General features: G+C 59.7%; 66 protein-coding genes (1 of these 66 running past the window's edge). 43 read left to right on the forward strand and 23 right to left on the reverse strand.

What is annotated here, in order from left to right:
• Window positions 1-25 precede the first annotated feature (25 nt).
• The 17 genes from ABK249_RS22825 to ABK249_RS22905 all read left to right on the forward strand — a co-directional run bounded on the left by ABK249_RS22825 (window position 26) and on the right by ABK249_RS22905 (window position 12,369).
• Window positions 26-613, forward strand: coding sequence for a putative metallopeptidase (locus tag ABK249_RS22825; protein ID WP_348864131.1), 588 nt, complete (start codon window positions 26-28; stop codon window positions 611-613).
• Between the two features lie 216 nt (window positions 614-829).
• A complete protein-coding gene (locus ABK249_RS22830) occupies window positions 830-1,291 on the forward strand; it encodes a DUF2280 domain-containing protein (RefSeq protein WP_348864132.1) in 462 nt (153 codons plus the stop codon).
• The gene (locus ABK249_RS22835) at window positions 1,288-2,694 is read left to right on the forward strand and encodes a PBSX family phage terminase large subunit (protein WP_348864134.1); all 1,407 of its coding nucleotides are present in this window, start codon (window positions 1,288-1,290) and stop codon (window positions 2,692-2,694) included. Before ABK249_RS22830 ends, ABK249_RS22835 begins: the two co-directional genes overlap by 4 nt.
• Window positions 2,694-4,520 carry an anti-CBASS protein Acb1 family protein gene (locus ABK249_RS22840; RefSeq protein ID WP_348864135.1) on the forward strand — a complete coding sequence of 609 codons (1,827 nt, stop codon included), beginning with the start codon at window positions 2,694-2,696 and terminating at the stop codon, window positions 4,518-4,520. The genes ABK249_RS22835 and ABK249_RS22840 overlap by 1 nt, the downstream gene beginning before the upstream one ends.
• Before the next feature lie 73 nt (window positions 4,521-4,593).
• Window positions 4,594-4,944, forward strand: a complete 351-nt coding sequence (locus ABK249_RS22845) for a hypothetical protein (protein ID WP_348864136.1) — start codon at window positions 4,594-4,596, stop codon at window positions 4,942-4,944.
• Window positions 4,945-5,016: 72 nt separating this feature from the next.
• Entirely contained in the window at window positions 5,017-6,141 is a 1,125-nt protein-coding gene (locus ABK249_RS22850; RefSeq protein ID WP_348864137.1) for a DUF2213 domain-containing protein, read from the forward strand.
• A gap of 13 nt (window positions 6,142-6,154) precedes the next feature.
• Window positions 6,155-6,640, forward strand: coding sequence for a structural cement protein Gp24 (locus ABK249_RS22855; protein WP_348864138.1), 486 nt, complete (start codon window positions 6,155-6,157; stop codon window positions 6,638-6,640).
• A gap of 24 nt (window positions 6,641-6,664) precedes the next feature.
• Window positions 6,665-7,639, forward strand: a complete 975-nt coding sequence (locus tag ABK249_RS22860; protein WP_348864139.1) for a DUF2184 domain-containing protein — start codon at window positions 6,665-6,667, stop codon at window positions 7,637-7,639.
• A gap of 11 nt (window positions 7,640-7,650) precedes the next feature.
• The gene (locus ABK249_RS22865) at window positions 7,651-8,130 is read left to right on the forward strand and encodes a hypothetical protein (protein ID WP_348864140.1); all 480 of its coding nucleotides are present in this window, start codon (window positions 7,651-7,653) and stop codon (window positions 8,128-8,130) included.
• A gap of 51 nt (window positions 8,131-8,181) precedes the next feature.
• Window positions 8,182-8,679, forward strand: a complete 498-nt coding sequence (locus tag ABK249_RS22870; RefSeq protein WP_348864141.1) for a DnaT-like ssDNA-binding protein — start codon at window positions 8,182-8,184, stop codon at window positions 8,677-8,679.
• Entirely contained in the window at window positions 8,679-9,041 is a 363-nt protein-coding gene (locus ABK249_RS22875) for a hypothetical protein (RefSeq protein WP_348864142.1), read from the forward strand. Before ABK249_RS22870 ends, ABK249_RS22875 begins: the two co-directional genes overlap by 1 nt.
• Entirely contained in the window at window positions 9,038-10,072 is a 1,035-nt protein-coding gene (locus tag ABK249_RS22880) for a phage minor head protein (protein WP_348864143.1), read from the forward strand. The genes ABK249_RS22875 and ABK249_RS22880 overlap by 4 nt, the downstream gene beginning before the upstream one ends.
• Entirely contained in the window at window positions 10,072-10,518 is a 447-nt protein-coding gene (locus ABK249_RS22885; RefSeq protein WP_348864144.1) for an HK97 gp10 family phage protein, read from the forward strand. The genes ABK249_RS22880 and ABK249_RS22885 overlap by 1 nt, the downstream gene beginning before the upstream one ends.
• A 182-nt stretch (window positions 10,519-10,700) precedes the next feature.
• Window positions 10,701-11,132: a phage tail terminator-like protein gene (locus ABK249_RS22890; protein WP_348864145.1), complete on the forward strand. Its 432-nt coding sequence runs from the start codon at window positions 10,701-10,703 to the stop codon at window positions 11,130-11,132.
• 3 nt (window positions 11,133-11,135) lie between these two features.
• Window positions 11,136-11,627, forward strand: a complete 492-nt coding sequence (locus ABK249_RS22895; protein ID WP_348864146.1) for a hypothetical protein — start codon at window positions 11,136-11,138, stop codon at window positions 11,625-11,627.
• 8 nt (window positions 11,628-11,635) lie between these two features.
• Window positions 11,636-12,037: a hypothetical protein gene (locus tag ABK249_RS22900; RefSeq protein WP_348864148.1), complete on the forward strand. Its 402-nt coding sequence runs from the start codon at window positions 11,636-11,638 to the stop codon at window positions 12,035-12,037.
• Between the two features lie 74 nt (window positions 12,038-12,111).
• Window positions 12,112-12,369 (forward strand): phage tail assembly chaperone, encoded by a 258-nt coding sequence (locus tag ABK249_RS22905; protein WP_348864149.1) that lies wholly within the window; start codon window positions 12,112-12,114, stop codon window positions 12,367-12,369.
• Between the two features lie 4 nt (window positions 12,370-12,373).
• Here ABK249_RS22905 and ABK249_RS22910 read toward each other — a convergent pair whose 3' ends face one another.
• Together ABK249_RS22910 and ABK249_RS22915 are read right to left on the reverse strand one after the other, a co-directional pair.
• Window positions 12,374-12,724, reverse strand: a complete 351-nt coding sequence (locus ABK249_RS22910) for a hypothetical protein (protein WP_348864150.1) — start codon at window positions 12,722-12,724, stop codon at window positions 12,374-12,376.
• Window positions 12,721-13,119, reverse strand: a complete 399-nt coding sequence (locus ABK249_RS22915; RefSeq protein WP_348864151.1) for a hypothetical protein — start codon at window positions 13,117-13,119, stop codon at window positions 12,721-12,723. Before ABK249_RS22915 ends, ABK249_RS22910 begins: the two co-directional genes overlap by 4 nt.
• 58 nt (window positions 13,120-13,177) lie before the next feature.
• On the opposite strand from ABK249_RS22915, the gene ABK249_RS22920 reads away from it, so the two are divergent.
• The 3 genes from ABK249_RS22920 to ABK249_RS22930 are packed head-to-tail and all read left to right on the forward strand — an operon-like array spanning window position 13,178 to window position 16,543.
• Window positions 13,178-15,295 (forward strand): phage tail tape-measure protein, encoded by a 2,118-nt coding sequence (locus ABK249_RS22920; protein ID WP_348864152.1) that lies wholly within the window; start codon window positions 13,178-13,180, stop codon window positions 15,293-15,295.
• Window positions 15,288-15,956 carry a hypothetical protein gene (locus tag ABK249_RS22925; RefSeq protein WP_348864153.1) on the forward strand — a complete coding sequence of 223 codons (669 nt, stop codon included), beginning with the start codon at window positions 15,288-15,290 and terminating at the stop codon, window positions 15,954-15,956. Before ABK249_RS22920 ends, ABK249_RS22925 begins: the two co-directional genes overlap by 8 nt.
• The gene (locus ABK249_RS22930) at window positions 15,953-16,543 is read left to right on the forward strand and encodes a DUF2163 domain-containing protein (protein ID WP_348864154.1); all 591 of its coding nucleotides are present in this window, start codon (window positions 15,953-15,955) and stop codon (window positions 16,541-16,543) included. The genes ABK249_RS22925 and ABK249_RS22930 overlap by 4 nt, the downstream gene beginning before the upstream one ends.
• Window positions 16,544-16,548: 5 nt before the next feature.
• Here ABK249_RS22930 and ABK249_RS22935 read toward each other — a convergent pair whose 3' ends face one another.
• Entirely contained in the window at window positions 16,549-17,109 is a 561-nt protein-coding gene (locus ABK249_RS22935; protein WP_348864155.1) for a hypothetical protein, read from the reverse strand.
• Between the two features lie 135 nt (window positions 17,110-17,244).
• Between ABK249_RS22935 and ABK249_RS22940 the strand changes: the two genes are divergently transcribed.
• From ABK249_RS22940 to ABK249_RS22980, 9 genes are all read left to right on the forward strand, one after another.
• Window positions 17,245-17,658 carry a DUF6950 family protein gene (locus ABK249_RS22940; protein ID WP_348864156.1) on the forward strand — a complete coding sequence of 138 codons (414 nt, stop codon included), beginning with the start codon at window positions 17,245-17,247 and terminating at the stop codon, window positions 17,656-17,658.
• Window positions 17,659-17,665: 7 nt separating this feature from the next.
• Entirely contained in the window at window positions 17,666-20,329 is a 2,664-nt protein-coding gene (locus ABK249_RS22945; protein WP_348864158.1) for a phage tail tip fiber protein, read from the forward strand.
• Window positions 20,326-21,831: a hypothetical protein gene (locus ABK249_RS22950; RefSeq protein WP_348864159.1), complete on the forward strand. Its 1,506-nt coding sequence runs from the start codon at window positions 20,326-20,328 to the stop codon at window positions 21,829-21,831. Before ABK249_RS22945 ends, ABK249_RS22950 begins: the two co-directional genes overlap by 4 nt.
• Window positions 21,832-21,839: 8 nt before the next feature.
• Complete coding sequence (locus tag ABK249_RS22955; protein ID WP_348864160.1) at window positions 21,840-22,049, forward strand: hypothetical protein; 210 nt, start codon at window positions 21,840-21,842, stop codon at window positions 22,047-22,049.
• Window positions 22,033-23,061 carry a pyocin knob domain-containing protein gene (locus tag ABK249_RS22960; protein WP_348864161.1) on the forward strand — a complete coding sequence of 343 codons (1,029 nt, stop codon included), beginning with the start codon at window positions 22,033-22,035 and terminating at the stop codon, window positions 23,059-23,061. Before ABK249_RS22955 ends, ABK249_RS22960 begins: the two co-directional genes overlap by 17 nt.
• Complete coding sequence (locus tag ABK249_RS22965; RefSeq protein ID WP_348864162.1) at window positions 23,061-23,411, forward strand: hypothetical protein; 351 nt, start codon at window positions 23,061-23,063, stop codon at window positions 23,409-23,411. Before ABK249_RS22960 ends, ABK249_RS22965 begins: the two co-directional genes overlap by 1 nt.
• A complete protein-coding gene (locus tag ABK249_RS22970; protein ID WP_348864163.1) occupies window positions 23,398-23,796 on the forward strand; it encodes a DUF4376 domain-containing protein in 399 nt (132 codons plus the stop codon). The genes ABK249_RS22965 and ABK249_RS22970 overlap by 14 nt, the downstream gene beginning before the upstream one ends.
• Before the next feature lie 134 nt (window positions 23,797-23,930).
• Window positions 23,931-24,923 carry a glycoside hydrolase family 19 protein gene (locus ABK249_RS22975; protein WP_348864164.1) on the forward strand — a complete coding sequence of 331 codons (993 nt, stop codon included), beginning with the start codon at window positions 23,931-23,933 and terminating at the stop codon, window positions 24,921-24,923.
• Window positions 24,923-25,174 (forward strand): hypothetical protein, encoded by a 252-nt coding sequence (locus tag ABK249_RS22980; RefSeq protein WP_348864165.1) that lies wholly within the window; start codon window positions 24,923-24,925, stop codon window positions 25,172-25,174. Before ABK249_RS22975 ends, ABK249_RS22980 begins: the two co-directional genes overlap by 1 nt.
• A 230-nt stretch (window positions 25,175-25,404) precedes the next feature.
• Here ABK249_RS22980 and ABK249_RS22985 read toward each other — a convergent pair whose 3' ends face one another.
• Window positions 25,405-25,665, reverse strand: coding sequence for a hypothetical protein (locus ABK249_RS22985; protein WP_348864166.1), 261 nt, complete (start codon window positions 25,663-25,665; stop codon window positions 25,405-25,407).
• A gap of 95 nt (window positions 25,666-25,760) precedes the next feature.
• On the opposite strand from ABK249_RS22985, the gene ABK249_RS22990 reads away from it, so the two are divergent.
• Window positions 25,761-26,282 carry a hypothetical protein gene (locus ABK249_RS22990; protein ID WP_348864167.1) on the forward strand — a complete coding sequence of 174 codons (522 nt, stop codon included), beginning with the start codon at window positions 25,761-25,763 and terminating at the stop codon, window positions 26,280-26,282.
• Between the two features lie 1,023 nt (window positions 26,283-27,305).
• Here the strand turns inward: ABK249_RS22990 and ABK249_RS22995 are convergent.
• The 7 genes from ABK249_RS22995 to ABK249_RS23025 all read right to left on the reverse strand — a co-directional run bounded on the left by ABK249_RS22995 (window position 27,306) and on the right by ABK249_RS23025 (window position 31,306).
• On the reverse strand, window positions 27,306-27,983 hold the full coding sequence (locus ABK249_RS22995; protein WP_348864168.1) for an SOS response-associated peptidase: 678 nt from the start codon (window positions 27,981-27,983) through the stop codon (window positions 27,306-27,308).
• A gap of 3 nt (window positions 27,984-27,986) precedes the next feature.
• The gene (locus tag ABK249_RS23000; protein WP_348864169.1) at window positions 27,987-28,481 is read right to left on the reverse strand and encodes a hypothetical protein; all 495 of its coding nucleotides are present in this window, start codon (window positions 28,479-28,481) and stop codon (window positions 27,987-27,989) included.
• Window positions 28,478-28,693, reverse strand: a complete 216-nt coding sequence (locus ABK249_RS23005) for a hypothetical protein (RefSeq protein ID WP_348864170.1) — start codon at window positions 28,691-28,693, stop codon at window positions 28,478-28,480. The genes ABK249_RS23000 and ABK249_RS23005 overlap by 4 nt, the downstream gene beginning before the upstream one ends.
• The gene (locus ABK249_RS23010) at window positions 28,666-29,010 is read right to left on the reverse strand and encodes a hypothetical protein (protein WP_348864171.1); all 345 of its coding nucleotides are present in this window, start codon (window positions 29,008-29,010) and stop codon (window positions 28,666-28,668) included. Before ABK249_RS23010 ends, ABK249_RS23005 begins: the two co-directional genes overlap by 28 nt.
• A 182-nt stretch (window positions 29,011-29,192) precedes the next feature.
• Window positions 29,193-29,618 (reverse strand): hypothetical protein, encoded by a 426-nt coding sequence (locus ABK249_RS23015; protein ID WP_348864172.1) that lies wholly within the window; start codon window positions 29,616-29,618, stop codon window positions 29,193-29,195.
• Window positions 29,619-29,751: 133 nt separating this feature from the next.
• Window positions 29,752-30,192 (reverse strand): hypothetical protein, encoded by a 441-nt coding sequence (locus tag ABK249_RS23020; RefSeq protein WP_348864173.1) that lies wholly within the window; start codon window positions 30,190-30,192, stop codon window positions 29,752-29,754.
• Window positions 30,179-31,306 carry an ImmA/IrrE family metallo-endopeptidase gene (locus ABK249_RS23025; RefSeq protein WP_348864174.1) on the reverse strand — a complete coding sequence of 376 codons (1,128 nt, stop codon included), beginning with the start codon at window positions 31,304-31,306 and terminating at the stop codon, window positions 30,179-30,181. The genes ABK249_RS23020 and ABK249_RS23025 overlap by 14 nt, the downstream gene beginning before the upstream one ends.
• Before the next feature lie 37 nt (window positions 31,307-31,343).
• On the opposite strand from ABK249_RS23025, the gene ABK249_RS23030 reads away from it, so the two are divergent.
• The gene (locus ABK249_RS23030; protein ID WP_348864175.1) at window positions 31,344-31,844 is read left to right on the forward strand and encodes a hypothetical protein; all 501 of its coding nucleotides are present in this window, start codon (window positions 31,344-31,346) and stop codon (window positions 31,842-31,844) included.
• A 197-nt stretch (window positions 31,845-32,041) separates the two neighbouring features.
• On the opposite strand, the gene ABK249_RS23035 is transcribed toward ABK249_RS23030, so the two are convergent.
• Window positions 32,042-32,299: a hypothetical protein gene (locus ABK249_RS23035; RefSeq protein WP_348864176.1), complete on the reverse strand. Its 258-nt coding sequence runs from the start codon at window positions 32,297-32,299 to the stop codon at window positions 32,042-32,044.
• A gap of 222 nt (window positions 32,300-32,521) precedes the next feature.
• Window positions 32,522-33,664, reverse strand: a complete 1,143-nt coding sequence (locus ABK249_RS23040; RefSeq protein WP_348864177.1) for a glycosyltransferase — start codon at window positions 33,662-33,664, stop codon at window positions 32,522-32,524.
• A gap of 510 nt (window positions 33,665-34,174) precedes the next feature.
• Between ABK249_RS23040 and ABK249_RS23045 the strand changes: the two genes are divergently transcribed.
• Window positions 34,175-34,837 carry a hypothetical protein gene (locus ABK249_RS23045; RefSeq protein ID WP_227702716.1) on the forward strand — a complete coding sequence of 221 codons (663 nt, stop codon included), beginning with the start codon at window positions 34,175-34,177 and terminating at the stop codon, window positions 34,835-34,837.
• A 57-nt stretch (window positions 34,838-34,894) separates the two neighbouring features.
• Here the strand turns inward: ABK249_RS23045 and ABK249_RS23050 are convergent, their stop codons facing one another.
• The 4 genes from ABK249_RS23050 to ABK249_RS23065 all read right to left on the reverse strand — a co-directional run bounded on the left by ABK249_RS23050 (window position 34,895) and on the right by ABK249_RS23065 (window position 39,188).
• Entirely contained in the window at window positions 34,895-35,668 is a 774-nt protein-coding gene (locus tag ABK249_RS23050) for an amino acid ABC transporter ATP-binding protein (RefSeq protein WP_037154906.1), read from the reverse strand.
• A gap of 30 nt (window positions 35,669-35,698) precedes the next feature.
• The gene (locus ABK249_RS23055) at window positions 35,699-36,820 is read right to left on the reverse strand and encodes an amino acid ABC transporter permease (RefSeq protein ID WP_415926474.1); all 1,122 of its coding nucleotides are present in this window, start codon (window positions 36,818-36,820) and stop codon (window positions 35,699-35,701) included.
• 40 nt (window positions 36,821-36,860) lie between these two features.
• Complete coding sequence (locus tag ABK249_RS23060; protein WP_037154911.1) at window positions 36,861-38,054, reverse strand: amino acid ABC transporter permease; 1,194 nt, start codon at window positions 38,052-38,054, stop codon at window positions 36,861-36,863.
• A 111-nt stretch (window positions 38,055-38,165) separates the two neighbouring features.
• Window positions 38,166-39,188, reverse strand: coding sequence for an amino acid ABC transporter substrate-binding protein (locus ABK249_RS23065; protein ID WP_037154914.1), 1,023 nt, complete (start codon window positions 39,186-39,188; stop codon window positions 38,166-38,168).
• Between the two features lie 370 nt (window positions 39,189-39,558).
• Here ABK249_RS23065 and ABK249_RS23070 point away from each other — a divergent pair, with 370 nt between their 5' ends.
• Window positions 39,559-40,749, forward strand: coding sequence for a cystathionine beta-lyase (locus tag ABK249_RS23070; protein ID WP_348864179.1), 1,191 nt, complete (start codon window positions 39,559-39,561; stop codon window positions 40,747-40,749).
• Here ABK249_RS23070 and ABK249_RS23075 read toward each other — a convergent pair whose 3' ends face one another.
• Window positions 40,750-41,913, reverse strand: a complete 1,164-nt coding sequence (locus ABK249_RS23075; RefSeq protein ID WP_348864180.1) for an FAD-dependent monooxygenase — start codon at window positions 41,911-41,913, stop codon at window positions 40,750-40,752.
• Window positions 41,914-41,936: 23 nt separating this feature from the next.
• Window positions 41,937-42,182: a zinc-finger domain-containing protein gene (locus ABK249_RS23080; protein ID WP_037155346.1), complete on the reverse strand. Its 246-nt coding sequence runs from the start codon at window positions 42,180-42,182 to the stop codon at window positions 41,937-41,939.
• Between the two features lie 165 nt (window positions 42,183-42,347).
• On the opposite strand from ABK249_RS23080, the gene ABK249_RS23085 reads away from it, so the two are divergent.
• The 8 genes from ABK249_RS23085 (at window position 42,348) to ABK249_RS23120 (ending at window position 49,327) form a co-directional block, all read left to right on the forward strand.
• Complete coding sequence (locus ABK249_RS23085) at window positions 42,348-43,145, forward strand: alpha/beta fold hydrolase (protein WP_037155349.1); 798 nt, start codon at window positions 42,348-42,350, stop codon at window positions 43,143-43,145.
• A 93-nt stretch (window positions 43,146-43,238) separates the two neighbouring features.
• The gene (cysE, locus tag ABK249_RS23090; RefSeq protein ID WP_037154922.1) at window positions 43,239-44,063 is read left to right on the forward strand and encodes a serine O-acetyltransferase; all 825 of its coding nucleotides are present in this window, start codon (window positions 43,239-43,241) and stop codon (window positions 44,061-44,063) included.
• A gap of 119 nt (window positions 44,064-44,182) precedes the next feature.
• Window positions 44,183-44,386, forward strand: a complete 204-nt coding sequence (locus ABK249_RS23095; protein WP_037154925.1) for a DUF3126 family protein — start codon at window positions 44,183-44,185, stop codon at window positions 44,384-44,386.
• Window positions 44,387-44,663: 277 nt separating this feature from the next.
• Window positions 44,664-45,014 carry a phasin family protein gene (locus ABK249_RS23100; RefSeq protein ID WP_037154928.1) on the forward strand — a complete coding sequence of 117 codons (351 nt, stop codon included), beginning with the start codon at window positions 44,664-44,666 and terminating at the stop codon, window positions 45,012-45,014.
• A 255-nt stretch (window positions 45,015-45,269) separates the two neighbouring features.
• Window positions 45,270-45,623: an ATP-dependent Clp protease adapter ClpS gene (gene clpS / locus ABK249_RS23105; protein WP_210055531.1), complete on the forward strand. Its 354-nt coding sequence runs from the start codon at window positions 45,270-45,272 to the stop codon at window positions 45,621-45,623.
• A 10-nt stretch (window positions 45,624-45,633) separates the two neighbouring features.
• Window positions 45,634-48,162, forward strand: coding sequence for an ATP-dependent Clp protease ATP-binding subunit ClpA (gene clpA / locus ABK249_RS23110; protein ID WP_037154931.1), 2,529 nt, complete (start codon window positions 45,634-45,636; stop codon window positions 48,160-48,162).
• A gap of 83 nt (window positions 48,163-48,245) precedes the next feature.
• A complete protein-coding gene (locus tag ABK249_RS23115; protein WP_348864182.1) occupies window positions 48,246-48,992 on the forward strand; it encodes an AzlC family ABC transporter permease in 747 nt (248 codons plus the stop codon).
• Window positions 48,989-49,327: an AzlD domain-containing protein gene (locus ABK249_RS23120; RefSeq protein ID WP_348864183.1), complete on the forward strand. Its 339-nt coding sequence runs from the start codon at window positions 48,989-48,991 to the stop codon at window positions 49,325-49,327. Before ABK249_RS23115 ends, ABK249_RS23120 begins: the two co-directional genes overlap by 4 nt.
• On the opposite strand, the gene ABK249_RS23125 is transcribed toward ABK249_RS23120, so the two are convergent.
• From ABK249_RS23125 to ABK249_RS23140, 4 genes are read right to left on the reverse strand one after another with little or no spacing between them, the layout of a single operon-like run.
• Entirely contained in the window at window positions 49,324-49,755 is a 432-nt protein-coding gene (locus tag ABK249_RS23125; RefSeq protein ID WP_348864184.1) for an HIT family protein, read from the reverse strand. The genes ABK249_RS23120 and ABK249_RS23125 overlap by 4 nt on opposite strands.
• A gap of 27 nt (window positions 49,756-49,782) precedes the next feature.
• Entirely contained in the window at window positions 49,783-50,976 is a 1,194-nt protein-coding gene (locus ABK249_RS23130) for a GNAT family N-acetyltransferase (protein ID WP_348864185.1), read from the reverse strand.
• A 7-nt stretch (window positions 50,977-50,983) separates the two neighbouring features.
• A complete protein-coding gene (locus ABK249_RS23135) occupies window positions 50,984-51,721 on the reverse strand; it encodes a glycerophosphodiester phosphodiesterase (RefSeq protein ID WP_227702729.1) in 738 nt (245 codons plus the stop codon).
• Window positions 51,718-52,188, reverse strand: coding sequence for a RidA family protein (locus ABK249_RS23140; protein WP_348864187.1), 471 nt, complete (start codon window positions 52,186-52,188; stop codon window positions 51,718-51,720). The genes ABK249_RS23135 and ABK249_RS23140 overlap by 4 nt, the downstream gene beginning before the upstream one ends.
• Before the next feature lie 109 nt (window positions 52,189-52,297).
• On the opposite strand from ABK249_RS23140, the gene ABK249_RS23145 reads away from it, so the two are divergent.
• Window positions 52,298-53,131 (forward strand): cell envelope integrity EipB family protein, encoded by an 834-nt coding sequence (locus ABK249_RS23145; protein WP_415926473.1) that lies wholly within the window; start codon window positions 52,298-52,300, stop codon window positions 53,129-53,131.
• Between the two features lie 145 nt (window positions 53,132-53,276).
• Window positions 53,277-53,667: the 5' portion of a pentapeptide repeat-containing protein gene (locus tag ABK249_RS23150; protein WP_227702731.1), read on the forward strand. Its footprint extends 287 nt past the window's final position; the window shows 391 of its 678 coding nt (coding positions 1-391); the start codon lies at window positions 53,277-53,279; the stop codon falls past the right edge of the window.

Here is a 53,667-nt window from a genome sequence, read left to right on the forward strand (position 1 = left end):
CGTGCGCCCACTCCCGCCGGAAGACATGATTGAGGACACCGGCATCCGCTTCGAGCCCGCTCCCGATCTGGTAGAGTGGGCCCGGTCCACCTTCATCGATGAGGCGGCCGACCTCGCAAACGAAGATCATGCTCATCTCCGCGTCGCCTCGATCGGCGCACTATGGACGAATGTCCCCAATGGGAGACATGGCCGCCGGATCGTAGGCCAATGCGAAATGGGGTTGCCGCCGGCCGGCAAATGGTCACGCGCCCGGATCGAGCTGCAGATGCAGCAATGGTTCGGCGACGTGCCGCACTTCTTGCTCACGTTCGATGCTCACTATGCCGCGACCTGTTCGGACGTAGAGTTCTGCGCCTTGGTGGAACACGAGTTATATCACTGCGGCCAGGAGCGCGATGCATTCGGCGCCCCGAAGTTCCGCAAGATGACAGGATTGCCAGCGTTCACCTTGAGGGGGCATGACGTGGAAGAGTTCGTCGGCGTCGTCCGTCGTTACGGTGCAGATGCCGCCAATGTCCGTGCCCTCGTCGACGCTGCAAACCGGCCACCGGAGATATCCCGGGCCAACATCGGCCATGTCTGCGGGACGTGCCAGCTGCGTGTCGCGTGACCTATTCGCCTTTGCGAACCCGTTCGCGATAGCGCTCACGGTCTTCCTCAGTAGGGCCACTCGAGAGGTCCTGCCCGAGGTCGACACGCTGCGCGATCGGAAGCCATGGCCGCCCGGGGTTTTCTTTGGTCCACAGTTGTTTGGCGCGTCGTTCAATCTCTGCGTCTTCCAAGGGTGCCTCCTATATGCGGGCCTTGATGGAGCCTTTACAGTTCAATGGCCAATCCGAAGTACTCCGACCAGGTAAAGACCTACGTAGTGCAAGCTCTCGCTTGTTTCGACAGTCCAGCCGTCGTAGCGAGGGCAGTCAAGGCTGAGTTTGATATCGTCATCAGCCCGCAAGCCGTAGAAGCCTACGATCCGACGAAGCGGGCAGGGCAAAAGCTTTCCCAGCGCTTCCGTTTGTTATTCGAGGAAACTCGTAAGACCTTCCTCGAAGACACTGCATCCATTGCCATAAGTCACCGGGCGGTGAGGCTTCGCGCTCTCCAGCGCATGGCCGACAAAGCAGAGACCCAGGGCAACATGGTGCTGGCCTCTTCGCTGCTGAAGCAAGCGGCTGAAGAAGTCGGCAACGCCTATACCAACAAGCGGGAAATCTCCGGCCCAGGCGGCGGAGCAATCAAGACCGAAACCCGGACATGGCGGGAGGTCCTAAGGGAAGAGGGTAAGGAGTGAATGCCCACGTCCCGCTAACCAACCCCGCGCTGTTCGAGTTCTGGGAAAAAGTCTTCCTGGGGAATGCGGACATCGCCGTCCTTCATGGTGGCCGGTCCAGCTCGAAGACGCGCGACACGGCGTGCCAACTGGTTCGCCTGATCGATCACCTGTCCGTCAAGATGCGCGTGCTGTGCATCCGACGGTTCCAGAACCGCATTCAGGAATCGGTCTACACCGAACTGAAGTGGGCTATCGAGCATCTCGGGCTCAAAGCTGCGTTCGACGTCCAGAAGACGACGATCATTCACATCGCGTCCGGGTCGGAATTCATCTTCTACGGGATCGAGCGGAACCTTGAGGAAATCAAGGGGACGTCCGATATCGACATCCTCTGGGTGGAAGAGGCGGAAAAGCTTACCGAGGAGCAGTGGTCCGTCATCGCGCCGACCATCCGCAAAGAAGACAGCCTCGCGATCCTGCTGTTCAACCCGAAGTTCGTCACGGACTATGTCTGGAAGAACTTCGTCGTCAACACGCCGCCTCACTGCGTCGTGCACCAGATCAACTATACGGAGAACCCGTTCCTTTCGGAAAAGGCAAAGCGGGACATCGCCGCGATGCAGGAGCGCGACCCGGAGATGTTCGAACACATCTATGGTGGCGTTCCTCTCGGCGACAGCGAGCTCTCAATTTTCAAGCGCCGCTGGCTCGATGCCTGTGTCGATGCCCATCTCGTCCTCAAGATCGCGCTGACAGGCCGCAACATAATCGGCTTCGACCCCGCCGATGATGGAGAGGACAAGAGCGCCACGGCTGACAAGATCGAGGGCATCTTTACGGATGCCGAGGATTGGTCATCCGGAAAGGACGAACTGGTCCAGAATGCCAAGCGGGTCTGGGCCAAGGCAAAGCACGCTGGTGCTACGGTCTCATACGACACGATCGGCGTAGGCGCTTTCGTCGGCGGCTACATCGACGAACAGAACCAGTCGAACGGCGCGAATGTGAAGCATTTCGCATTTCATGCCGGCGGCGCGGTCATGGATCCGGACAAGCCGAGCGATCCGCAGAATGGCAACAGCCCGCTCAACAAGGACGAGTACCTGAACCTGAAGGCGCAAGCGTGGGCGAACACCGCTCGCAGGGCGATGCTGACGTTCAATGCGGTAACCCGCGGCCATTCGATCAAGCCGGAAGACATTCTCTCGTTCTCGTCGGCGATGGGGAAAGAAAAGCTCGATGCGCTCTTCACCGAGCTTTGCGTGCCGTGGTGGGTTGAGACAGAGGGCAAGAAGCGCGTCGTGCCAAAGCTCAAGCTCAAGAAGGACTTGGGCGTGAAATCTCACAATCTGGCTGATGCTGTGATCGCTGCCGACAACGTGAATATCGGGTTCAACTACGGAATGCTGGATGTCGTTTGATGCTGCTGTTTGACCGTCTACAGAACCTCGTCAGCGGCCTTGGAACGGCAAAGGATAAGAAGGTCGGAACCGTCTTCGCCTTCGCGCCAGTCGATCCGCAACAGCTCAACGCAATGCATCGATCGGACTGGATGGCCCGCAAGGTTGTGGACATCATCCCCGATGACATGACCCGCGAGTGGCGCGAGTGGAAGGCTGACGAGGCGGTTGTCGAGGCGATCGAGAAGGTCGAGCGCGCGCCGCAGATCAATATTCAGGCCAAGGTCAACGAGGCGATGCAGCTTGCCCGCCTCCGCGGTGGCGCGGTCCTCGTCCTGGGCGTCAAAAGCGGCAGCCCCGATCAGGAGCTTGTTCTTGAGCGCGTCGGCAAGGATGCCTTGAAATATGCGCATGTGCTCGGCCGGGATCAGGTGAGTTACACGGACATCATCCGGGATGTGACGTCACCCTATTACGGCGAGCCCACGATGTGGCGCGTCAACGGCTCGAACGGGCAGCAGGTGGATATCCACCCCTCGCGCGTGATCCGGTTCGTTGGCGCGCCGATCCTCGACAAGACACAGGCCGAAACGGAAGTCTGGGGCGATAGCATCCTGCAGATCGTCTATGACGCCTTGCAGAACGCCGCATCTTCTCAGGAGCACACGGCATCGCTTATCCCGGAAGCGAAGACGGATGTGATCTACATCCCTCGGCTCTCGGAATACCTGCAGAATGCCACCACGACGAAGAAGCTCACCGAGCGCTTCACCTATGCGAACACCCTCAAGAGCATGTTCAATATGCTCCTGTTGGAAGGGAACGGGACAGACGGCGAGAAGTGGGAGCAGAAGACCATCAATCTCGCGCAGTTCCCGGAGCTGTTGCGAGAATACCTTCAGGTGGCGGCCGGAGCCGCTGATATCCCGCTGGTGCGGTTCCTTCAAGATGCGCCGTCCGGCCTCGGATCGAACGGCGAGGTCACGCTCAAGAACTACTACGACAAAATCAGCGCCGACCAGCGGAACAAGCTGTCCCCGGCGCTGTGGCGGTTCGATGAGATCTGCATCCGTTCGGCGACTGGCCAGCGCGATCCGGCCGTCTACTATGAATGGGCACCGCTCTATACCCAGACGGAGAAAGAGCGGGCGGAGGTCTTCAAGATCAATACCGAAGCAGCCCGGGCAATCGTGGGCACGGTTGCCGGCCAGGAACTAATCACCCGGGAGGCGGTTTCGAAGGCGCTTATCTCTCGGATCGAGGAAGACGGCAACTTGCCGGGCCTCGCCGTCGCGGTGGAAGAGTATGGGCTGATCGAAGAGCAAGAGCCAACCATAGAGGAAGAGGCGGCCGCGCTCGCTTTGGAAACCGCTCGGCGCGAACAGCGGGCCGGTGGCCGCAGACAGCAACAGGATGCCGCGCCACGGACGCTCTATGTGCGCCGTGATGTGCTGAACCGTGCCGAGATCGTCCGGTGGGCTAAAGAGCAGGGTTTCACGGACATCGTCCCTGACCTGCACGTAACAATCGCGCACAGCCGTCAGCCGATCGATTGGTTCGCAGTCGGGACAAGCTGGGCAGATCGCTTGGAGATCGGCGCCGGCGGACCGCGCCAGGTAGATGCTCTCGGCCAGAACGGCGAGTACAAGGCGCTGCTGATCACAGCGCCGGAACTGGTGTGGCGTCACCGCGAGATCATTGAGAACGGCGCGTCGTGGGATTGGCCGGAATACCAACCACACATTTCGATCCAGATCGGCGGCGATATCGATCTGTCCCAGGTCGAACCGTATCGGGGCAAAATCATCCTTGGGCCGGAAATCTTCGAGCAACTGAGAGAAGACTGAGACGACATCAATCCACCACGGAACAAAGGGTATCGGCGGTGGTTACGCTTCATTGGCGAAGGAGGATGATGCCATGAAACGGACTATTTCGATCTCGGCTGCAATCGCCCTGGCAGCATTTAGCTACACACCGAGCCTTGCAAAGTGCCACGATGTGACCGGATCCGTGAACAAAGATTCACAGACCGGGATCGCCAAGGATGGCACCCATGTTCCGCTGGAGGGAAATTCAGGCTCTCAGACCAAGACAGAGACCTCAACCGGAACGACGACAACCAGTGCGGACGCCCTTCCGAAGACGCCACAAAAAGATGGTGCGAATATGCCAATGGGCGAAAGCAGAAACCTCGCCACGTCTGGTCAGGATGTCGCCGCACAGCAGAAGGGCGACGAAACTGCTGCCGCTCAGGATAAGTGCGACTAACCTCGACACTCATCCCGCAACCTGAAGTTCACCAAAGCCGCCTCTGGGCGGCTTCTTTTTTGAGACCTGCCCATGCAGCTTTTCGACACTGTGACCCTGGACGGCCTCCGCCGGACCCAGGATGGATACCTCGTTGCCGACGCTCGCGTGGCCCGAACCGGCATCCAGCTTTACACCGGTCCGGAGGTTGACCCCGAGAACAAGCACGGCCTCCGCGATAAGGCGGTCGTCCGCGTCTACCGGCCGGAAGAAGAGGTCTTCGCCAAGGACGCGATGCACTCCTACGCCTACCGGCCGGTGACCGACGATCACCCGAAAGAGAACGTCACGGCGGAAAACTGGAAAGACCATGCCGTCGGCCAGACTGGCGGCGAGGTCGTTCGTGATGGCGAATTCGTCCGCGTGCCTCTGGTGCTGATGGACAAGAGCGCCATCGCCAAGGTTGAGGGCGGCAAGCGCGAGCTCTCCATGGGCTACTCGACCGATCTCAAGTTCCAGGACGGCGTCACGCCCTCAGGCGAGCAATACGACGCCATTCAGACATCCCTTCGCATGAACCACCTGGCGGTCGTCTCCGCTGCCCGGGGCGGTTCTCATCTCAAAATCGGAGACGACGGGAAAGGAACAAGGTCAATGACGACCCGAACCCTCATGGTTGATGGCCTCTCGGTCGAGTTGGCCGACAAGGACGCCCAGATCGTGCAGCGCGCGATGGACGGCCTGAACAAGCAGATTGCTGATCTCCAGACGGCCGCCGGTGAGCATAACAAGGAACTCGCCGCCAAGGATGCCGAACTGGCGAAGAAGGACGCTGAAATCGACGGCCTCAAGGGCAAAATTCTATCCGACGCCGATCTCGACAAGCGCGTCCAGGCTCGCGCCGACCTCATCTCCACCGCCAAGGCAATCGCCAAGGACGTGAAGACAGAAGGCCTGACCGATGCGGCAATCCGCAAGGCGGTCGTGGCCGCCAAACTCGGCGATGCAGCCATTGCCGACAAGGCAGACGCCTACATCGACGCTCGCTTCGACATCCTCGCCGAGGACGCGAAGAAGTCTGTCAACACTGACCCGTTCGCCAACGTCGTCAAGGACGGTCTCATGCCGGCTAACGACGCCGACAAGGCGGTGACCGACGCCTACGCGCAGATGGTCGCCGACATGCAGGCGGGCAAGACTTCCGCAACGGTCAACTAAGGAGGACGCTACGATGGCGACTTACCAGACCACCTACACGAACGCTCCTCCGAAGGGCCTGCACGGCCAGATCGCCTCCGAGGAGAAGTGCAACAAAATCAGCCGCACGGTCGAGGACGCCGCCGGCATTGCCTTCGGCACGCCCGTCCAGCGCGGCGCTGGCGACCACGGCGTTGTTGCCATGGCTGCCGGCGACTTCCTGGGCATCGCCGTGCTCAATCCGGCAGTCCCGCCCAGCACGACCCTGCCGGATGGCTATCCGCAGTATTTCACCGGTGCCTTCATGACGATGGGCCCGATGTACGTCACGGCCGGCGGCGCTGTGACCGATGGCGGGGAGGTTTTCTACGACACCTCCACCAAGCGATACGTCGCCGCGGCAGGCGCGAACATTATCGGCCCGCTGCCGGACACCTTCTTCGAAACCTCCGGAGGCAACGGCGAAATCGTCGAAATCTCCGTTCGTCTCCGTCCGGTGACGCCGGCACCCGCCGCCTAACCGATCGCGAAAGGATCAAGCACCATGAACCAGATCGTCCGTCAGCCTTTCGCCGACGCGCAGGCAGCGTTACCCTTCGTGATCGCGCAGGGGCGCAACATCGAGACCCGCATCTACCAGCGGCGCTATCCGACGTTCAACTACGGCATGCATGTGCCCGTGGTTACGGAAGGCAACGCATGGGCGATCGGCACGACGTTCTTCACCGTCGATACGGCAGGTGAGGCGAAGTTCCTCTCCGGCGCCGGCACCGACATGCCGTTCAACCAGGCAACGAAGGACATGGCCAGCCATGACTTCGCGATGATCGGCTCCGGCTGGGAGTGGAACATCGAAGAGGTCAATCAGGCGGCGCTCTACGGCATCGATCTGAATGGCACCAAGGCCATGTCGGCTGCGGATAAGGTCGAGCGCCTGCTCAACTCGGTTGCCATGGTCGGCACCACCGAGAAGAACTGGACAGGCCTTGTCAACGACGCTGCCGTCTCTCGCGTCGATGTTGCCGCCGATGGCACCAGCTCGTCCACCTTCTGGTCTGCGAAGACCAATGACCAGATCCTCCGGGATATCAACGACCTGATCTCCAGCGTCCGCGAGAATACCTCCGAGGTCGAGTGGGTCGATACCCTGCGCCTGCCTCCGGAAGCGTTCCGGCTCATTGCCACCCGCCGCCTTGGCGCTGGTGACGGCCTCATGACGCTGCTGGAATACATCCGCCGCAACAACGTCTACACGGCGGAAACCGGGCAGCCGCTCGATATCCAGCCGCTCCGCGAGCTCGCGACGGCATCCCAGGACGGCGGCGGTCGCATGATGGTCTACCGGAAGGACGAGGAGGTGTTGAAATTCCACCTCCCCATGCCTCGCCGGGTGCTCCAGCCGCGCCAGAAGTCCATCATGGGCTTCGAAACCGGCATCATCGCGCGTACCGGCGGGACGGAAATCCGTCTTCCGGGCGCGATGGCCTATGGTGACGAGATCACCGACGTTCCGGCTTGAGGAGAACCGTCATGAAGGTGACCAACAACAGCAAGGCCATGCAGGGCGTCCAAACCCTGCATGGCGTCCGTTACGTGAAGCCGGGCGAGACGAAGGAACTGGCGATGACTGCCGCTCAGGTGGATCGCGCCAATCGTCTTGGATTCCTCTCTCTCGAAGGTGACCCGGCGGAAGACCAACGCCCTGTCGTCTCAGGGGCGGTCCCGGATGGCGCCGATGGCGTCTACCTTCCAGCCAGCGAGTTCAACGCGATGCGAGAGGCATTCGAAGAACTCCGCGCGGAAAATACCGAACTGCGCAAGAAGCTGGCGGATGGGTCCAAGGATGAGGACGGCCCGAAAGGTCCGTTCGAGGTCAAGGAGACGTCGCCCGGCTGGTATGGGGCATTCGATGCGAAGGGTGAGCAGGTCGGCAACAAGATGCGCGCCGATGATGCAGAAGCCTTCAAGGCGATGAGCCAGGCAGAGCAGGAACAGCTTCTCGCAAAGTGAGCACCACCCCGGCGGGACACTGCCGGGTCAACCATTCCATCGGAGATAGACATGGCTGGATACGGCGATATTGCAGGCTTCACGGCTTATGCTACGGCGGCCGGCTATGTCTTCCCCGATGGCACGAGCGATGCCCAGAAGACCGCGGCGCTTCAACGTGGTTCTCTGGTGATCGATCGGTACGAGCCGAAGTTCACGGGCATGAGGACCGGCGGATACGCCCAGGAGCGCGCATGGCCGCGCACCGGCGCCACGACCTATTACGGGGAGGCTATCCCGTCGAACGTCATCCCCGATCCGATCGTGAACGCTGCATATGAAGCGGCCTTTCTCGAACTCACGAACCCGGGCAGCCTGTCGCCGGTGGTGACCGGATCCTCGACTGTCAAGCGCGAAAAGGTCGGGCAGCTGGAGGTAGAGTATCAGCAGACCGCAACGGACCTGACGCCTGCCGAATTGGCAGCGCTCGCCACGCCGGTCGTCACGGTGATCGATGGGCTGCTGTGGCCGTTTCTCGTGCCAAGCATACCTTGGGCGCTGGTGGTCTGATGGCGAACGCCCTCTACACCCGCCTGCAGGCCACCGCAGACCGTCTGCTCAAGTCATATGGGCAAACCGGCACCATCAAGCGCACGTCGCCTCCCGACCCGGTTTTTGGCGGCGATCCCATCGTGCTGACCTATCCGGCGAAGCTGGTGCCTATGACCTATGACCAGCGGTACATTGACGGGACGAACATCCTGACCAGCGATCGGCAGATTTACATCAGCAGTGTTGGCCTCGCGATCGTGCCCCAGGTCGGTGACATCGCAACGGCCGGCGGCGTGGACTTCCACATCGTGAACGCAGACCCGAACAACTACGACGGCGTGACGAACGTCGTTTTCATCGTGCAAGGCCGGATGGCATGACCTTTGACGAGCTGTTCGACCAATATGAGCCCAGGCTTGCGGCCGCGTTCCGCGAGAGCATCGAGGCCATTAAGTCGAGCATAGTTTTGGCGCGCGTGGTCGAGCGCCTGGAGCGCGGAGACATTCTCGGCGCTATCGAAGCGATGGAGCTTGATCCGGAGGCATTCTCCGCGTTGGAGATCGCCCTTCAGGAGGCGTTCAATGCGGGCGGCATCAACGTGCTCGAGGAGCTGCCGTCCAAAGGGCCGGACGGCGCTCGGGTGGTCTGGCGCTTCGGCGTCCGCAATCCGGAGGCAGAGCGCATCCTTCGGGAGCTCTCCTCGACGATGGTGACGCACATCACCGAAGACCAGCGGCAGGGCGTGCGCCAGGCTCTCGAAAATGGCCTTGCCAGAGGGCTCAATCCGCGCGCCACCGCACTCGACGTCGTCGGCCGACAGAACCGTGTCACCGGCCGGAGAGAAGGCGGTGTCATCGGCCTGACGCGACATCAGATCGAATACATCGAGCGGGCGAGGGTGAACCTCACCTCCGGCGATCCCAAGCTGATGCGGCAGTACCTCGAGCTGAAGACACGGGACCGGCGCTTTGACCGCACTGTCCTCGCTGCCATTCGGGACGAGCGGCCGGTCCCGCCTGACATGCTGCGGAAGATCATCGCAAGGCTTAACGACCGCAATCTGTTGCTCCGGGGCGAGATGCTGGCGCGAACCGAAACCATGATGGCGCTCGGTTCTGCCCGGGACAATGCCATCCGGCAGCAAATCGACGCCGGCAAGATCGAGGCCCAGGACGTGACGAAGGTCTGGCGCTCGGCAGGAGACAATCGGGTCCGCCATACCCACCGCGTGCTGAACGGCAAGAGCGTCGGAGTTGATGAGGCCTTCCAAAGCCCATCCGGAGCAATGCTAAGCTATCCCGGCGATCCGCAGGCTCCGATCAGTGAGACAAGCGGTTGCCGGTGCCGGCTTCAATACAAGGTTGACTACATCGGCTCTGTCGTCCGCAGGTATCGTGCCGAGGCTGCCTGATGGCCAAGCTATCTTTCTCTGCCCAGGTGGCGGCCTTCGCCGAGAAGGTGCCGGGCGCCGTCGAATCTGTTTTCAAGGAGAGCGTGCAGGAAGTCTCGGAGGAGATGCTGAAGCCGACGCGCGAGGGTGGCCGTATGCGCGTCGATACTGGCTTTCTGAGGGCCTCGGCGCTTGCATCAACCACGGCGATGCCGCGCATTATCGCCGGCTCTGGTCCAGTGGAAGGGCAGGCATACCCGTTCGACTTCGCCCAGATCGAGGCGGTGATCGCAGGATCCGAGATTACGGATACGATCTATGTCGGCTTCACGGCTGGCTACGCGGCACATCGAGAGTTCGGCGCCAATGGCCAACCGCCCGATGCGTTCGTCCGCTCAGCGGCCCAGCAATGGCAGCCTATTGTCAATCGGAAGGCTGCTGATCTGAAGCGTCGCCTTGGGCTGTAGCATCTATCTTCTTGAGCAGCGCGGCTTGGAGTGTCGTGAGAACATGCCGAGCGGTTCGAAGGGCTGTGTCGCCGTGTTTGGTTTCGCCCTCCGTTCCCAACAGGCTGAGAAACGCCTGATGCAGGCGATCGTAAACTTCGCTGTCGGTGAGTGGCGGCTTTTCGGACATAGGTAATCGGTACATGGCGGCGAACACGGACGCAACGATCTTTACTGCGCTCGTCACGCATCTACAGGGGCTTGTCTTCACGCCTGCGCTGCCCATTGCCGGCGCGAACGTGACCTTTCCGCCTGCAGGGCAACCGACGCCGAGCAAGTACCTTCGGCTGGCGTTCCTGCCGAACCGGCCGATCCCGTACCCGATCGGTGACGACCCAGAACCGCGGCAAGGCATCCTTCAGGTGTCGGTCATCTGGCCGAAGGGAAGTGGCATTATCGATCCGCTGAACGTCGCCGGGCAGATCATCGACCACTTCAAGAACCAGACCCTATTCGCCACTGGTGTGAAGATCACGATCAGCAGCGAGCCTTGGGCCGTCGGCCCGCTCATCGAGGACGCATCAGTCCAGATACCCGTCACCATCCCTTACATCGCCTTTCCACAGGAGGCTTGAGCCATGGCGAACAAAAGTACGAAGAAGGGCAGCAAGGTCTACGTCTGCGCCACTGCCCAGAATGAAGATCTCGATCAGGCAGGCTTTGAAGGCCTTCTCTGGGTTCAGGTCGGCAAGGTTGGCAACACCGGTGACTTCGGTGCCGATTCCACCATGAACTCGTACAACACCTTGGACGAGGCCGTGACGCAGAAGCAGAAGGGCACCGCCAATGCCGGCGATCCCCAGATTGAAGTCGCCGACATTGCGGACGATGCCGGCCAGGTGATCCTCCGCACGTTCGGCGATCCGCTGAACCAGAACAACATGGCCATCAAGTTCGAACGGAACGACAAGCCTGAAGCCGGCTGGTCGAATACGATCCTCTACAGCCGCGGCGTCGTTTCGGGCCCGCTGTATCCCGGCGGCGGTTCCGACGACTTCGAACTCGCCCGCTACACGATCGGCCTCAACCAGCTCCCGATCCGCGTCAATCCCGCAGACCTGACCCCGTAAGGTGATCCATGGATATTTCCAAGCTCGTCAACTCCGAAGACCTGTTCGAACTGAAGCTCGTCGATCCGGCGACCGAGGAACCGCTCGGCATAAGCTTCATGATCCGCTCCTCCGAGAGCAACGAGGTCAAGAAGATCGTCCGGCAGCATTCCGACAAGTTCCTCGCCAGCCGGAAGAAGAAGCTGACCACCGACAAGGTCGAGGCTGAATATCTCGATCGCGCCGCCGCTTCCGTCGCCTCCTGGGATTGGGGCGGGCACACGTGGAAGGGCGAGAAGCCCGAACTCACCTTCGAGAAGGCGCGCGAGGTCGTCGAGGAGGCCGGCTGGATCTACGATCAGGTCTCGGCGGCCAGTGAGGACCGCGCAAATTTTACGAAGAGCTCGGAGAAAGGCTCTGCGAAGCCGTAGCCATCACGGCACGGTACGACAGCATCAAGGACAAGGAAGGCGACACCCGGCGCGAGCGGAACGAAGCTTTCGAAGTGGAAAGCCCGGAGGCTGACATTCCGGACGCCGGCGTCTTCCTGTGGGATTGGTTCTGGGAGATCAGGGCAGGACAGGCGTCAGGGTTCAACGGCGCCAACCCTGTCTCCAATGCCGAGCTCCTGGCGTGGATCCAGATCACCGGCAATATCCTTCGGCGGGAGGAAGTTGCGATCATCCGCGACATGGATAGCCGGTATGTGGGCGAGATCGATAAGGAAGCAGAAGCAATAAGGGAGCGGGAATCTGCGGATTAAGAACCTATCGAAGTTCGTCTTTTAAAGAGCCGGCGAGGTCTCCGCACATTTTTTCGTTGAACAAGCTGAACGGTCCCGTTTCCTTCTCTTGCGGCTTTTCGCGAATGAGTTTGGCAATTTCCTCCGCGCGACCATTTGGATCGGCGACATTCGCCTTTGCGAGAAAGCGAGCGAACGCCTCCTTCGCGTCGGCAAATAATTCTGGCCGATCAAGACGCTTGTCGCACCCGTCCGCAAATGCCAGTCTCATGGCTGCCTTTTCAAGGCTTTCTGTCATTTCTGGAGGTACATTGATAGGGTCTGCCATAGCAGGAACCGCTGTCAGCAAGGTTACGGCGAAGAGACATTCCTTCATCGGAATTCTTCCTTCGATCCATCTTCATACAGGACCGCGGAGACGCAAACTGTTGTTGTTACGTCCTGAGGTCTAACCTTGACTAATCGCGCGGCGCTCCAGCTGCCCTTCTCTTCGATATCTCCATTGGCTGGTATCGTGACGTCTGGATCGATGGCAAGCCTGGCGATGTCATCGCCGAACGGGTCGATAAATATCGCAGCCGCCTTGACCATTCGGATTTGCTTGTCTGTCTTGTTGCCGATTTTCAATCGGACACTCACGCTCCCATAGTCACCGGGAGATGCGGACCACTCCTTGAGCGCGAGAATTTCTGAACTCGCGCTGCCGCATTTGTCATCAGCCGCAGCGCTCCCAGCCGCAAGCATAGCGGCAACAATCAGAACATATCGCATTCCCAGTCCCCCACATGATGTCGTGACGATATCGCAGGATTCGACAAAAGGTAAAGCCATGGCAGACATTGCGCAGCTTGGCATCGAGGTGACAAACCGGGGCGTCAAGGAGAATACGGACGGCCTGAATAAGCTTTCTGGCGCCGCAGCTCGGGCAGAAGCCGCAACGGAGGGATTGGCGGGAGCCAATCGTGGCGCGACCGGCGCCGCTGCATCCGCCGCTCAAGCCTATGCTCGCGAAGGGGCCGCCGCTCAGTCAGCATCCCGCCAGATCGAAATGATGAACCGGGCCGCGAACAGCAATATCGCGGGTCGCCGTGGCAACATTGTCAACCTCGCTGCACAGGTTCAGGACTCTATTATCAGCGCACAGGCAGGCATGGCCGCCCTCACCATCGGTTTCCAGCAGGGTACGCAGGCAGCAATGGTGCTCGCCGCGATGGATAAGCCGATCCAGGGACTGACGCAGGCATTTGCGATGGTCCTGTCGCCGGTCTCTCTCGTCACCATTGCGGTTATCACGCTGGGCGCGGCTCTGATCCAGATGGTCAATTGGGGCAAGCTCGCATCCTCCACTCTGCGAGGCGTGGCACAAGTGCTCGATGACATCGCGCCATATGCTGCCACCGCCGCTGCTGCAATCGCGCTGATCTATGCACCGACGATCATTGGCGGCATCATCTCGCTCATCGCCTGGCTTGGCCGTCTGGTTGTTCAACTCGGCGCCGTGGCGAGCGCATTCTTGATCGCGAATCCCGCTGCGCTCTTCATCGCGGGCGTGACCGCAGCCATCGCCGCCGTCGTCATCTTCCGAGACGAACTTACCAGAATGCTTGGTTTTGACGTGGTCGATGCCGCCAAACGGGGCGCAAACCTTGTCATAGGGTCGTTTGTCGCGGCCTTCCATGACCTGCAGTTTGTCTGGAAGCAGTTTCCGAACATTCTGGGCTCGGCAGCCATTGGCGCGGCGAATGCCGCCATTGGGGCTATCCAGAAAATGATCAACGCCGCATCCAGTATGCTTAATAGCCTGATCCAGAGTGTGAACGGAGCGTTGGGTAACCTGCCTGGCGGGTTTCAAATCAGCGAAATCGGCAAGGTCGACTTCGGTGCGATCGACAACCCATATGCGGCCGCACTCTCGTCGGCCGTAGACGACCGCAACAAGATCGTCTCACGGGATCTGAGCACTGATTGGATCGGCCAAATTGGTACCGGTATATCGTCTGCGGCTAGCAAGGGGACAGCTGCACTGAAGGATCTTGCCGGCTGGATGGACAAAGTCGACGAGAAGACGAAGAAGAGGGGCGGCAAGACCGAAGCTGAGAAGTACGACGACATCGTCGACGGCGCGAACCGCCGCATTGCATCCCTTCAGGCGGAGCGGGATGCCCTCGGCCTCACCGAGCAGGCAGCGCTTAAACTGCGGTATGAGCAGGATCTTCTAAATCAAGCGCAGGCGCGAGGAATTGGCTTGACCAGCTCGCAGCGGGTGGAGCTATCGAACCTCGCAGAGCGGATGGCTTCGCTCGAATACGGCACGGAGAAGATCCGTGAGCAGATGGAGTTCGCAAAGGACACCACGCGAGGCTTCCTCGATGACTTCCGCTCCGGGCTTGAGAACGGCGAAAGCGTCTGGAAGTCTTTCGGCAACGCCGCGCTCGGCGTGCTTGATCGGATTACCGACAAGCTGCTGAATGATGTGCTCGACGCCGTTTTCAAGGTGAGCAACGCCAGCAGCGGCGGAGGCGGGTTGTTCGGCATCGTCGGTAATCTGCTCGGCTTTGGCGGAACCAGTTCATCGGCGCCATCTTGGCTCAACAACGGTTTCGACGCATCCCCGATGGCGAAATATGCCTCAGGCACGCCGTCGGCGCGTCCCGGTGTTGCATGGGTCGGTGAGAAAGGCCCTGAACTTGTCCGCTTCAAGGGCGGTGAGGAGGTAGTCCCAAACCATCGCATTTTCCCGGCCGCAAACCGGAATGCCTCCGCGGCCATCGGCTCGCAGGCGAGCTCTCAACCCCGCGAGATCGTCCTTCGCGTGATCGGTGAGGAGGGGCCGATGTTCCGTCCCACGATCCGGTCGGAAAGCCAGGATGTGGCGGTGACTGTTGTGCAGGAGAACAACAAGGCGAGGGAGAACCTCTATCAGAACGGTGAGGCTCAGTATGGCTGATCCTATTCCGCTCCCTACGTTCGGAGGTGGTCGGCGCGACTGGACCGAGTGCAAATTCGATCCGATCCAGCCGCGCGATACCAACCAGATGGAAGGGAGGCGCACCGAGGCGCAGACCTTCGGCACGCCCTATTGGGTGGCTCGCTATGTCGCAAAGCCGCTCCTGCGCACCGAGTATGGCGTTATGGATGCCTTCATGATGCAGGCAGGCGATGACGGCGAAACGTTCCTTGCCTATGACGCCTTCCGCCCGCGCCCGATAGCCCATGACACCGGTCGACCTCTCTCCGGGACGAGAGCCACAGGAGGGGCGTTCAACGGGCAAGCCAACCTTCAGGCGATCGCCAATAGCCGCACGATCGTTGTGTCGGGGCTGCCGGCCGGATTTGTTCTTTCGCCTGGCGATTATGTTGAGGTCCGGAAATCGGCGCTGGTACGATCTCTCCACCGGATCATGGCGGCGGCAACATCGGACGCCGGTGGTGTGGTGACGCTCTCGATCAAGTACGGGCTCGACACTGGGATATTCCACGTCGCCGACACCGTCCATTTCGAAAAGCCGTCGTGCACCATGCAGATCGATCCCGGTAGCTATGACGGGACGAAATCATGGGCGAGCCGATCGCCGTCTTTCACCGCGACTGAGGTGTTCTTCTCATGAGCGTTCTTGATCCTGATGTTGAGGCGCTGGTCGACAGCGGTCGGTTACGCCGCCTCGACCTGATCCGTTTTGACCTGCCGGGAAAGACGGTCGGGTATCACCGCGGAGGAAGGCCGTACACCTACAATGGCTTGACCTATCTTCCGAACCGCTTCCTGCAGTTGGGGAGCATGTCGAGTGCGGTGGGGACGGCGATCACAACGCGCACGATCGTCTTTTCCAACATCCCAGTCGCCAATCCAGACGACGCGGTCGCTCAAATCGAGAGCTACAACTACCAGAACGCTCCCGTCATCGTCTCGCATCTCGCCGGCGATCCTGACTCGGATCAGGTCGTCGGTGTACTTGCTTCCTCGATCTACGAGATCGACCAGGTGCGCTTCAACGAAGGGGCAGTTTCCGGTTCCGAGCGTTCCCTGACGCTGTCGATCGACCTGCAGCCGCCGGGACGATCTGCTCGCGGATCGACGGGCGTCAAGCGCTCCCTGGCCGAGCAGCAGTTCGATAATCTCGCGACCGACACCGGTCTCGAATATGTCGCAACCAATGCCGCGATCCCCGAGGAATGGGGACAGGTCAGCCGATAGGAAGCTTAATTTCTCCTATCGGAAAGCTGGCCTACTGCTCGCTCAAAAGCTCCAAGTAGCTCCAAGGATTGGTCAAGAACGGTACCGAATGTTTCTTCGCCGGCGAACCACCGGTTGATGCGGTTTGCGAATGCAGCGAAATCAGGAATTACGCGGTCTCTCAACTCGTTTCCGACTTCGGGATCATATTGAGTTGCCAAGAGAGTCCATGTGCGTAAGGCGCCGAGGCTCCCGACGATACCGTCTGACAGCGTCTTATATTCCAAGAAGTCATGCAGCGCCAAATTCATCGGAGATTGGCCGTACTGGAATGGCCTCGCAAGCACATCTTGTTGTTGTGACTGCTGCCGCGCGAGAAACCTGATGAGCTGTTGGACGCTCCGGGAGCAGTCCTGGAGGCTATTTCTTAGGTGGTGCCTGATGTTCCCGACATGGTTCTCGCTTGGTCTGATGCGAAGGAAGGGTGTCGCCGCCTGAACCAGAGTTCCGATAGCCGCAACCGCCGCCACGGCCAGTGAGGTCAATTCCCATGGGTCTGGATCAATAGGTTCCAGATCTCTATTCATCTTTCCTCCAAAGGTGCCTCATGAATTTGGATGTTGTTCTGTTCATCGTCATCAGCTTCAACGCACTGATGACGTTCGTAAATCTCTATTTTTCGTTGCGAAACGCTAAGCGCAACAGACGCTAGAGTCGAGTCCATGAACCGTTTCCGTATTGTCGAAGCAACGCTCGCGCGTGAGCTTACGAACCCCTATGCCTATGGCACGCCCGACAAGTCCGACTGCTTCATGATGGGCTGTGCCCTGGTTGATGCACTCGAGGGAACGCAGATCGCCCGCAAGTACGCCGGCGCCTACAAGACTCTTGTGGGTGCGCAACGGGCGCTCCGGAAGCGTGGTTTCAAGAGCCTTATCGACTTCTGGGCCGTGGAATTGGGGCGCCCGTCCGTCGGCGCCGCAGAAGCCCGCTTCGGCGATATCGTCATCCTCCGCCTTGCCGATGGCGCCGAACACGTCGGCGTCTGCCTGGGCACGCGCTTCGTCACCAAGACCGAGAAAGGCCGAGAAGATCACGGCCTTTCCGATGTCGTCGCAGCCTTTCACATTGGGTAAGCTTTAGATGGCGATTTTCACTGCGATCGGCACGGCGATTGCCGGCGCGCTGTTTGCTGGCTCGGCTTTGGCCGCGACCGTCATCAGCGGCGCTCTGGCATTCGGCACCAATCTGGCCATCAGTTATCTGAAACGGCCGAAAAAGCGAAAGTACACCGCCGTCCAAGGGGAAACTCAATACGGAGGCGACGTACCCGTCGGCACGCTATACGGGACCGGTCCCACCAAAGGGCAGCGGCTTTTCTATGCCAAGTATGGCAGCGGCAACAAAGTCAATGTCGAGGTCTTCGCCCTGGCGAATGGCTGGTGCGACGGGCTCGAACCGTACGTCTATTTCTACGGCAAGAAGCTGAGCCTGGTAGAGGCCACAATCCCAGGCAACCATGTCGCGGCGTATCGAGTCCAAGGGTTCGGAACCGACATCCTGATCCTGTTCTTCGACGGCAGACCGGGGCAGGGGGTAGAGACCAATCTCGTTACCAACACTGGATCGCTGGGGCAGACGTGGAAATCCACCAGCGTTCTCGCGGGCATTTGCTACGCCGTCGTCTATCGAACCTATAACGGCGATCTCTTCGCGCAGGGAAAGCCCGAATTCCAGTTCGTGCTGCGCGGCCTGCGGGAATACGATCCCCGCAAGGATTCGACTGTCGCCGGCGGATCGGGACCGCACCGCATAGACGATCCGTCGACCTGGGAACACACACTGAACCCGGCGGTCCATCGGCTGAATTATCAGCTTGGCCTCCGGGCGATGGTATCCGGCCGAACGCTGATCGGGGAAGGTAAAAGCCTCGGGCAACTCGATCTTGCCACCTATTTCGTCGCCATGAACGTGTGCGACACCCTGCGGACGGATGGCAAGAAGACCTATCAGTGCTCGCTCTGGGTGACCGGGGAGGATGATCACACCGAGATCCTGAAGGAGTTCGACGACGCGATGGCCGGCTATGGCCTGAACCGTCGCGGCCTCTCGGGTGTCATCGCAGGCGCTCCGCAAATCCCGGTGCTTGAAATCACGGCCGACGACATCCCGATCGATCGGGCGAAAGACATCCAATATCGGAAATCCGCATTCGACCGGCACAACTACCTGTCCGGCCAATACACCTCCATCGACCTCATGTGGCAGCCGGACAGCCTGAAGCCGATTTATGTCAACGCTGACGTGGCGGCAGACGGTCGAAAGCGGCAGGCATCGAATGATTTCCTTCAGGTCTCCGATCCCGACCTGGCGCAATACCTGCTAACCATTCGCTATCGCCAGAACCGAAAGGGCGGGACCGTAACTCTGCCGGTCAGCCGCCGGGTCGGCCTCAAAGTGCAGGAGGGCGAGTGGGTCGTCTGGCGCGGTCGAGAGTGGATGATATCGGACTGGCTGGCGGACGAACAATTCCGGATCACCCTGAAACTGACCGAGACCGGCGCGGATATCTACGATGACGAGGATATCGAGCCGGGGCCGGTCGTTATCCCGCCAACGCCGCCGATCAACCCATCTCTGCTCTCTACGGTGCAGAATTTCAACGTCGAAGCAGGGCTGATCACTGGCGCAGCCGGCTATCAGATCCCGGTGCTCGAATTCACCTGGACCCCGCCGGGCGATCCCAGCATCACGGCCATTCGGTTCTTCTATCAAGTCGACGGGACGACTGAGCTTTTCGAAGATCAGTCAAGCGATCCGGAGAGCGGGATGTTCCGGACCGACAAGAACGTTGTTTCTGGAAAAGTCTATGTCGCTCGGGCCACGATCACGACCGTTCCGGACCGGTTGAAGACGTTCACCCCTTGGGTTTCGACAGACGATCCGACCGGGAATTTCACATCGCCATACAACGGCGTCACCGGGTTCGATCAGCTCGCCGACGATCTCAAGGATTATCAGGACTGGCTTGGTTCCGGCCGGCGGGAAATCCTCGAAAAGCTCGAGGAGATCAGCCTCATCGTTGCCGATCAGGATCTCGGCAACGCGGTCGAGCGCCAGCAGCTCCGCGAACAGCTGACGGCGACGCGGGAGGACATCACCGCGGAATACATGCGGCAGGTCGAGATCCTGGTGTCGGCTGATACGGCGCTCGCCAGCTCGATCACCAGCCTGACGACAAGCTTCAACGGTTTTCAGTCGAGCGTCACGCAGTCGCTGGCATCTCTGTCGTCTGCCGATCAGGCCCTGGCCCTGAGTGTTGAGGAACTGGAGGCTTCGGTCTTCGATCCGGCGACGGGTTTGCCATCTGTGGCATCGGCGGTCTCTGCCCTGCAGGCACAGGTCAGTACGATCGACGGCGAGCTGACGGCCGTCTCGGATGCGGTGACCGATCTGGAAGCGTCAGTCGGGAATTTCTCGGCGTCGGGCCGCTTCCGGACGACCGTGGAAGCGACGCCCTCCGGCGCGCTGGCGCGGATCGGTCTCAGCGTCGCGGCCACCGATGGCGGGGCAACGTCGGCCGCCGCCATGTACCTCGACGCACTGGCCGGCGGGCTGAGCCGAGTGGCGTTCGAGGCCGATCAGTTCATCGTCGTGGCGGGTGGCAACCTGAACAATCCTTTCGTGGTCGACGGGGCGGCGATCCGCATGAACGTCGCCAATATCGGCACGGTAAATGCCGGCACGATCAACTTCGGCAATGGTCGCGTCATCATCGACGCGAACGGAATCGAGGTCAGCTCATGACCAGGATGAGGATCGGCATCGACTACGAGGGCGTCTCCTGCGTGAAGATCACCAAGGGAACCCTGCCGCCCCGCACGACGCTCGACAGCAATCGGCAGGCGTTCCTCTACAATACCAAGTGGGAAAAGAACGTCCGCGCGCTGGCGCTTGAGCGGGCGCCCTATACAAGCGGCGGCGGGGTCGAGCCGGCCGGCTCGAGTATCAGCAGCTCGAACCACTATTGGTACACGGTGACCGGCAGCGTGGTGACGCACGTCTACAAGCCGTCCCGGTATACCTCGCTCGATTACCTGATGCCGCTCGTCGACGTGAAGCCGGTTTCGTCATCGACGCTGAGATATCTGGAGGCTCAATTCGTCCAGAGCAGCTTCGGTTATCAACAGCGCGGCCAGCGCTGGGAGCTGATCCGCCCCAGCGTCTACAAGGACTATCGGGATATCTCGGTCGCGTACGGGAATGTGCTCGTGCCCTATTGCTGGCTGTTCACCAACGACTATGCCTCGGAGTTCAACGGCCGGCGCTTCTATAGCGTTGTCTGGAACCTGCCCGGCGACGAAACCGAGCTTGTCGATCCGCCGGCCGTGGCGCCGGTTCCGGGGCAAAAGACGATCCAGATCAACGCGAGCCACTGCCGCGCTGCCAAGCCCGGCTATGACGTGCGCACCGCCACCCCGTCGCAGCTCGCCTTCGACAGCTCGAACCGCCCGGTAAAGATCGTCCGTGCGGCCGATATCGCCGTGCCTTCCGGCGCCAGTGAATACGATCTCGGCATGACCTTGCCCGTCAACACGGTCATTGACCTGCACCTCTACAAGGGCGGCACGATCTATTATCCGCTCAACCCGGCCGATACGAGCTTCGGTGTCCAGTATTGGCTCGAAGGCACCAAGATCAAATTCTCGAACGGCAGTGACGCCTGCCGCGCGCGCTTCATGGTGCTCGCCTTCGACGACACGCCGCCGACCGCCGGCAGCAACAAGGTGTTCCGACAGTTCGTGGAGGGTGGCCAGAACGTCATACAGCTTCTGCGGCCCGGCTCGGCCGACCCGGTCGCCTTCGCCGATGTCGTCGTCGACAGCCGCTGGCCGGCCCTGCAGCTTCTGGCGGAGGATTACATCCCGGTCACCGCCAACGGGCATCAGACCTATAGCGTGCCGATCGATGGCGCCGGCATGTTCCTGTTCGTCAAGTTCCGCACTGTCCATGGCGGGGCTGGCAATCCGGCTGTGAACGGCTCCTATGCCAAGGCGGTTCGTCAGCCGCAGGTGGCATTCTATTCGGCCAATGGCGTCAGCGGCTTCAGCGTCAGCGGCATTACCGGCGACAGCGCCTATTGCACTCTGACGGACAGCCAGGTCGTCTTTCATACGCATCGAGGCGCGCCAGTCCGGGCGTATTTCAACGACCTCCAAGCACTCGACAGCAACCAGGTCAGCTACGACTACGACGGCGCGCCCATTCTGGGCATCCGCTACTACGTGTTCGGACTGGCCCAGCCATGAGGATCCCCATGCAAATCAGACCAGATGTCGCGCTCCACGAGCTGCGGTTGATGAACAAGCTGCTGGAGAACAGATGTCTCCAACTGGCCCAACTGCTTGCAGACGTGACGGCCGAACGCGACCAGGCGCTCGCCGATCGTGACGCGATCCGCACCGAGCGCGACGAGCTGCTGATGGAACGCAGCGTCGAGGGGGAACGCCATGGCCCTGCTGAGTGACTACACTGCGGGCACGGTGACCGTCGCGGCCGGCGGCACGGCGGTGACCGGCGTGGGCACGGCCTGGCTGACGGCAGGGTTTCAGGAGGGCGACGAATTCTTTGCGCCCGGCTGGCACGGGATCGTCCAGAGCGTCAATTCCAACACGTCGTTGACGCTCTATCCGATCGGCATCCGAGGCGCCGCGCTCGCAGGTTCCGCCTATCGGCTGCGCTACCAGGGCGACGGCTCGCGGCTGACAGCGCAGGCACGGCAGTTGATCCAACTGCTCGGCGGGGGTGGCAATCTCGAAGCGCTTGGCGGTTTGTCTGGCGCAGCTAACACCTTCCCGATCTTCACCGGTGCCGGCACGATGGATGTGGCGACGCTGACGGCGTTCTTCCGGGGCCTGATGGATGCGGCTGATGGCTCGGACTTATATAGCCAGATGGGTGAAATTTCCAATGGGCAGCTCCCTGATCGACTGCGTAGCATCCCCTCAAGCGGATCTCCGGATGCTGACACCCTAACGAGCAGCGGATTTTACAATGTCACTTCCACGACGGCCAATATTCCAGAGGCCGGACAAGGTGCGCTTATCGTCTGCGGCGTCGCAAGCAGCGTAACGGCTCAGCTCTATATCCGTGCTCAGACCGGTACGCTTTGGGTGAGGCCGCGGGCACTGAGTGCATGGGGCACATGGCGTCGTTTGAGCATGGAACGCGGCAGCAATGCCAACGGGGAGTATGTTCGGTTTGGTGACGGGACGCAGATTTGCACGGGTTTGCTGGATAGCGGCGACATCGACAGTCCTACAGGCAGTTTGTTTGCCAACTCGCCTGGCGTCGTCGCATGGACGTTTCCAGTTGCGTTCGCTGCCGCTCCATCAATTTCCGGCAGTCAAAGTGGATCAAGTACGCGCTGGGTCAATCCAGTCTCTCGGTCAACGACGGTCGGCAATTTTCGCGTTTTGTCGAGCACAACGGGCACGACGATCGGTTTCGGTGTCTCAGCTATTGGCAGGTGGTTCTGATGCATATCTCCTTATCTCCCCAGCGTCGCGATGACACCCTTTCGGTCACCAAGGATGGCGACATCCTCACGATCAACGGCGAAGCCTTCGATTTCTCCGGGCTGCCAGACGGCGCGACGATCCCGGCCGGCGACGTGCCGTGCGACTGGGTCGTCGGGCCGGTGGAGCGGATCGGCGGCGATCTGCGGCTGACGCTGATCCTGCCGCATGGTGCCGATCCTTCCGCCGCCGTCGCCTTTCCCACGCCGCTGATCAACCCGCCCGACGCGCTGCTGGCGATCCCCTTCGATCCGCCGCCGGAACCTATGCCCGAAGTGCAAGACGAGGAGTCCGCCGATGTGGACGGTTGATCCTGCCAAGATCGTCACGGCCGAACAGAAGAGCGAAGCCGCGCGCCAGGCGCTCGGGGACGCGATCAATGCCGAACGTACCCGCCGCATCATCGCCGGAAAGATCATCAACGGCATTCATGTGACCGGCCGCGACGAGGACGCCCGCAACCTCACCAATCTGGCGCTCGGCGCCCAGGTCCGCATTGCCGGCGGCGATACCACGACACTGACGACCTTTCGCGACGGAGACAACATCGATCATGATCTGACGCCGCAGGAGATCATGTCGCTCTGGCAGCAATCCTCCGAATACGTTTCCGCGCTTTACGCGGCGAGCTGGGCGCTCAAGGCGCTCGATCCCATCCCGGCGGACTTCGCCGACGATGGCTACTGGCCGGAATAACAAGAGGCCCGGCAGGCTGCTGAGTGGGTAATGCCGGGCCTCCGGCTGCGGTGGGGCAGGGAAACCGATCAACCGCAGCATAGATGAACGCAGGCGTTAACCGCGCCGTTCCTTCAACAATATCGGAGACATCCATGATCACCGCCGCACAGCTGCGCGCGGCCGCGAAGGCGCGCGTCAATGACAGCAATCTCAACTCGGTCATGATCGCGCTCGATCGGTTCGGTTCCGGCGTCGGGCTCGACCTGCCGCATCGCGAGGTAGCCTATCTATGCCAGCTCATGCACGAGAGCGGGGAGTTTCGCTACGACCGGGAGATCTGGGGGCCGACCGAAGCGCAGAGACGTTATGACACGCGCACCGATCTCGGCAACACACCGGCAAAGGATGGCGACGGCTACAAGAACCGCGGGCGCGGGCCAATCCAGCTCACGGGCGGAACCAACATCCGCGCCTTCCATGCCTGGTGCGTAAAAAAGGGTTTTCAGCCCCCGGACTTCATCGCCAGTCCCGACGTGATCAATACCGATCCGTGGGAGGGCTTGTCCGCGATCTGGTATTGGGACGTCGGCAATCCCGATGGGGCATCACTCAATCGCTATGCCGATCGCGGCGACCTGGAGATGATCACCCGGCGCATCAATGGCGGGCTGAACGGCTATGCCGATCGGCTCGACTATTATACCCGGCTCGGCCTCGTCGTGCTGGGTTACGGCCCGGCCGATGTGCTCGCGTTCCAAAAGGCAGCCAAGGCGGCCGGGAAATACAAGGGCGTTCTCGACGGCGACGACGGGCCGCAGACGCGATCCGCGATCCATCTGATGCTTGTCGACCTGGCTCCGCAGCCGGCCGCCCTTGTGAACATCAAGCCTGCCCCAGTGACCGAGGAAAGGCCGGTTGCCGTGACGCCGCCAAGCCTCGATGCGCCTTGGTGGAAGTCCAAGGAGGTAATCGTACCGGCCGTGACGAGCGGTGGGTTGACGTCGACCTTGGCGGCGATCGGCGGCATTCCATGGCAGAACCTAGCAATGATCCTCGTCGCGCTCGGGCTCGCCGGGATCTTTCTCTACTGGCGGAAGAATGCCGACAGGCAGGCAGTCGCCAAACAGGTCGAGGGGGCGGGTTGATGTTTGGTCTTTTGGATTATCTCAAGCTCGGGGCAGGGGCGCTCGTCGGTGCCGCTCTCATGGCGGCCCCAGCCTATTTCTACGGCAAGGCAGCCGGCAAATCAGAAATCACGGCCTCACTCCAGAGCGACCGGATCACCATCCTCAAAGACGGGACCAAGATCGATGCGGAAGCACTTACTGCTGACGATACCAGCCTTTGCACTCTGCTTGGCGGGTGCGAGCTGCCAGACGACGGCGAATCTCGCTGATCCCTGCGATGTTCTGGTACCGATCGACCCGAAGCCGGCGACGAACAGCTTTCTCATCGCGAATGATCGTGAGACGGCTGTGTCGATCGCTCGTCATCGCGGACGGTTTCAGCAGTATCGTTGCGGAGCGGACTGATGCGCTTCCTGCAAACCGAGCCGTCCAAAATCTTCTGCATCGCGGCCTTCGTTATCATCACCATCGCATCGTGGTTCTGGTAGCCACCGAACAGTCAGGGGAACACACCATCTCCAGTCAGCATGGACACGAGCTGCCGACGGTCCCGAATTCCGGACCGATACAGGTCGACCAGTTCTCGAGCGACGTTGGCGGCGCTAGAGGAGCCTTTGATCAGTCCGCGCTGTTCGCAAATCGCATCGAAGGTTTTTTGAAGCGAATGCAACTCATCGGCCGTCATCGCGGACGCAGTGGGGGCGTGGTTTTGGATCATTCCTCTAAAGATAGGCGGATCGGTTCCAATGGAAAGATGCATTTTGAAACTCCGTGGCCGCGGCGGTCCGACTTATCAATGAAAACCTCGCATACGCATTTGAAAGGGCATAGGGACTGATGGCGGGAAACGACGACATGGCAAACGGTAACGATCATCGCGTTTATACAGACGCAGTCACGGCCCAGCTCGGGGAGCGAGTGACCAACCTCGGCCGCCGGCAGACCGATATGGAATCGGAGATGCGTGCCGGCTTCAAGGCCATGGAAGCCGCAGTCACCTCATTGGCGAATGAGACGAGGGCGTCGATCGCTGCGCTGTCTACGAACCTTGCTGAGCGGAACAAGCCGCAATGGCAGGCGCTTGGCGTGGCGCTGACCTTTGCAGCCATGCTCGGCGGCCTTGCCTACATTCCGATCCGGGAGGCGACCAGCGACCTGAAGGCGAGCGTTTCGGCGCTCGGGAGCAAGGTGGTCACGCGCGATGAGATGGAATGGCGCACCGCGCACGCGGCGGAGGACCGGGCGAGAACCGATGCCGGCGTGAAAGAGCTTCGTGATGCACAGGTGCCGCGCGCCGAACTCGACCGAATCCTGTTTTATCTGGGAGAGCGGATCGACCGTATCGAACGCCAGCGGCTTTCCCAAGCCGGCGAGTAGCAGAGATGGATCGCATTCGAGGAACAATCAGCGCGAGATCGGCGAGAGCGACAGGCCGCCGCCAATCCCGTGTCAGGCTGTGATTGAGATAGGATATTCTTAGTGTGCCGTAGGCTGAGCCGGCTTCGCGTTCAATATTTCCAGGACCTCGAGAGCATCGCTTTCGCGAAGCCTGACCACCGGATGGCGTCCGATCTCGCAGGTTTGGCTTGTGAAGGTATCGAAGATGCTCCAGGTGCCGTTGGGGTCCTTTACACTCTCGTATCTCTGCCCAAATCTATGTTCAAACATGACTATCTCCTTAAAGAATTAGAGTAGGCATCAATCAGACTTCACGGATTAGCCCCGCCCTCGTTATCCCAACGCTCCAATGAACTTTGATTCTTTGGATGTAGGCGGACGGTCGTAACCCGGGTTGTCTTTTTCGCCGGGGCTTCTTGGTGGAGCGGTCCCTGCGTGTCCCGTCTCTCATTCAGAAAGCCAGCAATCGGGACCGTATCCTTTGTGGGTGCAAGACTTGCCATGCGAGATAAAGTGACGCCTGCACCGGTTTGGCCCTGCTGAAAACGATGGATCTGATGCTCCGCGTGGCTCTCTCTGGTCAATTGATCTTCGTTCCGAGCGATTTCGGCCGCGACGCGAAGGCGGGTTCCCCGGAGCATGCGGGCGTGTTGCATTGTTGGTTTCGGGGGGAGGGATTCGGAAGACATGTTGTCCTCCTTTCGTTTTGGGGCGAGGCTATCAAGCCTATATACTGGCAGCGCCCGTTTCATTGCTGCCGACGGACCAACATGCGCTTCGATTAAGTTCTGATCAAGGCCATGGCTAAGAAATAGCCGATGCATGGTTAGTCCCGGTTGAACGGCTTGTGCGGGTAATGCTCGCTGCAATGCCAGGTCGGCTTGTCCGCCTTCGATCGCGCGAAACCATAGCAACCCCACTTGGTGCATCCGGGGTGCTCGCACCAGTGATTATCGTGGATGCCGGCGCCTGGGTTATTCGTGCGGCTATCGGGGCTGATGCTCATAGCAGGCTCGGTTCCTTCTCATCTTCGGGCTTTGCCGGCGGCTCGACGATCACCAGCATATTCCCCGGCAACGGCCGCTGCAGGTGCTTGGCTTCTTCCCACGGTGCGGTAAGCCAAAGATCGACTTCCTCCGGCGTGGTCAGGATCGCCGGCATCGCCTTCTGATGGATCGGAGAAACGATCTCGTTCGGCGACGTGGTCAAGAAGCCGAACAGCTCATATTCCCTCTCGCCGTCGCGAACCTTGCGCACCCCTTTCCAGGGTGTCCAGAAGCCGGCGAAGAACATCAGCGGGCGGTCTGAGCTTCCGGCAAACCATGCGTTCGGCACTCGGCCGCCCTCTACCTTGCGAGCCGGGTCTGGTTCGGCGAAGGATGTGAAGGGCACGACACAGCGGCTCGTCGGGCCAAGCCAGCGCCGCCAATGCGGTGAGCTCACGTTGCGGATGTTCGTCACGCCAGGATCGTAGTTTTTCACGAAAGCCGGCGGCGAGGGCATTCCCCACGTCAGGCTGGCAATCTCCCGGTGCCCATCCTCGCCGACGCGCACGACCGGTGCCTGATATCCCGGGTAGACGTCCAGAGACGGCTGGTTCCAGCCTGCCTTGTCCCGGAAGGCCCTGGTGAACTGCAGGACGGCCTCGCGGCTCGTAGTGACGTTATAGAGATTGCACATATCTCACCTGGGCAGAGAAGAAATCTCGATCACGCTATCGCAACGTTTGCACTCTTTGCAACGCAGCCTTCCGGCCAGATCCTTTAGGCGCGCCTCCCGACCGCATCTCCGTTCCAGCGCTTTGCGGTTCAAGGTTCCATAGCGCCCGCAGCGGCATCGGGCAGTTAGCACTTCCCATTCCTGAAGGTCAGCCAGCCGTTTGCCCACCGCGATTTCGAACTCCTCGCGGCTTACCAGACCCGTACGATCTGCCCACTCATCATGAGTGAAATAATAGTGCAGCGTGCACCGGTTGTAGAAACCGCTCTTGGACCGATCGCACCCCACAGCCTTGGCGAGATCACCCAGCAAACCGGGCATGCTTACGTCGCCGTGCTCTTCGAATAATGCCGTGCCATCGAAACTCCGCAGGATCTCGCATTCCTCGCAGATCACCGTGACTCTACGGCCTTTGTATTCGGCCAGCATCGCCGCCTGCATCTTTTTCTGTCTTGTCATCCTTGGCGTTCGTAGCTCGGCCGCCAGCCGCGCGAGAAACCTTTGCTGCCGGCGAAATCAGATAATTCGAGTTGTTGGCGAAGATGCTGGCGGTCCTTGATCAGGTCGGCGATCGCCGCCTTTGCGTCGCCGTCATGCCAGGCTAGCTCAGCCTCGACCGCCCAGCGGAGTTCATCGTCGATCGTCAGTAGTTGAGCGGGATCGGCTGACATTCAGCAAAATCCTCTATCTGGCCCAGCCCGACGATTTTCAATTGGAAGCGGTATCTGCCTTGCGGCTTCCAGTGCTTACGCTGCCCTTCAGGGTCTCGGCCGAGGGTGAGCTGCTGCGAGTAAAAATCGGTGTACTCGCGATACCAGGCCTCGCAGTCCTTCGCGACTTCGGCATAGGTCGCCTTGCGGCCGCAACCGTCGCAATAGATTGTGTCGCTGGCGCCCGGAAAATTGCTTTCCTTCATCAGACTTCCACCACAGCCGGCACAGATCGCCTCTCCGATATGGCGAATGCCGTCATCATCATCGGTACACATGATTTCTCCTTCGCGCCGAGGCGCGTTCAAATCGTCTGATCATAGGTTGGAGCGCCGCCGCCGTGCGGCTCCAGTGTTCTTATTATGTTCTCATCTGGCAAAGAGTCAACAGTACACCTTTAAGGCTTTGCTGATATAGCCAGATAGTCTCGAAACTGGATAAGGTTGTGGCAGCCTCCACCCTAATCCGTATGGGTTGCCGTCTCTTGGACCAGTCGCTTCGCCAGGAGCTCGCCATACGAAATTAAGCTGACCGACATTCCGAACAGGCCGAACAGCACGATAAAAGAGACAACTCGCCCGGCCCACACAATGGCGACGATGATCGCGGGGCTCCTTTTGCCGATGCTGTCGCTCAGCTGCCGGGTAAGGAACGCTAACCACCCCTTGCCGAACACATCAGCCGTAAGCCAACCCAGCCGTATCACCAAGACGCCTAAGACCAATTGTGTGCATAACAATGCTGCGTATTGCCAGCCGCTGTACTGCTCCATTGAGGTGGCGACGAACGTCGTCAAGAGCACCAGGAAAGCCATCCTGGTCAGCATGCCAACAATGTCAGAGAGGCGCTTAGCTCGCTCGAAAGCTTCTGAGAATTTCTTGTCCAAGGCGGGCCCCACTACCCTATGAGATAGGCCTGTTTAGGCGCCTCATTCGCCGACTTCAACCGCTCTGGACCTACTCCGTATAGAAACGGACGAAAACGGTTTCCTCGAAGATGAAGGACGAGATTGCGCGCAGCTATTTCTTCAGCCAGTTCTCAAGATCGACGGCACCGCACGCCATTCTTTTGTATTGGAAGAGCTCGGTTGCGCTGGTTAGGACAGGACATTTTTCGACGGAAGCAATTGCCGCTACCTGGATTTCGATTCCGCTGTCGTAGGGCCCAACGGCAAAGCCGGAGTTTAGTTTTTCGGCAATACTCCCTGCCTTCGCGGTATAGGCTCTTTTTCTCATCCCTATAGTCGCAGTAGCGGAGACATATGGCTCCAATTCAGAGGCTTCGTTCGGATATAGATCTTTGAATTCTTGCCAAACCATTGCGGGTATCCCAATCACACCCGACGAAATCTGCTCCAGAAGGGACGTTTTCAGATTCCCGGAGGTCTGCATCGCGACCTGGAGCAGGCCATGGGTATCAGCCAGACAAGAGCAAGCCAAAACCGACTCACTCATCATCAAGATCCAGATCTAGAAGTTCGTCAGAGGTCAAAGATTTGGCGTAGTCAAAGTATGCCTTCTGATACGCTGGTTTTAGCCCAGTAGCCCGGTACAGGTTGATTGGATCGATTTTCCCTGTTGCGAGGAGAGGCGAGAACACTTGAGCAAAGTGGAACCCGTACCTTGCCAGCTTCGTTTTTTCCTGCGGAGGGGGGGCGCCATTGCCACCGCCGCCCTTCTCGGAATAGTCGGGATTACCGCCACGACTTTTTACGATGGCGAGCCATGAGGAATGGCTTCCTTCCTCAAAGATGCCAAGCTGTTCTAAGCGGAGAACCGACGCTTCCTGACTAATTTTGAGCCGCCGAGATACCCATGCAACGTCATCGGTATCTGGATGCTTGGAGGGCGTGGCATTCTTCAACAAGGTGTGAATGAAGGCTTTTGGAGCAAGGAACGCGCCAGCGAAGCGATTGCATCGTTTTTCTATGGCATTCTTTCGAATGAAAGGGTCAGAGATGCCGCTTTTGCCCATTAGCACATGGGCAAGCTCATGGATCAACGTGAAAAGCCGCCGCGCGCGAGTCTGGTTCTTCGTGTTGACTACGATTACCGGATGTTCCGGGTGAGCAAGACAAAATCCGCTACCATCTTCCGACGGAAAACTCGCGTGAAGGACGTATATTCCTTTGTCTTCGATCTTCTTCCTACACAGTGTGTAAAAGGCCTTGGCGTCTCTGGCGTCACGCTGATCCTCAATACTTATACCGAAATAGTTACGGGCACTGAATGCAAACGCATCGAGGTCCTGTACGGCGGTTGCCTTAAACTGAGGTAGGTCACGGGCAGGCTCATTCGCCAACTCAATGGCGGTACGTTGGACCCCTTGTGCAAATTGGATAACATCGACAGTCTGACGTGATTTCTGAGTCTCGTTGGGCTCGTCCGATCTAAAATCCGGCAACCCACTATCGAGCTCAGGGAGTCGAGACATAAAGAATGCGAACTTGGGAAGGGACAGCTCACGGGCAATCTTGCCAATTACGCCGAGTCCCGGTTCCGATTTGCCTTCGACCTCGCTACGGAGGTCCGCAACGTCCATTTGCAGCCGCTTCGACAAATCGCGCATGCTCATGGACCTTGTCTTTAGAGCATCGCGGAGTATGGCAGGATTGTATGTCAAGCGTTTTCCCCAGCACACAGGGCTTATTATGAATTTCGGCGATTTCTCAAGTGTTGTTCAACTAGGAGTCGGGCTTCATCTCGGAACCGCGCTGCTACAGATGTATGGCGAGATCGGCCTTCAGCCAATGATCCGGTCGATTGAACGCATGCAGAATGTTGCCGAAGACCCAAACCATCCCCCCAAAGACGAATATCGCGATCAACTTGCTACAATTATTAGCCGATTCGAGGTCTATAAGATCCAAATGTTTACGGACTACAAAAGGTATCTAATAGTCAACTCGGTCGTAGCAGCTATGCTAATTGTGATTCTGGTTTTTATATCATATTGTTACTCGACACCGATCAGCCCCCAGGGGTCCATCGTTTTTGTCGCACTCTCCATTCTTCCTGCTCCTATCACACTATTCTGTCATTGGCACGATGCAACCAACGCTCTCCGCCCGTTACTGGACGCCGCCAAAGCCTTGGAAGCCAAGATGATATGAAGCTAGCCCCGACGAGTCGACCATCTGGAGGATAGATTCGTTTCCGTTGGGCCACGTCTCGACTCTTCACCCGTCCCGAGTTATCCGGTGCTAGTCGCTGCGTCAGGATTTTATCTGAAGTTGATATATTCGCCTTTGAAGCACGAAGCAGCAACTCTCACAGCGTCCAGCTTCGCAACTCGGTTTCATTGAAATTACTATTGCCGCAACGCGACCGCGATCATCCCAGCTTCCGTCGGAGCCCATGCAGCAGCGACCACCTCGGTGTTTGCACCGGCCGCGGGCATAAGATTGTCGACTGCGTCGATGACGGCGGCGAGCACTTCCTTCCTGTCCCATCCGGCCTTGACCGCGCTCTCAATGAAATCCTGCAGTGGCAGCTCGACCGCCATCTGGCAAAACAGGTAACGGTTTTCATCTCGCGTAGAAACGGTTGGGGGAGGGATCTCTTTCATCCTGAGGATGATAGGGCGTCGACATGGATAGGGGAGGTGCGACAGGCGATTTCCAATTCGACAATAATATCAAGGGGGCGGTATTTGGTCCCACCTTCCCGCAACCAATTGAACAATATACCTATTGATACAACTGCAGGGGTCGCCATCTTTCACTGTGTCCATTCCTGAAGGATAGGTATCCTTCGGTGACATTCCCAAGAGTGCCGAACATGCCGAACGTCACGCCGCCGAAGGCGTGTTCAGTTCTGACCCTTCAGTGCCGATTGTCATCGTACTGCCGCGCCACTCGAACGAGCCGCCGATCCAGCTCCTAAGCCAGATCGCGGGCATCATGATGTCGCGCACCATCATTGCGGCGAAGGATGCAAGCGAAACAGGCCAGTTCTTCGCCAGAGCGAGGCCAAATTCCGGGAGATAGGTGGCGAGGAGAACTGCGACTGCGACGGCGGTCGCGCTGACATCGGCTATCTGAGCGGCGGCAATTCCAAAAAGGAGCGGCGGCAGGCTGCCGAGCAGGATTTCGGGTGCAAAATAGGCGGGAAATGTGACACGGCGGAGCCTCGCCCATCGGCTCTGGCGGCCCCAGATTTCGGCGAGGTTGCGTCGACCGAGCGGCTGCTCGAAAGGCGAAGCAACAAGATGGACCTTTCGTCCGATCCCGTGGACCAGCTTCGTGGCGGCAGCATCTTCCGCTATCTCCGCCGCCAGTGCTTCAATGCCGCCCTCGGCATTGAGCATCGGCTTGTACCAAAGCATGCTCTTGCCCTGGGCGAAACCAAACCCGACGGCCTCCCCGGCATATTGCCACCTGGCCTGATGCGTATTGAGAAACACGCATTCGACCTTGGCCCAGAAACCGTCCGGCCGCGAACCGAGAGGTGTCGAACAGACAACGCCGGTGTCTTTTCGCCAGCCGGCCATGAGGTGCTGCACGTAGTCGGGCGGCATGAGTACGTTCGAGTCGGCCAATATGACCCAGTCGTTTGTCGCTGCGCGCCATCCTTTGACACAGTTGTTCAGCTTCGGATTGGCGCTTATGCGGTCGTCGCCGATGAGGATGCGTGCAGGAACCGCGGGATGGGCCGCAATCGCATCCTGAATCTTGGAGACAACCGGATCCCGTTCGTCCGCAACGCAAAAGATCAGCTCATAATGTGGCCAGTCGAGCGCGAAGGCATGCGCGAGCGTCAAGGAGGTAAAATTCTCGATCCCGCAGGCAGGGATGACGATCGATGCGGGAGGTTGTTTGGGAAGGGATGGAGCCGCAGAACCGCTCGGCGAGAGCCGCCGTGCTGCGATGATTATGCTGACGAGATTGACGAGCAGGAAGGCTATCGCAGCGATGGCAAGGTAGTATTCCATTCACGATCACTCCAATGCGGCTTCGTGCAATCACTCGAAGGTAATGTGTAGTGATGTCGATTCGGCGGGCTTTGGCACCGAGGACAGCATTGTCATGCGTCAGTTCGATGACAGTTGATCGTCAACTGGCGCATCGGCCCGAAAATCGAAATCAATTGTCAAAAAAGCACGATTCGCCGGCCAAGGAAGGGGATGCCAGAATTTGTTCCTGGACTGAAAGACGCCATCTCTGGAACTCTGTTGCGGTTCGGACACAAGCACCTACAGCAAGGCCGAGATGCCTGCTGCACTGCCCAAAATCGCATTCTTGCCGCATTATGGCTTCCGATGCGTCGCATTTATTCATATACTGTTCATGTTCGCTTCGAGGCGAAAGTCGAAGCGATGATTCGCACAGCCGATCGGGGTGAAAACTGCCCCTCATATTCGAAATTGCGTGTGGCAGCGATGAAGGCTGCAATCCCAGCGTACCAGATGTTTTATGGGCCTTCGAAGTAGGGATTGTTATTCATGAACGTTAAGACTCTTGCTGCCGGTTTGGCGGCACTGATGAGTGCGGCCTTTTGGGGCACCGGTTCCGCATCTGCGGACGACAAGCCACTGATTTGGAAACCTTCCAAGACGTCCGATACCAGCTATTCGGTCAAGCTGGGCCTGAAGTTGCCGTCGCGGCTTGAGCCGGAGGCTGGCGTCTCGATGAGAGTGAACACCACGAAAAGCGGCGCACCTGTCGATACGCCCATCAAGTTCTGGAGCAATTTCACGGCCGAGAAGATTGAAATGCCTGCCTATCAGATGAACCGCGGCGTCGGCGTCAATCTCGATGGCAGCAGTGGCAGCGCGGCGATCACCATGAATTATTATGAGAAGGAGATCGTAACGCCGACGATCGATATCGAGAGGCGGAGCAGTTACGGCATGCGTTATGACGGCGCGTCCGGCGAATGGTGTGGCCTCGATGCCAGCCAGTCCGTGCGGCTGTCGCACGGGCCAAGTGGTATGGCGGTCATTGGTCGAGCGTCCGGCACCAATGGTTTCAAGGTCGTCGGCGCCGGCATCGGCGTTGAAAAGAATTTCGGCAGGCATATGACGATCAGCGGCGCGCTCGATCGGACGTCGGATGCGCCCGATCCCGTTGCCAGCGTCAACGCCCGCTATTCATTCAAATGGTGAAATAAAAACGGGGCGCTGACCGCCCCGTATTCGTATTGCCAAGGCCGGATGGAATGCTCAGTGCAGGATCTGGCTGAGGAAGAGCTTTGTGCGCTCGTGCTGCGGATTGTCGAAGAACTCCGCCGGAGAGTTCTGTTCGACGATCTGCCCCTGGTCCATGAAGATGACGCGGTTCGCCACCTGGCGCGCGAAGCCCATTTCATGGGTGACGCAGAGCATGGTCATGCCCTCTTCGGCGAGGCCCACCATCGTATCGAGAACTTCCTTGACCATTTCCGGATCGAGCGCCGACGTCGGTTCGTCGAACAGCATGATCTTCGGCTTCATGCAGAGCGAGCGGGCAATCGCCACGCGCTGCTGCTGGCCGCCGGAGAGCTGGCCAGGATATTTGTTGGCCTGTTCCGGGATCTTGACCCGCCGCAGATAATGCATCGCGATCTCTTCGGCTTCCTTCTTCGGCATCTTGCGGACCCAGATCGGCGCGAGCGTGCAGTTTTCAAGGATCGTCAGATGCGGGAAGAGGTTGAAGTGCTGGAATACCATGCCGACTTCGCGGCGCACTTCGTCGATTTTCTTCAGATCGTTGGTAAGTTCGATGCCGTCGACGATGATCGAGCCGGACTGGTGTTCCTCCAGCCGGTTGATGCAGCGGATCATCGTCGACTTGCCGGAGCCGGACGGGCCGGCGATGACGATGCGCTCGCCGCCCATGACCTTGAGATTGATGTCGCGCAGCACGTGGAAGTCGCCGTACCACTTGTTCATCTTGATGATTTCGACGGCGACGTCGGTGGTGGAGACAGTCAGTTTCTTGAGTTGGGCTTCAGCCATTTTTATCCCCTTGTGTTTCCTTCGCGGCGATTACCGCGTGTGGCTCGTATCGAGATGCCGTTCCATGAAGGCGGAATAGCGCGACATGCCGAAACAAAATAGCCAGAAGATGAAGCCTGCGAAAATGAGGCCGGTGATCGGCGTGACCGGCGTGATCCAGGTCGTGTCGGTGAAGTTGAGCCGCACGATGCCGAGCAGGTCGAACATGCCGATGATCGATACGAGCGAAGTATCCTTGAACAGGCCGATGAAGGTGTTGACGATGCCCGGAATGACGAGCTTGATCGCCTGCGGCAGGATGACCAGCCGCATCTTCTGCCAATAGCTCAAGCCCAGCGAATCGGCCCCTTCCGACTGGCCCTTCGGGATCGCCTGCAGGCCGCCGCGGATGACTTCGGCCATATAGGCTGACGCGAAGATCGCCACGCCGACGAGAGCGCGCAGAAAATTGTCGATCGTCCAGCCGGTCGGCAGGAACAGCGGCAGCATCACGTTCGCCATGAAGAGAACGCTGATCAGCGGCACGCCGCGGATGATCTCGATGAAGCCGACGCAGAACATGCGGATCACCGGCATGTTCGAGCGGCGTCCGAGCGCAAGCAGGATGCCGACCGGGAGTGATACCGCGATCCCCACGAAGGAGAGGATAAGGGTCACCATCAGTCCGCCCCAGAGCGGTGTTTCCACCTCCCTGAGGCCGAAGATGTTGCCATGCAGAAGGAAGAAGGCGACGATCGGGAAGACGACGAAGAAGAGCAGGGCATTGAGACCCTTGCGCGGCATTTTCGGAATCAGCATCGGCACGAGCAGCGCCACGAACAGGATCGCGACGAGCATCGGCCGCCAGCGTTCGTCCATCGGGTAACGGCCGAACATGAACTGCTGGAAGCGGTCACCCACGAAGGCCCAGCAGGCGCCTTTCCAGCCGTCCGGCTGGATGCCTCCCTGGACGATCGTCGTGCAGACGCTCCGGTCGGAACCCGACCAGACGGCATCGAAGAACAGCCATTCGAGCATGCCGGGCACGGTCCACAGCAGGAGGGCGGCGGCGATCACCGTCAGCGCGGTATCCTTCGGCGTTGCAAGCAGATTGGTCCTGATCCAGCCTGAGATGGTCTTGGTGCTGAGCGGGGCGGGTTCCGGCCCCAGCATTTCGGCGCGGACGTAGGCGAGGTTTTTCGGATTCATGGCCTTACCTTTCCACCAGCGCCATCTTGGCGTTGAACCAGTTCATGAACATCGAGGTCGCGATACTGATCGCCAGGTAAACGGTCAGCATGATGGAGATCGCTTCCACGGCCTGACCGGTCTGGTTCAGCGTCGTGCTGGTCGTGGAGAAGAGTTCGGGAAAGCCGATCGCAACGCCGAGCGAGGAGTTCTTGGTCAGGTTGAGATATTGGCTTGTAAGCGGCGGAATGATGATGCGCATGGCCTGCGGTACGATCACGAGACGCGTCGTATGCGAGGGCTGCAGGCCAAGCGCGAAAGAGGCCTCGCTTTGACCCTTCGGAACGCCGCGGATGCCGGCGCGGATGACTTCGGCGATGAAGGATGCCGTATAAAGCGATAGCGCGAGATAAAGCGCTACGAATTCCGGCAGAATGCGCGTGCCGCCTGTCAGATTGAAGCGACCGGCAATCGGATAATCGAAGGTCAGCGGCGCACCCGCAGCCAGGAAGGCGAGGACCGGCAGGCCGGCGATCAGCCCGATGCCGGCCCAGACCGTATGGAATTGCTTGCCCGTCGCGATCTGGCGCTGCCTTGCCCATCGGGCAACCACCATGGTGGCGACGATGCCGATGATGATGGCGAGCGGAATCAACCAGGCCCCGTCTCCCCAGATCGGCCGCGGAAAGGCAAGACCACGATTGTTCAGGAAGATGCTGAAGGGAAGGGCGATCGAATCCCGGACCTGGGGCAGGGAGTCCAGCACGCCCTTGTACCAGAAGAAGATGATGAGCAGCACCGGGATGTTGCGGAAGACTTCCACATAGACGGTGCAGAGCCTTGCGATCAGCCAGTTCTTTGAAAGACGGCCGAGACCGATGATGAAGCCGACGATCGTGGCGGTGATGATACCAAAAACGGCGACCAGCACCGTGTTGAGGAAACCGACGAAGATGGCGCGGCCATAGGTGGAGTCACTGGTATAAGGAATGAGAGCCTGGCCGATGTCGAAACCGGCGCGGCCCCTCAGGAAGCCATAGCCCGAGGCGGTGCCGGATCTGGCGAGGTTTTCAGCGGTATTGTCGAAGATCCACCAGCCGGCAACGATGATGATGAGGAGGGTGAGCGCCTGGAAAAAAATACCCCGAAATCTTGGGTCATACGCGTAGGACCTTAAGGTCCGCGCCTCGGAAGGCGCAATTGCAGCGTGATCTGTCATGCTGGCCTTTTCCCCTGGCGACCTCGCTTTGGAGGTCTTTTTCTTTTTATGCGTCTTTTCTTATGTGAAGGACAAGACGGCAAAGCCGTCTTGTCCCTTAGCGTTTGCCGATCAGCGGATCGGCGGAGCGTATTGCAGACCGCCCTTGGTCCAGAGCGCGTTCAGGCCGCGCTCGATTTTCAGCGGCGTGTTCTGGCCGATATTGCGCTCGAAGACATCACCGTAATTGCCGACGCCTTTGACAATATTGTAGGCCCATTCATTGGTCAGGCCGAGGTCGGTGCCGATCTTGGTGTCCTGCTCCACGCCCAGGAAGCGGCGGATGTCCGGGTTGGTCGAATTCTTCATCTCGTCGACATTGGCCTGTGTGATGCCGAATTCCTCGGCCTGCACCAAGGCGTAGCCGGCCCACATGACGATGTCGAACCACTGGTCGTCGCCCTGGCGGACGGCCGGGCCGAGCGGCTCCTTGGAGATGATCTCTGGCAGGACGACATGGTCGTTCGGGTTGGAGAGTCCGAGACGGATTGAATAGAGGCCCGACTGGTCGGTCGTGTAGACGTCGCAGCGGCCGGCCTGGTAGGCGGCATTCACTTCCTCGAGCTTTTCGAAGACGACCGGGTTGTATTGCAGGTTGTTCGCCTTGAAATAGTCGGCAAGGTTAAGTTCCGTCGTGGTGCCGGACTGGACGCAGACGGCGGCGCCGGAAAGCTCGAGGGCCGACTTCACGTTGAGGCTCTTCGGAACCATGAAACCCTGGCCGTCATAATAGTTGACGTAGCGGAAGTTCAGGCCGAGAGCGGTATCGCGGCTGATCGTCCAGGTCGTGTTACGGGCGAGGAGATCGACTTCGCCGGACTGCAGGGCCGTGAAGCGGCTTTGCGCCGTGGTCGGCGTATATTTGACCTTGGTCGCATCGCCGAAGATCGCCGCGGCGACGGCCTTGCAATAATCGACGTCGAAACCGGTCCAGTTGCCGGCCGAATCCGGTGCGGCAAAGCCGGCAAGGCCGGTATTGACGCCGCATTGAACGAAACCCTTGGACTTCACGTTATCCAGCGTGGCAGCCGATGCGGCCGAGGCAAAGCCCAGGACCGCTGCGCCAATAGCGGCCGACAGAAGCGTCTTTTTCATTTTTTCCCAACCTTATCTCTTGGTCTTGTGTGATTTTGTGACACCGCGCCGCTCCCCTGATTCTCTTTGAATACGGCCGGTCGCCCGGCAACCCTCCCGGTGCGGGTGCGTGCTATCTCATTCGCAAAACAACGCAGGGTCAAGTGTCGCCGTTTCGAATTGCGTCGGAAATAAGGTAAATTCCTCGTCACGGCACAGGAAATCATCAGTTACTTAAAGTTTAGGCGGACAGTGATCAAAACTGAAGCGATTCTCACTAGATAGCAGGTTCCCTGATGTTTTTAATCGGCTGCTTCAATCGGGGTTGACCGTATCTTGTTCCAGCGGCAAAACTCCAGTTCATGCCCTGCCAACGAAAGTTTTCCCCGATATGAAGATTAAGAATGAGTCCCTGCTCGCCGATGCTGGTCCGAACACGCGCCTTGCTCATATGGGGCATGATCCGTCCGGCTATAATGGCTTCGTCAATCCTCCGGTCGTCCACGCCTCGACGGTGCTTTTCCCAGACACCGCGACGATGGAGAAGCGGGCTCAGAAATATACCTACGGCACGCGCGCCACGCCGACCACGGATGCGCTCTGCGCCGCTTTCGATGAACTGGAAGGGTCTGCCGGCACCATTCTCGTCCCGTCGGGGCTTGCTGCGATCACGGTTCCGTTTCTCGCCTATCTTTCGGCCGGCGACCACGCGCTGATCGTGGATTCGGTCTACACACCCTGCCGCCATTTCTGCGACACGATGCTGAAGCGGCTCGGCGTCGAGATCGACTATTACGATCCGGAAATCGGAGCCGGGATCGAGGCGCTGATCAAGCCGAACACGAAGCTCGTCCATACCGAAGCGCCGGGCTCCAACACCTTCGAAATGCAGGATATCCGGACGATCGCGGAAGTGGCGCACAGGCACGATTGTGTCGTCACCATGGACAATACCTGGGCGACGCCGCTTTATTTTCGGCCGCTCGATTTCGGCGTCGACGTATCGATCCATGCGACGACGAAATATCCGTCCGGGCACTCGGACATCATCATGGGGTCGGTTTCCGCCAATGCCAGACACTGGCCGCGGCTCGAGGAATCCCGTATCGCGCTCGGCATCTGCGGTGCGCCGGACGATTCCTATCAGATCCTGCGCGGCCTGCGCACGATGTGTATCCGTCTCGAACATCACCAGAAGAGCGCGCTCGATATCGCCAGGTGGCTGGAAACCCGTAACGACGTGGCCCGTGTCCTGCATCCGGCGCTGCCGAGTTTTCCGGGCCATGAAATCTGGAAGCGCGATTTCAAGGGCGCGAGCGGCGTCTTCTCCTTCGTTCTGAAGGCGGATGCCGAAAACGCCAAGGCAAAGGCACACGCCTTCCTGGATGCGCTTTCCTTCTTCGGCCTCGGTTATTCCTGGGGCGGTTACGAGAGCCTTGCCGTGCACGTCAACCTGTCGGATCGCACCATTCGCAAGGCGCCGCCGGAAGGCCCCGTCATTCGCCTGCAGATCGGCCTCGAAGATGTCGCCGATCTCAGGAAGGATCTGGAAGCGGGTTTCGCGGCAGCGGCAGAGGTCTGATTACTCGGCCCTGAAGCCGTAAAGCCAGTCGAGGTCCGCTGCGAGCGATTGCGGCGAGCGAAGCGACAGCACGACGTTGCGGCCGAGCCTGATTGGTCCACGGGCATGATAGGCAAAGCGGTTGAAGAGGCCGCGAGCGCGAACTTTGGCGGCTCGGGCGGTGCGGTCGCTCTCGAACGAGGACAAGGCTTGGGCAAGCGGCAGGGGACCTGCCACCCTATTGGCAAGTACGAAGGCATCTTCGATCGCCATCGCGGCGCCCTGGGCCGCGAACGGCATCATCGCATGGGCTGCATCGCCGATCAGGGCCATGTTCCGGCCGTTCTGCCAGCGTCCAGGGCTGACCTGGTAGAGCGGCCAGAATGTCGGTCTTTCGGTCCTCTCGAGGAGATCGACGATGCGCCGGTCCCAGCGATGGAATTGCGAAAGCAGCATGTGCCGCTGCGCTTCGCTTGCTTCCGCATCCCAGGTCTCGCCGGGACTGATGCCCGAGGCGATGGCGACGATGTTGAAGCCGTCGACCTCTTTCAGCGGATAGGCGACAAGATGGGTCGAAGGACCGAGGAATGCGGTGACCTGATCGGGAACCAGCCATGAAGGCATAGCGCCGTTCGAGATCGTGAAGCGCCACGCGACATTATGCGAAAAGTCAGGCTTCGGAGCGTGCGGAATCTCGGTGCGCAGGTTCGACCAGACGCCGTCGGCGCCGACGATCAGCGGATAGGTCTTGCCGGTGATCCTTGTCAGCGTCTCATGTGCGTTCTCGCGCACGGGCGTGCCGAGATGAACCGTGCAGAGCGGGTTCTGTTTGACGGCCGAAAGCAGCGCATTCTGCAGCGTGGCGCGGTGAAGAACACCATAGGGAGCCCCCCATCGTTCGCGGGCAAAGCGGCCGGCTGGGACATGGGCGATCGGCCGGAGTGAAAGGCCGGAGACGAGAGCGATCCGCTCGGGCTCGGTCCAGACCGCTTCCAACGCAGGAAGCACGCCGAGTTCGGACAGCACGCGGGAAGCGTTCGGTGATATCTGCAGGCCGGCGCCGACCTCGACAAGGGCTGCCGCTTCTTCGAAGATGTCGGCGGCGATTCCGCGGTGCGCGAAGTAAAGCGCAGCCGTCAGCCCGGCCATGCCGGCGCCGATGATCGCTACTCTCTCAATGGACATGGTATCGGCCGGTCAGCGGGAATTCACGCGGCCTGCACGTGGAAGACACAGCCCGGCGGATCGGTCTGCTCGGACTTCAGGGACGGATTGTAACGATAAAGGGTCGAACAATAGGAGCAGACCTTTTCGACGTCGTCTCCCATGTCGATGAATATATGCGGATGATCGAACGGCACGGACGCGCCGGTGCACATGAATTCCTTCACGCCGATCTGGATCATCCGATATCCGCCGTCGTTCTGGAAATGAGGAATGCTGTGCCCGGCCATGATGGTCTCCATGCTTCTGATTTGCGGCGGACATTATCGCCGTGCGTTCAAAATGTGTAGTGGGAAAACCGCCGCGGGCCTCCCGATTTCGTATCGTGCATGGGTTCAAACCGGACGGCGGATCACCTATGGTCCGATAAAAAAGATGCCGCCAAAGGTCGACTGATGAATCTCAATGCTCCCGCCTTCTCTTCATTTTCCCACGATGGTCTGAAGCTTGCTTATTTTGACGAAGGCGATCCTTCCGGCGATCCGGTGTTGCTGATCCACGGCTTTGCCTCGAGTGCGCTCGTCAACTGGGTCCATCCGGGCTGGCTGAAAACGCTGGGCGATGCGGGCTACCGGGTGATCGCGATCGACAATCGCGGCCATGGCGCAAGCGACAAGCCGCTTGATCCGGAGGCCTACCGGCCCTGGGTAATGGCTGAGGATTCGATCGCTCTCCTCGATCATTTGCGCATTCCGGAAGCGCATCTCTTCGGTTATTCCATGGGCGCCCGCATCTCGGTTTTTGCGGCTCTTGCTCATCCTCACCGCGTGCGCTCGCTGGTGCTCGGCGGCCTCGGGATCGGCATGACGGACGGGGTAGGGGATTGGGATCCGATCGCCGACGCGCTGCTTGCGCCGTCCGTCGAGGATGTCACTCATGCGCGCGGAAAGACGTTCCGCGCCTTTGCCGACCAGACGAAGAGCGACAGAGAGGCGCTTGCGGCCTGTATTCGCGGCTCGCGCGATCTTGTTTCCCGCGCCGATATGGGCCGCATCGAGGCGCCGACGCTGATCGGGGTGGGGACGAAGGACGATATCGCCGGCTCACCGCAGGAACTCGCGGCGTTGATGCCGCATGCGATCGCGCTCGATATCCCGGGCCGCGATCATATGCTGGCCGTCGGCGACCGGGTATTCAGGAAGGCGGTTCTGGATTTTTATGCAGAGCTTTCGGCAAGAGAACAGGTTCTCTGATCATAACGATCAACGGAATGCGATTTGCGAGCCGTTGGTCTTCCCGTAAACTTGTTTTATATAAGCTCTCTCACGGCAAACGAGGAGACGGCCATGGGCGCAAGAAATGAAGTCCGCCAGAAGGAGCCGGTCACGTCGGTGGATCCCATCTGGGATACGTTGCGTGAGGAAGCCCATGCGGCAATCCAGCAGGATCCGCTGCTTGCCGCTTTTCTCTATTCCACGGTGCTGAACCATCGGTCGCTTGAAGAATGCGTCGTGCATCGCATCTGCGAACGTCTCGACCATCCCGACCTCCAGGCTGTGCTCCTGCGCCAGACCTTCATGGAAATGCTGGATGATTGGCCGGAATGGGGCGCGATCCTGCGCGTCGACATCCAGGCTGTCTACGACCGCGATCCCGCCTGCCTGCGTTTCCTGGAGCCTGTGCTTTATTTCAAGGGTTTCCATGCGATCCAGACGCACCGGCTGGCGCATTGGCTGCTCAATCGCGGCCGCCGCGACTTCGCGCTTTATCTGCAGAGCAGGTCTTCCAGTGTCTTTCAGACGGATATCAATCCGGCTGCCCGGATCGGCAAGGGCATTTTCCTCGACCACGCCACCGGCCTTGTCGTCGGGGAGACGGCGGTGATCGGCGACAATGTCTCGATCCTCCACGGCGTGACGCTCGGCGGCACCGGCAAGGAAGGCGCCGACCGGCATCCGAAGATCGGCCATGGCGTGCTGATCGGCGCCGGGGCGAAGATCCTCGGCAATATCGAGGTCGGCTCCTGCTCGCGCGTTGCCGCCGGCTCAGTCGTCCTGAAGCCTGTTCCGCCGAAATCGACCGTCGCTGGCGTGCCGGCCAAAGTGGTCGGAGAAGCAGGGTGTTCCGAGCCGGCCCGGCTGATGGATCAGCTCCTGGGTTCGGACATCTGAGCTTTCCTGCCGCACTTTCATCATAGGAAAGAGCGGCAGGGTCGCATTCTGGCGGCTTTACTTTCGCCTTTGTCCCGTGCCAAAAGCGCCCCAACTTGGAACCGCTGACGGAGAGAAGTGTGAAACCGGACGAAATCAAGAAGCTCGATGCCTATTTCAAGCGCGTGCTCAATCCGCAGATCGTCGTAAAGGCGCGTCCGCGCAAGAATGATTCCGCAGAGGTCTATATCGGCGACGAATTCCTGGGCGTCATCTATGTCGACGATGAGGACGGTGACCGCTCGTACAACTTTTCGATGGCCATCCTCGACGTCGACCTGTGATCGCCGGAAATCTTGAAAATCTCGAAGGCGGGCCTTGCGCCCGCTTTTCGATTGCGGCTCTTTGCCACTGTCGTTAAAAGAAAATAAAAGCCCGACCATTCCGCAGTGGTTGTGGCAAGCTGATATATCATCGCGAAATCATTGCGCTGAATCGATCTCTGCATTTGCATATATGGCGATGCAACCAAGGATAGTTTTGCGCTGCACAAATCATCCTTGACTTTTGTCGGCCGCCCTTCTTTTATCAGCGCATCCGAATAGAACAGGGGACCGTGCTATGTTCAACTTCGATGAAGCCAGCAAGAAGAGCAAGGAAGCGATGGATGGAATGCTGAAGGGTTATTCCGAAGCCGCCAAGGGTTTTCAGGCGATTGCCACGGAAGCCAGCGAATATTCCAAGAAGTCGTTCCAGGACATGACGGCTTTCATGGAGGCGTTTGCTGCAGCCCGCAGCATCGACGCCGCCTATGACCTTCAGACCAAATACGCAAAGTCAGCCTATGAAGGCTTCATCGCCGAGGCGGCCAAGATGGGCGATATGTACGCCGATCTCGCGAAGTCGGCCTACAAGCCCTACGAGGCGCCCATTGCCAAGTCGACAGCCGTAAAGACCGCAAACGCCGCGTGAGGACAATACGGCCTTTCGAGGCGACACCTTCCAACCGAAGGCCGGCGGCATTCAATGCCGCCGGCCTTTTTGATTCAGGCCAAGGCGGAAAACCTCAATTTTCCGCATCTTCGACGATCTCTCTAGCGGAATAGTGATTGCGCGGGCGCACAGGGGGCTTAAAATCGGCTTTCAATGAACTAAGTTAGGAAGTCTGAAGTCTGGTCGATCGGCCATTCGCTGAACCATCGCCGGACGACTGGGGAATGAATGAAGATGATCGCACTGCCGATCTTGATGCAACGCGAAAAGGGTGGCGACGGAGACAACGCGGGCCGCGGAACCTCGGTCATCACCCGTACGAAACCAAAGACCAAGCGGCCCAATCTCTACCGCGTACTCCTGTTGAATGACGACTATACCCCGATGGAATTCGTCATCCACATTCTGGAGCGTTTCTTCCAGAAGGACCGGGAGGCTGCGACACGCATCATGCTCCATGTCCACAACCACGGCGTGGGCGAGTGCGGAATATATACTTACGAAGTAGCGGAAACCAAAGTGTCCCAGGTCATGGACTTCGCCCGGCAACACCAGCATCCGCTGCAATGTGTCATGGAAAAGAAGTGAGGAACCCGACGTGCCAACATTTTCGCCTAGTCTTGAAAAGGCGCTGCATCAGGCACTGACCTTCGCGAACGAGCGGCATCACGAATATGCCACGCTCGAGCACCTGCTTCTGGCGTTGATCGACGACGCCGATGCAGCGGCGGTCATGGGCGCTTGTAACGTCAATTTGGAAGCCCTGCGCAAGACCGTCACGGATTATGTCGATAACGAGCTTGCCAACCTCGTCACCGGATACGACGAGGATTCGAAGCCGACTTCCGGCTTTCAGCGCGTCATCCAGCGCGCGGTGATCCACGTGCAGTCGTCCGGCCGCGAGGAAGTGACCGGAGCCAACGTTCTCGTCGCGATCTTCGCGGAACGGGAAAGCCATGCGGCCTTCTTCCTGCAGGAGCAGGAAATGACCCGTTACGACGCGGTCAACTACATCTCCCACGGCATCGGAAAGCGTCCGGGCTCCTCCCAGGCCCGTCCGCCGCGCGGCGCCGAAGAGCCGGATTCCGACGCCAAGCCCTCGTCCCGCGAACAGGAGGAGGGCTCGGCAAAGAAGCCGCAGGATGCGCTGAAGGCCTATTGTGTCAACCTCAATGAAAAGGCGCGTGACGGCCGCATCGATCCGCTGATCGGCCGCAATGCCGAGGTCAACCGCACGATCCAGGTGCTGTGCCGGCGCTCCAAGAACAACCCGCTTTACGTGGGTGACCCCGGCGTCGGCAAGACGGCGATCGCCGAAGGTCTCGCCAAGCGCATCGTCGAAGGCAAAGTGCCGGAGGCGCTCGCCGACGCGACGATCTTCTCGCTGGACATGGGCACGCTGCTCGCCGGCACGCGTTATCGCGGTGATTTCGAGGAGCGCCTGAAGCAGGTCGTCAAGGAGCTTGAGGAATACCCGGGTGCGGTTCTTTTCATCGACGAGATCCACACCGTGATCGGCGCCGGCGCCACGTCCGGCGGTGCGATGGATGCCTCGAACCTGCTGAAGCCGGCTCTGTCGTCGGGCGCGATCCGCTGCATCGGCTCGACCACTTACAAGGAGTACCGCCAGTTCTTCGAAAAGGACCGGGCACTGGTCCGCCGCTTCCAGAAGATCGACGTCAATGAACCGTCGATCGATGATGCGATCGAGATCATGAAGGGCCTGAAACCCTATTTCGAGGACTATCACAAGCTTCGCTATACCAACGAGGCGATCAAGTCCGCCGTCGAACTGTCGGCACGCTACATCTCCGACCGCAAGCTGCCGGACAAGGCGATCGACGTGATCGACGAGACCGGTGCGGCGCAGATGCTGCTGCCGGCCTCCAAGCGGCGCAAGCTGATCACCGAGAAGGAGATCGAAGCGACGATCGCCACCATGGCCCGTATCCCGCCGAAAACCGTTTCCAAGGATGACGAGATGGTTCTCGCCAACCTGGAAAAGGAGTTGCGTTCGGTGGTCTATGGGCAGGACAACGCAATCGAGGCTCTGTCGACGTCCATCAAGCTCGCCCGGGCGGGCCTGCGTGAACCGAACAAGCCGATCGGCTGCTATGTTTTCTCCGGCCCGACCGGTGTGGGCAAGACGGAAGTCGCCAAGCAGCTTGCCGCTTCGCTCGGCGTGGAACTCCTGCGTTTCGACATGTCGGAATATATGGAACGCCACACGGTCTCGCGGCTGCTCGGTGCGCCTCCCGGCTATGTGGGCTTCGATCAGGGTGGTTTGCTGACCGACAGTGTCGACCAGCATCCGCACAGCGTGGTCCTGCTCGACGAGATCGAGAAGGCGCATCCGGATATCTACAATATCCTGCTGCAGGTCATGGATCATGGCTCGCTGACCGACCACAACGGCAAGAAGATCGACTTCCGCAACGTCATCCTGATCATGACGACCAATGCGGGCGCATCGGAAATGGCCAAGGCCGCGATCGGCTTCGGCTCGTCCAAGCGTACCGGCGAGGATGAGGAGGCACTGAACCGCCTGTTCACGCCGGAATTCCGCAACCGCCTCGATGCGGTGATCCCGTTCGCCTCGCTGCCGACGGAGGTCATCCATCAGGTCGTGCAGAAGTTCGTCATGCAGCTCGAGACGCAGCTTTCGGAGCGCAACGTCACCTTCGATCTGCATGAGGATGCGGTCGCCTGGCTGGCCGACAAGGGTTACGACGAGAGGATGGGCGCCCGCCCGCTCTCGCGCGTCATCCAGGAGCATATCAAGAAGCCGCTCGCGAACGAAATCCTGTTCGGCAAGCTGCGCAAGGGCGGCGTGGTTCGCGTCACCGTTGGCAAGGACGAGGATGGCAAGGACAAGCTGGTCCTCGATGCCATCCCCGAAGCGACGCCCGTGAAGCCGAAGCCGGAAGCCGAGGTGGAAGAGGCGACCGAAGAAGCCGAAGCCAGGGCGTCCAAGCCGAAGGCCTCGAAGAAGTCCTCGCCCAAGGGCAAGGACGGTTCGGCCAAAGCGCGGGCCATGGCCGAAGCGGATGTGATTGCTTCGGAAGAGGCGCCGAGAACACCGCCGCGCAAGGGCAGCATCGTACCGCGTGTGCCGAAGAGTAAGTAAAACTTTTAGATGGAACACTTGCGATGCCGGGCCTGTCCCGGCATCGTCGTTTTATGACTCGCCTTTTCCCCGCCGGAAGCCCGATGTCCCCAGAGAGTGACCGTAGCGCCCTGTCCTGGTTCTTCACCGGCATGCGGGGCATGATTTCCCTGTCGGCATTGATCCTCATGACCTCCATTGTCGGGTTCAGCGCCTTCGCGCTCGAATCCGGGCTGACCCGGGCGGAGGCGGTGTTCATGTCCTTCGCGATCTGGGCGCTTCCGGCCCAGGTGATCCTGGTCGGCACCATGGCGAGCGGCGCCAATATCGCTGCTTGCTTCCTGGCGGTGACGCTTTCCTCCATCCGCATGACGCCGATGGTCGCCTCGGTCATTCCGGAAATACGGACACGCCGCACGCCGACATGGGCACTGTTGATCCTCTCGCATTTCATCGCCATCACATCCTGGGTTTTTGCGATCACCACGCTGCGCAACGTGCCGCGCGAATATAGGGCGATCTATTTCGCCGGTTTCGGCGTCACGCTTACGACATGCGGCACGCTGGTCGTGGCGACCTTCTACGGTATCGCATCGAGCTTTCCGCCGGTCGTCGCTGGCGTGCTCTTCTTCCTGACGCCAGTCTATTTCAACGCGTCGATCTGGGCGAGCGCCCGCCAGCCGGTTGTGAAGCTTGCTTTTGTCATGGGCGTTGTGCTCGGCCCGCTCCTGGCGCTGGTGACGCCGGAATTCGACGTGCTTTATGCCGGCATCGGCGGCGGCACGATCGCCTATCTCATCGACAGGATCCGCCGGAAGAAGAAGCGCCGCGGCGCAGGAGGCATGCGATGATCGAGGACTATTGGACCTTCATCGTCATCGCGGTCGCCGGATTCCTGGCGACCGACATCTGGCGCTGGCTGGGTGTCGTGGCAGGCAATCGGCTGAACGAGGAATCCGAGGCGCTTTATTGGGTGAGGGCGGTGGCGACCGCGCTGGTCATGGCCGTCACCGCAAAGCTGATCGTCTTCCCGAACGGCATGCTCGCCGACACGCCGCTCTGGCTGCGGCTGGGTGCGGCCGGCATCGGCTTTGCCATCTTCCTGGTCACCGGCCGCAAGGTCGCAGTCGGCGTCGCCGTGCCGATGGGGCTGCTGATCGCCGGCCTCTGGTGGATCGGGGTTTAGTTTCCCAATACGCCGATGATCTTTTCGGCATTGGCGGCAAGTACGTTACCGTCTTCCATTTGCCCCGAATGAGGCTTGAGCGGCAGCCCTTCGTAGCGCGGGATGACGTGGAAATGCAGGTGATAGACGGTTTGGCCCGAAGCCGGCTCGTTGAACTGGATGACGGTGATGCCGTCCGCTTCGAAGGCTTCCTTGGCAGCCCTGGCGAGTTTCTGCACGACCGGCATCAGTTTGGAGAGAACCGCAGGATCGGCATCGAGAATGTTGCGCGACGGCACCTTGGGAATGACGAGAAGGTGGCCGGGGGATTGCGGCATCACATCCATGAAGGCGAGCGTATCGTCATCCTCGTAAATCCGGTGGCAGGGAATTTCGCCGCGCAGGATTTTGCCGAAGATGTTGTTGGGATCGTAAGCCTGGCCGCTCATCGTTATGTCCTCTCCTTGAATTTCTGATCAGTCTTCCTGCTGGCGCTCGCCCTTGCGGAAGGGCGCATGCTCGGAAAGATATTCGTTCATATATTCCACTTCTTCCCGTTCGCGCTCCAGATAATCGGCGACCGCGCGGCGCAGCCCAGGATGGGCGATATAGTGCATGGAATGGGTGGTGACAGGCATATAGCCGCGCGCCAGCTTGTGTTCCCCTTGCGCACCCGCTTCGACGCGCTTGAGCCCCTTGGCGAGTGCGAAGTCGATCGCCTGATGGTAGCAGACCTCGAAATGCAGGAAGGGATGGTCTTCGATACAGCCCCAGTGGCGGCCGAAGAGCGTATCTCCGCCGATGAAATTGATCGCTCCGGCGATGTATTTTCCCCCGCGCTTCGCCATGACCAGCAGGATGTCTTCCGCCATGCGCTCGCCGACCAGCGAATAGAATGTGCGGGTGAGGTAAGGGCGGCCCCATTTGCGGCTGCCGGTATCCATATAGAAATCGAAGAACTGGTCCCAGATATCCTCTGTGAGATCGCTTCCGGTCAGCCAGTCGATGGTGATGCCGTTCTCGACCGCCGCACGCCGTTCCTTCTTCAAAGCCTTGCGCTTGCGCGATGCCAGCGTTTCCAGGAACGCGTCGTGGTTTGCATAGCCGTCATTGATGAAGTGGAACTGTTTGTCAGTGCGGTGCAGGTAGTCGGTCTCTTCGAATGCGGCGAGCTGGTCTTCGGCGATGAAAGTCACATGCGCGGAAGATATCCCGAGCTGGCGCGTCACCTCCTGGAGACCTGCGGCCAGCGCCAGCTCCGTAGAAGCCTTGTCGTAGCCGGAGGCGGCGAGGAGCCGCGGCCCGGCCGCGGGGGTGAACGGCACGGAACATTGCAGCTTCGGATAATAACGTCCGCCGGCGCGCTCGAAGGCGTCGGCCCAGCCGTGATCGAATACATATTCGCCCTGGCTGTGGCTCTTGAGATAGCCGGGAACCGCGCCGATCAACGTGCCTTGTTCGTTCTCCAGCAGGAGATGGTGCCCGAGCCAGCCGGTCTTGGCAGTAGCCGAGCCGGATTCCTCCAGCGACGAGAGGAAGGCATGGGAAAGGAAGGGATTGTAAGGCACCTCGGCGGACGAAGCCCTGGAGGTGCCCAAAAGGCGCGACCAGCTCGTCTGGCTGATCGCGCAGAAGGATTTTTCGATGCGGATCGTGAGATTGCCGGTCATGCTCTCTTTACTGGGAGGGGGAGGAAGCCTCCCGTGGATCGAAACCTTCGAAGGTCATCTGGTCCGCATATTTATAGGTATGTTCGACACCGTTTGCATCCCTTACCGTCCAGGTAATGACCGGAATTCCGGCCGCTCTCTGAGCTGTGATGAAACTGTTCGGCAGGTGGGGGTAGTGATAGGAGATGAAATCGAGGCCAAGTTGCATGGCCTCGTCATGCCGGAAGAATTCCTCCGGCTTGTCGCCCATGGCGGTGAGGCCGAGCGGGTAGGGCGAGCCGGCCCTCTTCAGGTCGCGCAGGATATGATGGTCGAAGCTCATCAGCGCCACCTGACCCTGGTAGCCTTCGAGCACTTCGAGCACCGTCTCGGCAAAGCCGTCGTCCTCGCCTTCGCCTGTCCGCCCCTTGATCTCGATGACGAGCGGTACCTTGCCGGCGACAAGATCGAGCATCTGCTTCAGCGTCGGCACCTTGTCCTTCGTGCCTCCGACGGCAAGCAGCCCGAGTTCGGCCACGGTCTTTTCGCGCACGTCGCCCTTGATGCCGCAGAGCCTTTCGAGGTCATGGTCGTGGAAGATCACCGGCACGCTGTCGGCGGCGAGCTGCACGTCGCATTCGATCGCAAAACCGGCCTCCACGGCGCGGGCGAAGGCGGAGAGCGTGTTCTCCCACACCTGATGATTCATGTCGTGATAGCCTCGATGGGCGACGGGAAGATCCTTGATCCAGGCAGCAGAGGTCATGCTTCGATCTCGATGATGGCGTCGACTTCGACGGCGGCGTTGAGCGGGAGGGCAGCCATGCCGACGGCGGCACGCGCATGCTTGCTGGCATCTCCGAGCACATTGGCGAGGAGGTTGGATGCTCCGTTCATGACGATGTGCTGCTCGGTGAAATCCGGCGCGGAGGCGATGAAGCCGTTGAGCTTCAGCACGCGGCGAATCCTGCCGAGATCCCCGCCGAGCGCGGCTTTCGCCTGGGCGAGAATGTTGATGGCGCAAAGCTCGGCAGCGCGCTGAGCCGCAGGCACATCCACGTCGCGCCCGACCAGTCCGGTCACGGCAACCTTGCCCCCTTCGATGGGCAATTGGCCGGAAAGATAAAGCGTATTGCCGCTGATCGTATAGGGCACGTAGTTGGCGGCGGGGGCTGCCGCAACGGGGAGGGTAATCCCTAGCTCCTTCAATCGGCCGTCAATGGCTTCGGTCATTTTCAACTCCCGTTTGTTGTAAATTCTTCAAAAATCCTGCATCAAAGCCATAGCTTGGCCGGATGGCGTTCTTATAACACCCCGGACTGAGTCCAACAGGAGAATGTGCATGCTGCGAATGAGCCTCGGTGTGATCCTTGCCGGCGGTGCGAGCCTCATGGCAGCCACCTCCGCGGATGCAAATACCGACAGCGCCGCGCTGGCGCTTGTGCCGCATCGGGCCATTTACGATCTGAAGCTGAAGGATGCGTCCGAACGTTCCGGCATCGAAGGCATGTTCGGCCGCATGGTCTATGAGTTCACCGGTTCCGCCTGCACCGGCTTCTCCACAAATTTCCGGCTGGTCACCAGGATCGACACCGGCGAGGAAACGCGCCTCAGCGACCAGCAGACCACGACCTTCGAGGACATGTCCGCTCGACAGTTCCATTTCGAGACCAAATCCTTCACCGATGAGCAGCTCGATCGGCAGGTGAGCGGCGATGCGAGCGTTGCGGAAAAAGGCGTCAAGGTTGAGATCACCCAGCCGGACGGGCGCGAGATCGACCTGCCCGTCAGCGATTTCCCGACCGGCCATATGCTGGACGTCATCCGGAATGCCAAGCAAGGCAAGCATTTCTTCGAGGCACGGGTATTCGACGGTTCGGAAAACGGCGATCAGGCGCTGTTGACGACGACCGTGATCGGCAAGCCGCAAACCCCGCAAAAGGATGACGCCGATGCCGACAAGGCCGGCGAATTTTCCAGGACGCCCTTCTGGCCGGTGACGATCGCCTATTTCAACGAGGCCACGCAGGGCGATCCCATGCCGGTCTACAACATGTCGTTCAAGCTCTACGAGAACGGCATCACCCGCGACCTCACCATGGACTATGGCGACTTTGTACTCTCGGGAAGCTTGGTAAAGCTGGAAATGCTCGGTAAAACGGATTGCAAACCGTGATGTCTTGCTGCAGCGATTTGCGTGTTCCCAGGTGAAATTCGATCGTGGTCCCTGTATCATACGTAAACGGTTGAATGATCCTGATCGGTATGGGGGACAGGCTTTGGTAACTGCGCGCGAATTGGTCGTTTTGGCGGGAATCTTGTTGCTGCTGACTGCAGCGGGAGGGCTCGTGGCGAGCCCGGCGCAGGCCCAGGATTGTCGGACAAGTCCTTTCGCGGGTGTGGACTGGCATGGATGCGGCAAGAAGAACCTCATGTTGGACGGCAGCGATTTCGTCCAGGCAAATCTTGTCGATGTCGATTTCAGCTATACGGACCTGCGCAACTCCAATTTCGTTTCCGCCGATCTTACCAAGGCGACGCTCGTTCGGGCGGCGCTCGCCGGTGCGCGTGCCGACAGGGCGAATTTTCAAAGAGTGGAGGCCTATCGGGCGGGATTTCAGGACGTCCGTGCGAATGACGCATCCTTTATGGCTGCAGAATTGCAACGCGCCGATTTTTCCCGGGCTGAGCTGGAAAATGCCAATTTTCAGA

Origin of the sequence: Neorhizobium phenanthreniclasticum, assembly GCF_040066075.1 — a bacterium.
Taxonomy (GTDB): Bacteria; Pseudomonadota; Alphaproteobacteria; order Rhizobiales; family Rhizobiaceae; genus Neorhizobium; species Neorhizobium petrolearium.

Excerpts from the sequence above, each read along its gene's own strand:
- ABK249_RS22825 (WP_348864131.1), top strand. The coding sequence starts at position 26 with ATGATTGAGGACACCGGCATCCGCTTCGAGCCCGCTCCCGATCTGGTA.
- ABK249_RS22830 (WP_348864132.1), top strand. The coding sequence starts at position 830 with ATGGCCAATCCGAAGTACTCCGACCAGGTAAAGACCTACGTAGTGCAA.
- ABK249_RS22840 (WP_348864135.1), top strand. The coding sequence starts at position 2,694 with ATGCTGCTGTTTGACCGTCTACAGAACCTCGTCAGCGGCCTTGGAACG.
- ABK249_RS22845 (WP_348864136.1), top strand. The coding sequence starts at position 4,594 with ATGAAACGGACTATTTCGATCTCGGCTGCAATCGCCCTGGCAGCATTT.
- ABK249_RS22850 (WP_348864137.1), top strand. The coding sequence starts at position 5,017 with ATGCAGCTTTTCGACACTGTGACCCTGGACGGCCTCCGCCGGACCCAG.
- ABK249_RS22855 (WP_348864138.1), top strand. The coding sequence starts at position 6,155 with ATGGCGACTTACCAGACCACCTACACGAACGCTCCTCCGAAGGGCCTG.
- ABK249_RS22860 (WP_348864139.1), top strand. The coding sequence starts at position 6,665 with ATGAACCAGATCGTCCGTCAGCCTTTCGCCGACGCGCAGGCAGCGTTA.
- ABK249_RS22865 (WP_348864140.1), top strand. The coding sequence starts at position 7,651 with ATGAAGGTGACCAACAACAGCAAGGCCATGCAGGGCGTCCAAACCCTG.
- ABK249_RS22870 (WP_348864141.1), top strand. The coding sequence starts at position 8,182 with ATGGCTGGATACGGCGATATTGCAGGCTTCACGGCTTATGCTACGGCG.
- ABK249_RS22875 (WP_348864142.1), top strand. The coding sequence starts at position 8,679 with ATGGCGAACGCCCTCTACACCCGCCTGCAGGCCACCGCAGACCGTCTG.
- ABK249_RS22880 (WP_348864143.1), top strand. The coding sequence starts at position 9,038 with ATGACCTTTGACGAGCTGTTCGACCAATATGAGCCCAGGCTTGCGGCC.
- ABK249_RS22885 (WP_348864144.1), top strand. The coding sequence starts at position 10,072 with ATGGCCAAGCTATCTTTCTCTGCCCAGGTGGCGGCCTTCGCCGAGAAG.
- ABK249_RS22890 (WP_348864145.1), top strand. The coding sequence starts at position 10,701 with ATGGCGGCGAACACGGACGCAACGATCTTTACTGCGCTCGTCACGCAT.
- ABK249_RS22895 (WP_348864146.1), top strand. The coding sequence starts at position 11,136 with ATGGCGAACAAAAGTACGAAGAAGGGCAGCAAGGTCTACGTCTGCGCC.
- ABK249_RS22900 (WP_348864148.1), top strand. The coding sequence starts at position 11,636 with ATGGATATTTCCAAGCTCGTCAACTCCGAAGACCTGTTCGAACTGAAG.
- ABK249_RS22910 (WP_348864150.1), bottom strand. The coding sequence starts at position 12,724 with ATGAAGGAATGTCTCTTCGCCGTAACCTTGCTGACAGCGGTTCCTGCT.
- ABK249_RS22915 (WP_348864151.1), bottom strand. The coding sequence starts at position 13,119 with ATGCGATATGTTCTGATTGTTGCCGCTATGCTTGCGGCTGGGAGCGCT.
- ABK249_RS22920 (WP_348864152.1), top strand. The coding sequence starts at position 13,178 with ATGGCAGACATTGCGCAGCTTGGCATCGAGGTGACAAACCGGGGCGTC.
- ABK249_RS22925 (WP_348864153.1), top strand. The coding sequence starts at position 15,288 with ATGGCTGATCCTATTCCGCTCCCTACGTTCGGAGGTGGTCGGCGCGAC.
- ABK249_RS22930 (WP_348864154.1), top strand. The coding sequence starts at position 15,953 with ATGAGCGTTCTTGATCCTGATGTTGAGGCGCTGGTCGACAGCGGTCGG.
- ABK249_RS22935 (WP_348864155.1), bottom strand. The coding sequence starts at position 17,109 with ATGAATAGAGATCTGGAACCTATTGATCCAGACCCATGGGAATTGACC.
- ABK249_RS22940 (WP_348864156.1), top strand. The coding sequence starts at position 17,245 with ATGAACCGTTTCCGTATTGTCGAAGCAACGCTCGCGCGTGAGCTTACG.
- ABK249_RS22945 (WP_348864158.1), top strand. The coding sequence starts at position 17,666 with ATGGCGATTTTCACTGCGATCGGCACGGCGATTGCCGGCGCGCTGTTT.
- ABK249_RS22950 (WP_348864159.1), top strand. The coding sequence starts at position 20,326 with ATGACCAGGATGAGGATCGGCATCGACTACGAGGGCGTCTCCTGCGTG.
- ABK249_RS22955 (WP_348864160.1), top strand. The coding sequence starts at position 21,840 with ATGCAAATCAGACCAGATGTCGCGCTCCACGAGCTGCGGTTGATGAAC.
- ABK249_RS22960 (WP_348864161.1), top strand. The coding sequence starts at position 22,033 with ATGGCCCTGCTGAGTGACTACACTGCGGGCACGGTGACCGTCGCGGCC.
- ABK249_RS22965 (WP_348864162.1), top strand. The coding sequence starts at position 23,061 with ATGCATATCTCCTTATCTCCCCAGCGTCGCGATGACACCCTTTCGGTC.
- ABK249_RS22970 (WP_348864163.1), top strand. The coding sequence starts at position 23,398 with ATGTGGACGGTTGATCCTGCCAAGATCGTCACGGCCGAACAGAAGAGC.
- ABK249_RS22975 (WP_348864164.1), top strand. The coding sequence starts at position 23,931 with ATGATCACCGCCGCACAGCTGCGCGCGGCCGCGAAGGCGCGCGTCAAT.
- ABK249_RS22980 (WP_348864165.1), top strand. The coding sequence starts at position 24,923 with ATGTTTGGTCTTTTGGATTATCTCAAGCTCGGGGCAGGGGCGCTCGTC.
- ABK249_RS22985 (WP_348864166.1), bottom strand. The coding sequence starts at position 25,665 with ATGCATCTTTCCATTGGAACCGATCCGCCTATCTTTAGAGGAATGATC.
- ABK249_RS22990 (WP_348864167.1), top strand. The coding sequence starts at position 25,761 with ATGGCAAACGGTAACGATCATCGCGTTTATACAGACGCAGTCACGGCC.
- ABK249_RS22995 (WP_348864168.1), bottom strand. The coding sequence starts at position 27,983 with ATGTGCAATCTCTATAACGTCACTACGAGCCGCGAGGCCGTCCTGCAG.
- ABK249_RS23000 (WP_348864169.1), bottom strand. The coding sequence starts at position 28,481 with ATGACAAGACAGAAAAAGATGCAGGCGGCGATGCTGGCCGAATACAAA.
- ABK249_RS23005 (WP_348864170.1), bottom strand. The coding sequence starts at position 28,693 with ATGTCAGCCGATCCCGCTCAACTACTGACGATCGACGATGAACTCCGC.
- ABK249_RS23010 (WP_348864171.1), bottom strand. The coding sequence starts at position 29,010 with ATGTGTACCGATGATGATGACGGCATTCGCCATATCGGAGAGGCGATC.
- ABK249_RS23025 (WP_348864174.1), bottom strand. The coding sequence starts at position 31,306 with ATGAGCATGCGCGATTTGTCGAAGCGGCTGCAAATGGACGTTGCGGAC.
- ABK249_RS23035 (WP_348864176.1), bottom strand. The coding sequence starts at position 32,299 with ATGAAAGAGATCCCTCCCCCAACCGTTTCTACGCGAGATGAAAACCGT.
- ABK249_RS23040 (WP_348864177.1), bottom strand. The coding sequence starts at position 33,664 with ATGGAATACTACCTTGCCATCGCTGCGATAGCCTTCCTGCTCGTCAAT.
- ABK249_RS23045 (WP_227702716.1), top strand. The coding sequence starts at position 34,175 with ATGAACGTTAAGACTCTTGCTGCCGGTTTGGCGGCACTGATGAGTGCG.
- ABK249_RS23050 (WP_037154906.1), bottom strand. The coding sequence starts at position 35,668 with ATGGCTGAAGCCCAACTCAAGAAACTGACTGTCTCCACCACCGACGTC.
- ABK249_RS23055 (WP_415926474.1), bottom strand. The coding sequence starts at position 36,820 with ATGCTGGGGCCGGAACCCGCCCCGCTCAGCACCAAGACCATCTCAGGC.
- ABK249_RS23060 (WP_037154911.1), bottom strand. The coding sequence starts at position 38,054 with ATGACAGATCACGCTGCAATTGCGCCTTCCGAGGCGCGGACCTTAAGG.
- ABK249_RS23065 (WP_037154914.1), bottom strand. The coding sequence starts at position 39,188 with ATGAAAAAGACGCTTCTGTCGGCCGCTATTGGCGCAGCGGTCCTGGGC.
- ABK249_RS23070 (WP_348864179.1), top strand. The coding sequence starts at position 39,559 with ATGAAGATTAAGAATGAGTCCCTGCTCGCCGATGCTGGTCCGAACACG.
- ABK249_RS23075 (WP_348864180.1), bottom strand. The coding sequence starts at position 41,913 with ATGTCCATTGAGAGAGTAGCGATCATCGGCGCCGGCATGGCCGGGCTG.
- ABK249_RS23080 (WP_037155346.1), bottom strand. The coding sequence starts at position 42,182 with ATGGCCGGGCACAGCATTCCTCATTTCCAGAACGACGGCGGATATCGG.
- ABK249_RS23085 (WP_037155349.1), top strand. The coding sequence starts at position 42,348 with ATGAATCTCAATGCTCCCGCCTTCTCTTCATTTTCCCACGATGGTCTG.
- cysE (WP_037154922.1), top strand. The coding sequence starts at position 43,239 with ATGGGCGCAAGAAATGAAGTCCGCCAGAAGGAGCCGGTCACGTCGGTG.
- ABK249_RS23100 (WP_037154928.1), top strand. The coding sequence starts at position 44,664 with ATGTTCAACTTCGATGAAGCCAGCAAGAAGAGCAAGGAAGCGATGGAT.
- clpS (WP_210055531.1), top strand. The coding sequence starts at position 45,270 with ATGATCGCACTGCCGATCTTGATGCAACGCGAAAAGGGTGGCGACGGA.
- ABK249_RS23115 (WP_348864182.1), top strand. The coding sequence starts at position 48,246 with ATGTCCCCAGAGAGTGACCGTAGCGCCCTGTCCTGGTTCTTCACCGGC.
- ABK249_RS23120 (WP_348864183.1), top strand. The coding sequence starts at position 48,989 with ATGATCGAGGACTATTGGACCTTCATCGTCATCGCGGTCGCCGGATTC.
- ABK249_RS23125 (WP_348864184.1), bottom strand. The coding sequence starts at position 49,755 with ATGAGCGGCCAGGCTTACGATCCCAACAACATCTTCGGCAAAATCCTG.
- ABK249_RS23130 (WP_348864185.1), bottom strand. The coding sequence starts at position 50,976 with ATGACCGGCAATCTCACGATCCGCATCGAAAAATCCTTCTGCGCGATC.
- ABK249_RS23135 (WP_227702729.1), bottom strand. The coding sequence starts at position 51,721 with ATGACCTCTGCTGCCTGGATCAAGGATCTTCCCGTCGCCCATCGAGGC.
- ABK249_RS23140 (WP_348864187.1), bottom strand. The coding sequence starts at position 52,188 with ATGACCGAAGCCATTGACGGCCGATTGAAGGAGCTAGGGATTACCCTC.
- ABK249_RS23145 (WP_415926473.1), top strand. The coding sequence starts at position 52,298 with ATGCTGCGAATGAGCCTCGGTGTGATCCTTGCCGGCGGTGCGAGCCTC.